This window comes from Mesorhizobium sp. (assembly GCF_005063415.1).
Classification (GTDB): Bacteria; Pseudomonadota; Alphaproteobacteria; order Rhizobiales; family Rhizobiaceae; genus Mesorhizobium.
On record NZ_SUEG01000012.1, the window covers coordinates 1 to 46,369 of the forward strand.

The 46,369-nt window shown below is 60.4% G+C and carries 41 protein-coding genes, 5 pseudogenes and 1 riboswitch; of the genes and pseudogenes, 24 read left to right on the forward strand and 22 right to left on the reverse strand.

What is annotated here, in order from left to right; translation table 11 throughout:
• Positions 1–985: 985 nt before the first annotated feature.
• The 4 genes from E5W70_RS05645 to E5W70_RS05660 form a co-directional block, all read right to left on the reverse strand.
• Positions 986–1,510, reverse strand: a complete 525-nt coding sequence (locus E5W70_RS05645) for a helix-turn-helix transcriptional regulator (RefSeq protein WP_292655046.1) — start codon at positions 1,508–1,510, stop codon at positions 986–988.
• Between the two features lie 204 nt (positions 1,511–1,714).
• Positions 1,715–1,894: a hypothetical protein gene (locus E5W70_RS05650; protein WP_292655048.1), complete on the reverse strand. Its 180-nt coding sequence runs from the start codon at positions 1,892–1,894 to the stop codon at positions 1,715–1,717.
• 1,229 nt (positions 1,895–3,123) lie between these two features.
• On the reverse strand, positions 3,124–3,897 hold the full coding sequence (locus E5W70_RS05655; protein WP_292655050.1) for a DUF4145 domain-containing protein: 774 nt from the start codon (positions 3,895–3,897) through the stop codon (positions 3,124–3,126).
• A gap of 620 nt (positions 3,898–4,517) precedes the next feature.
• The gene (locus E5W70_RS05660) at positions 4,518–4,817 is read right to left on the reverse strand and encodes a hypothetical protein (RefSeq protein ID WP_292655053.1); all 300 of its coding nucleotides are present in this window, start codon (positions 4,815–4,817) and stop codon (positions 4,518–4,520) included.
• A 231-nt stretch (positions 4,818–5,048) separates the two neighbouring features.
• On the opposite strand from E5W70_RS05660, the gene E5W70_RS05665 reads away from it, so the two are divergent.
• The 11 genes from E5W70_RS05665 to E5W70_RS05715 all read left to right on the forward strand — a co-directional run bounded on the left by E5W70_RS05665 (position 5,049) and on the right by E5W70_RS05715 (position 17,795).
• Positions 5,049–6,191 carry a helix-turn-helix domain-containing protein gene (locus E5W70_RS05665; protein WP_292655055.1) on the forward strand — a complete coding sequence of 381 codons (1,143 nt, stop codon included), beginning with the start codon at positions 5,049–5,051 and terminating at the stop codon, positions 6,189–6,191.
• Positions 6,192–6,611: 420 nt separating this feature from the next.
• Complete coding sequence (locus E5W70_RS05670) at positions 6,612–8,261, forward strand: bifunctional diguanylate cyclase/phosphodiesterase (protein WP_292655057.1); 1,650 nt, start codon at positions 6,612–6,614, stop codon at positions 8,259–8,261.
• Between the two features lie 153 nt (positions 8,262–8,414).
• Positions 8,415–8,957 (forward strand): ubiquinone biosynthesis methyltransferase UbiE, encoded by a 543-nt coding sequence (locus tag E5W70_RS05675; RefSeq protein WP_292655060.1) that lies wholly within the window; start codon positions 8,415–8,417, stop codon positions 8,955–8,957.
• Positions 8,954–10,132, forward strand: a complete 1,179-nt coding sequence (locus E5W70_RS05680; protein WP_292655062.1) for a class I SAM-dependent methyltransferase — start codon at positions 8,954–8,956, stop codon at positions 10,130–10,132. The genes E5W70_RS05675 and E5W70_RS05680 overlap by 4 nt, the downstream gene beginning before the upstream one ends.
• On the forward strand, positions 10,129–12,495 hold the full coding sequence (locus tag E5W70_RS05685; RefSeq protein WP_292655064.1) for a SpoIIE family protein phosphatase: 2,367 nt from the start codon (positions 10,129–10,131) through the stop codon (positions 12,493–12,495). The genes E5W70_RS05680 and E5W70_RS05685 overlap by 4 nt, the downstream gene beginning before the upstream one ends.
• A gap of 2 nt (positions 12,496–12,497) precedes the next feature.
• Positions 12,498–13,058: an ATP-binding protein gene (locus E5W70_RS05690; RefSeq protein WP_292655066.1), complete on the forward strand. Its 561-nt coding sequence runs from the start codon at positions 12,498–12,500 to the stop codon at positions 13,056–13,058.
• An 18-nt stretch (positions 13,059–13,076) separates the two neighbouring features.
• Entirely contained in the window at positions 13,077–13,415 is a 339-nt protein-coding gene (locus E5W70_RS05695) for a hypothetical protein (protein ID WP_292655068.1), read from the forward strand.
• Positions 13,416–13,588: 173 nt separating this feature from the next.
• Positions 13,589–14,251 (forward strand): DNA ligase, encoded by a 663-nt coding sequence (locus E5W70_RS05700; RefSeq protein WP_292655070.1) that lies wholly within the window; start codon positions 13,589–13,591, stop codon positions 14,249–14,251.
• A 53-nt stretch (positions 14,252–14,304) separates the two neighbouring features.
• Positions 14,305–14,436 carry a hypothetical protein gene (locus E5W70_RS05705; protein ID WP_292655073.1) on the forward strand — a complete coding sequence of 44 codons (132 nt, stop codon included), beginning with the start codon at positions 14,305–14,307 and terminating at the stop codon, positions 14,434–14,436.
• A 576-nt stretch (positions 14,437–15,012) separates the two neighbouring features.
• Positions 15,013–15,777, forward strand: coding sequence for a response regulator (locus E5W70_RS05710; protein WP_292655074.1), 765 nt, complete (start codon positions 15,013–15,015; stop codon positions 15,775–15,777).
• Complete coding sequence (locus tag E5W70_RS05715) at positions 15,774–17,795, forward strand: PAS domain S-box protein (protein WP_292655077.1); 2,022 nt, start codon at positions 15,774–15,776, stop codon at positions 17,793–17,795. Before E5W70_RS05710 ends, E5W70_RS05715 begins: the two co-directional genes overlap by 4 nt.
• 327 nt (positions 17,796–18,122) lie before the next feature.
• Here the strand turns inward: E5W70_RS05715 and panC are convergent, their stop codons facing one another.
• Together panC and panB are read right to left on the reverse strand one after the other, a co-directional pair.
• The gene (panC, locus tag E5W70_RS05720) at positions 18,123–19,010 is read right to left on the reverse strand and encodes a pantoate--beta-alanine ligase (protein WP_292655079.1); all 888 of its coding nucleotides are present in this window, start codon (positions 19,008–19,010) and stop codon (positions 18,123–18,125) included.
• On the reverse strand, positions 19,007–19,843 hold the full coding sequence (gene panB / locus E5W70_RS05725) for a 3-methyl-2-oxobutanoate hydroxymethyltransferase (protein ID WP_292655082.1): 837 nt from the start codon (positions 19,841–19,843) through the stop codon (positions 19,007–19,009). Before panB ends, panC begins: the two co-directional genes overlap by 4 nt.
• A gap of 371 nt (positions 19,844–20,214) precedes the next feature.
• Here panB and E5W70_RS05730 point away from each other — a divergent pair, with 371 nt between their 5' ends.
• The 7 genes from E5W70_RS05730 to E5W70_RS05760 all read left to right on the forward strand — a co-directional run bounded on the left by E5W70_RS05730 (position 20,215) and on the right by E5W70_RS05760 (position 27,293).
• On the forward strand, positions 20,215–21,759 hold the full coding sequence (locus E5W70_RS05730; protein WP_292655085.1) for a Fic family protein: 1,545 nt from the start codon (positions 20,215–20,217) through the stop codon (positions 21,757–21,759).
• Positions 21,760–21,944: 185 nt separating this feature from the next.
• Positions 21,945–22,061, forward strand: a riboswitch (TPP riboswitch).
• Between the two features lie 103 nt (positions 22,062–22,164).
• A complete protein-coding gene (thiC, locus tag E5W70_RS05735; protein WP_292655089.1) occupies positions 22,165–24,000 on the forward strand; it encodes a phosphomethylpyrimidine synthase ThiC in 1,836 nt (611 codons plus the stop codon).
• Positions 23,997–24,998 (forward strand): glycine oxidase ThiO, encoded by a 1,002-nt coding sequence (thiO, locus tag E5W70_RS05740; protein ID WP_292655091.1) that lies wholly within the window; start codon positions 23,997–23,999, stop codon positions 24,996–24,998. Before thiC ends, thiO begins: the two co-directional genes overlap by 4 nt.
• On the forward strand, positions 24,967–25,164 hold the full coding sequence (gene thiS, locus E5W70_RS05745) for a sulfur carrier protein ThiS (protein ID WP_292655094.1): 198 nt from the start codon (positions 24,967–24,969) through the stop codon (positions 25,162–25,164). The genes thiO and thiS overlap by 32 nt, the downstream gene beginning before the upstream one ends.
• Position 25,165: 1 nt before the next feature.
• Positions 25,166–25,939, forward strand: coding sequence for a thiazole synthase (locus tag E5W70_RS05750; protein ID WP_292655097.1), 774 nt, complete (start codon positions 25,166–25,168; stop codon positions 25,937–25,939).
• Positions 25,936–26,541 carry a thiamine phosphate synthase gene (locus E5W70_RS05755; protein WP_292655100.1) on the forward strand — a complete coding sequence of 202 codons (606 nt, stop codon included), beginning with the start codon at positions 25,936–25,938 and terminating at the stop codon, positions 26,539–26,541. Before E5W70_RS05750 ends, E5W70_RS05755 begins: the two co-directional genes overlap by 4 nt.
• Positions 26,532–27,293, forward strand: a complete 762-nt coding sequence (locus tag E5W70_RS05760; RefSeq protein ID WP_292655105.1) for a hydroxymethylpyrimidine/phosphomethylpyrimidine kinase — start codon at positions 26,532–26,534, stop codon at positions 27,291–27,293. Before E5W70_RS05755 ends, E5W70_RS05760 begins: the two co-directional genes overlap by 10 nt.
• A gap of 990 nt (positions 27,294–28,283) precedes the next feature.
• Here E5W70_RS05760 and E5W70_RS05765 read toward each other — a convergent pair.
• Positions 28,284–28,793: a hypothetical protein gene (locus E5W70_RS05765; protein WP_292655108.1), complete on the reverse strand. Its 510-nt coding sequence runs from the start codon at positions 28,791–28,793 to the stop codon at positions 28,284–28,286.
• Between the two features lie 613 nt (positions 28,794–29,406).
• On the opposite strand from E5W70_RS05765, the gene E5W70_RS05770 reads away from it, so the two are divergent.
• From E5W70_RS05770 to E5W70_RS05780, 3 genes and pseudogenes are all read left to right on the forward strand, one after another.
• Entirely contained in the window at positions 29,407–30,048 is a 642-nt protein-coding gene (locus E5W70_RS05770; protein WP_292655110.1) for a peroxiredoxin-like family protein, read from the forward strand.
• Between the two features lie 105 nt (positions 30,049–30,153).
• A pseudogene (locus tag E5W70_RS33070) lies at positions 30,154–30,448 on the forward strand (ABC transporter permease subunit); the annotation flags it as partial.
• A gap of 128 nt (positions 30,449–30,576) precedes the next feature.
• Entirely contained in the window at positions 30,577–32,316 is a 1,740-nt protein-coding gene (locus tag E5W70_RS05780; protein ID WP_292655115.1) for a VirD2 family relaxase/mobilization nuclease, read from the forward strand.
• Positions 32,317–32,421: 105 nt separating this feature from the next.
• Here E5W70_RS05780 and E5W70_RS05785 read toward each other — a convergent pair whose 3' ends face one another.
• The 7 genes from E5W70_RS05785 to E5W70_RS05815 form a co-directional block, all read right to left on the reverse strand.
• The gene (locus E5W70_RS05785; protein ID WP_292655118.1) at positions 32,422–33,471 is read right to left on the reverse strand and encodes an L-idonate 5-dehydrogenase; all 1,050 of its coding nucleotides are present in this window, start codon (positions 33,469–33,471) and stop codon (positions 32,422–32,424) included.
• Positions 33,468–34,874 carry a TRAP transporter large permease gene (locus E5W70_RS05790; RefSeq protein WP_292655121.1) on the reverse strand — a complete coding sequence of 469 codons (1,407 nt, stop codon included), beginning with the start codon at positions 34,872–34,874 and terminating at the stop codon, positions 33,468–33,470. The genes E5W70_RS05785 and E5W70_RS05790 overlap by 4 nt, the downstream gene beginning before the upstream one ends.
• Positions 34,875–34,877: 3 nt before the next feature.
• Complete coding sequence (locus E5W70_RS05795) at positions 34,878–35,450, reverse strand: TRAP transporter small permease (protein WP_292655124.1); 573 nt, start codon at positions 35,448–35,450, stop codon at positions 34,878–34,880.
• Between the two features lie 144 nt (positions 35,451–35,594).
• Positions 35,595–36,515 carry a sialic acid TRAP transporter substrate-binding protein SiaP gene (locus tag E5W70_RS05800; RefSeq protein WP_292655197.1) on the reverse strand — a complete coding sequence of 307 codons (921 nt, stop codon included), beginning with the start codon at positions 36,513–36,515 and terminating at the stop codon, positions 35,595–35,597.
• Positions 36,516–36,620: 105 nt separating this feature from the next.
• Complete coding sequence (locus tag E5W70_RS05805; protein WP_292655127.1) at positions 36,621–37,340, reverse strand: FadR/GntR family transcriptional regulator; 720 nt, start codon at positions 37,338–37,340, stop codon at positions 36,621–36,623.
• A 147-nt stretch (positions 37,341–37,487) separates the two neighbouring features.
• Positions 37,488–38,393, reverse strand: coding sequence for a DMT family transporter (locus E5W70_RS05810; RefSeq protein ID WP_292655130.1), 906 nt, complete (start codon positions 38,391–38,393; stop codon positions 37,488–37,490).
• A 113-nt stretch (positions 38,394–38,506) separates the two neighbouring features.
• Positions 38,507–38,713 carry a hypothetical protein gene (locus E5W70_RS05815; RefSeq protein WP_292655133.1) on the reverse strand — a complete coding sequence of 69 codons (207 nt, stop codon included), beginning with the start codon at positions 38,711–38,713 and terminating at the stop codon, positions 38,507–38,509.
• On the opposite strand from E5W70_RS05815, the gene E5W70_RS05820 reads away from it, so the two are divergent.
• On the forward strand, positions 38,712–39,104 hold the full coding sequence (locus tag E5W70_RS05820; RefSeq protein ID WP_292655136.1) for a GFA family protein: 393 nt from the start codon (positions 38,712–38,714) through the stop codon (positions 39,102–39,104). The genes E5W70_RS05815 and E5W70_RS05820 overlap by 2 nt on opposite strands.
• Before the next feature lie 26 nt (positions 39,105–39,130).
• Here E5W70_RS05820 and E5W70_RS05825 read toward each other — a convergent pair.
• The 4 genes and pseudogenes from E5W70_RS05825 to E5W70_RS05840 form a co-directional block, all read right to left on the reverse strand.
• Positions 39,131–39,491, reverse strand: a pseudogene (locus E5W70_RS05825) (tetratricopeptide repeat protein); the annotation flags it as partial.
• Between the two features lie 331 nt (positions 39,492–39,822).
• Positions 39,823–40,554: a GntR family transcriptional regulator gene (locus E5W70_RS05830; RefSeq protein WP_292655138.1), complete on the reverse strand. Its 732-nt coding sequence runs from the start codon at positions 40,552–40,554 to the stop codon at positions 39,823–39,825.
• Positions 40,551–40,673, reverse strand: a pseudogene (locus E5W70_RS05835) (ectoine/hydroxyectoine ABC transporter ATP-binding protein EhuA); the annotation flags it as partial. The gene E5W70_RS05830 and the pseudogene E5W70_RS05835, both read right to left, overlap by 4 nt.
• Positions 40,673–40,984, reverse strand: a pseudogene (locus tag E5W70_RS05840) (LLM class flavin-dependent oxidoreductase); the annotation flags it as partial. The pseudogenes E5W70_RS05840 and E5W70_RS05835, both read right to left, overlap by 1 nt.
• A gap of 228 nt (positions 40,985–41,212) precedes the next feature.
• Between E5W70_RS05840 and E5W70_RS05845 the strand changes: the two are divergent.
• Together E5W70_RS05845 and E5W70_RS05850 are read left to right on the forward strand one after the other, a co-directional pair.
• The gene (locus tag E5W70_RS05845; RefSeq protein ID WP_292655141.1) at positions 41,213–41,869 is read left to right on the forward strand and encodes a GntR family transcriptional regulator; all 657 of its coding nucleotides are present in this window, start codon (positions 41,213–41,215) and stop codon (positions 41,867–41,869) included.
• 18 nt (positions 41,870–41,887) lie between these two features.
• Positions 41,888–43,003: a Gfo/Idh/MocA family oxidoreductase gene (locus tag E5W70_RS05850; RefSeq protein ID WP_292655144.1), complete on the forward strand. Its 1,116-nt coding sequence runs from the start codon at positions 41,888–41,890 to the stop codon at positions 43,001–43,003.
• A 28-nt stretch (positions 43,004–43,031) separates the two neighbouring features.
• On the opposite strand, the gene ugpC is transcribed toward E5W70_RS05850, so the two are convergent.
• The 4 genes and pseudogenes from ugpC to E5W70_RS05870 form a co-directional block, all read right to left on the reverse strand.
• Positions 43,032–44,090: a sn-glycerol-3-phosphate ABC transporter ATP-binding protein UgpC gene (gene ugpC / locus E5W70_RS05855; RefSeq protein ID WP_292655147.1), complete on the reverse strand. Its 1,059-nt coding sequence runs from the start codon at positions 44,088–44,090 to the stop codon at positions 43,032–43,034.
• 39 nt (positions 44,091–44,129) lie between these two features.
• Positions 44,130–44,951 carry a carbohydrate ABC transporter permease gene (locus E5W70_RS05860; protein ID WP_023674179.1) on the reverse strand — a complete coding sequence of 274 codons (822 nt, stop codon included), beginning with the start codon at positions 44,949–44,951 and terminating at the stop codon, positions 44,130–44,132.
• Positions 44,952–45,890 (reverse strand): sugar ABC transporter permease, encoded by a 939-nt coding sequence (locus E5W70_RS05865; protein WP_292655154.1) that lies wholly within the window; start codon positions 45,888–45,890, stop codon positions 44,952–44,954.
• Positions 45,890–46,369, reverse strand: a pseudogene (locus E5W70_RS05870) (extracellular solute-binding protein); the annotation flags it as partial. The gene E5W70_RS05865 and the pseudogene E5W70_RS05870, both read right to left, overlap by 1 nt.

The window sequence follows — 46,369 nt, forward strand, 5'->3', positions numbered from 1 at the left end:
ACCTGCATGCTACATAAACCGAACCAGCTAGGGGCCGGACTTGTTCCTCGGGAATGTTCGGTAGAAATTTGTGAGCGGGGGATGAGTGGCTCGCGTGCCCCCCGGCGCGCTATGCGGTTCAGTTCGAATTCCGTCCTGGCACGTGCGGCGGGAAAACCGGGGCGGCTTCTACGTCCGTCACCTATCCATCGCGAACGGCTCATGCTCGGGAAGGTGATGATGCAGCACTTCGACAAGGTTTCGCTTGTCGAATGTCTGCCCGCACATTGGACAGAACTCCAAATGCCCCGGTTCGTCGTTGTCCGGCGACCCGTGGATTTTGCCTTTCATAGTTGGCGGATTGTGCTTATCCCGTCTCACGTCGTCACCCATCATAACCTGTTGGGATAGCCCGACGGCATTTGGGGGACGATTGGCCGCTGGGCCTACCTACCGGCTGAGAGCGTTCGCCCCAGCTGGGCCGGATTATACGCCCGTTCATGCATCATTGCTAATTTAATAAAATGATCATGGTACGTTCCCCTAGGCGCCAGTGCGATCGGGCCTAGACTCGATTCCGTGCGTAAACCAGTGAGTGCAAGGGCCGCCTCGAGTTCATTCCGCCGATGCAGCCCAAGCTGGTTTCAAAGCGAGGGCGAACAGCCGGTGCCGAGCAAAGCCGTCGAACAAGCGATCTGTGACCGACCCACTTGAACCGGCCGAAGCCGCACCCGGCGCTTGAATAATTCAACCGCTGCAAAACTCAAGTCTGATCAAGCCGAAAAATCTGTAGACTAAAAACCCGCTCGTTACAGAACTTGCAACTTCGGGCCAAAGTGGTGCCCCGAACGGGAGTTAGGCTGTACCCTATCTCCCCGCCGTCCGGGGAGCCAACTGGCATTCGGGGTTTGCGGAACTTGTCGCTTGTTAGGGGACACCGCGAACCCCATGAAGTCAAAAGCGTTTCGGGATTGGCTGTTTGCTGAGATGCATCCAAACGACGCCCTTATGGCAAGACTGAAATGCGCCCAAGAAGAGCCACCAGTTCCGCCTGACGTTTCGTTTCGGTCTTGGCGAACAGCGAGGCAAGCTGGGAGCGGATCGTGGTGCGGCTGAGGCGCCAACTGCGGGCAATTTCCAAAGGCGCATCGCCCTGAGCCAAACGCAACGCGAGGTGCGTTTCCGCGCTCGTCAAGCCAAACATCTTTTGCAGTGTCTGAGGATTTGGCCCCGACCTGTTCTCGCGGTCCAGCAACGCCACAATGCTCGTTCCGTCAGGAGCGATAAACCCGTTCTCGTCCAATATTACCGGCCTGTCGCCGCTGCTGCGGATCACTACCCACGATAGTGAGCCCGGCAGGAAATGGGCCGGAACATTCGCGATCAGCCGCCTCAAGGCCAGCGAAAGCCCGCTGGCCGTATCGGCCACTTCGCCCTGGCGCTCCAGCGTGGTTTGAGCGGCGGCGTTCCATTCGACCACTTTCCTCTCGCGGTTCAGCACGAGATAGCCACAGCCGATGCGATCAAGCATGCCGGTTATGGATTCTAGGCTGCGTGCTCTTGGCTCCCCGACCCCTGCGCTCAGTCGATCTGATTGACGATCTGGATAGGCATAAGAGGGCCCCTTTGTATGCGCCTCACGGTCATACTTGGTCCTCATCACAATGTATCGGTTGCCAGCTGCAGCTTCAGTGTGTCTATCGATCAGAGTCATTTTCTACCCCTGCCCAAAGTTTCACCAGCCCGAAGCAAATGGATTCCTCAACCACGCTTCCACAATACGCGGTTCTATACGAACCAAATTGAAGATTGTCGTTAGCTTCGCATCCAGAAACTTATCTCGGAATGCATTTCTTAAGATTTTCTTCATGCCGCCAAGCTGCCGATAGTATTCCTGCTCACCTGTTTCCGACACCACACAGCCCTCCCACGAAAGGGCAAGATTATCAGAACTTCGTACAGCTCTTTTATCTCAAAACTGACCATAAATATGGGAGATCCCCATGACCACCACCGCCACCACGCCCCGCTCAACGAGCGTTACGAGCACCACCGAGTCAGCCAAGCCGTATCGCGGACGGCGGATGTCAATTTCCCGAAAAGCTCAACCTCAGGGGGGCAGCACAGTAAGCAATCTGCCTACGGTCTGCAGGACTAGCATCAACAGAAAAACCCAAAGAACGACCCAAGAACCCCCGCCACCATAACGGTGCGACGCTTGCCTCGCATGCTTCCTCCCTAGAAAGCGCTTCTCCCTCAGGGACTAGACATCGCTGCTAGCTAGAAAGCCAGCTAATTGTCGTGGGGGTGTTGCTTGCTCGACCACCAGATCAGGTAGATTGATCCCATCCTAAGCACCGGGACGCGCCTGTCGCGCTCGCGGGTACCAACTCGCGATAGGTTTTCACCTTCAGAGGCGCGACAACGCAAAGTTCACCGGCCCGGCCAAGCGCCGACTATTTGACAAGCGCGCAAATGGCATATGCTGTCAGCGTCCAAGCTGTTGGGGGCGTAGTGGCTACATGCGCTTGTGCTACCCACCCCGGAGCTGGGGAAGTAACCGGCAAGCTCCTAGAAATTAGAGCATTTGAATTTGACGCGCTGGCACCGCCACCTATCACGACTTTTGGCTTGGGACACCAAGCCTGTGCGGATTTGTCTGGGCTTGTATCACTCGCACTTGCATAATGGGTGATTTCCCAACCGCTGACGCCGTCCTTCCCCGCTGGACCCTCAGCCCCCATTGCACCTTTAGGTCCCTGCTTGCCGGGCAGACCTTGTGGACCGACAGGCCCTTGGGGCCCTGGGGGCCCCGCCGTTGCGCAACCTGCAAGCAAGGCGACACATGCTAGAGTGGTAATAATTCTCATGACCACCTCCCCGGTTTCCCGGTGAGTTTGACGACAAAAACATTCGCCAAATCGAGCGAATGTATCACCACGCGATTGTCGCGGATAGGAACGCGATCGGCGGCTAACGGAACGTCGTATATGCGCCGTGACGACGGGCAGCCAGCAATCGTGGCGTAGAGTGTTGACGCACCTTCCTTGCGGCCTCTTTCAAGGTTATCGGGTCATCGTCCAGTATGTCTTCTCGGTTTCGCCTCATGTGAAACCCTTGCACAATTCCCAGGCGCTCGCCCGGTCATTTTTGCCCGCCCCCGGGCGCCGACAACGCTGCGTCCTTCTTCTTTTTCAAGCGCTGAGGCACTTTAGATCGGACCTCCGCTACGCCGTCAGCAGACTTCTTCCGCAATTGAGGCGTAACAAATTTGTCGGTGATGAAGTGTTCCAAGCTGCCAATGAGAGGATCGAGATCCTTGAACGAAGGGCTCCAGCCACGATGGGCGGAAGCATTGCCGGCATTTATCAGCACCTCGAAATCGTCGCGTTGTAACGGGGTAATCAGGCCCGAGTCCTCCATAGTTTTGATCTTGGCTTCAAATGCCTGCTCTGGATCGACGCCAAGAACTTCCGATGCCACATCGAAGGCAGAGCGGATCCCGATTGCTGCGAAGATATTCAGATCGTGGTCAAGAGCTTCATAAATCTGAAACAGGCAAGCTTCTAGATCGGCTGATTTGTCATGCTCAATGTAGCTATTCAGCCTGTCTAACCAGGCAGGCCGGTCGCGCTTAAATTTAGCCGGCCAGCTCTTAACTAGAATGTCGTGCTCATACTCGACGTTTCCAGCGCTGTCATATCCAACAGGATAGTGCGACTCGGAATCGGTGAACTCCGACTGGGCAAAGACATGATCACAGCCGCAGCAGACGAGCAGATACCAATCCTTCCACCAATCGTAGTTCCCTTCGCTGCCAGTTACGCGGTGGTGACCTTTGATTTCACAATTCCGCTCGCCTTTGCACGATGCGCAGAACGCTTTCTGCCTTGAACCGATTCTGTTCTGCTCGCTCACGCAGCTGCCCTTGTAATTCACGCTATTTAGATAGACCTTGTCGCAGGAAATGAGTGAGAGCGCGAGCCAGAACAACCGAGGAACGAGTTGCTACGCTTTTTGCAACGCAACGCTACGGTATCGAACGGGACGAGGCGTCACGAACAGCGCAAGCAAGCTTCGAAACCGTTGAGGGATAAGGCTTTGCGGGTACGCGGCGGGATGGCTAGGGATGGCTGGTAGCGAATTTCAAGTCCGGTGCCTTGGCAACAGCGCGTCGCGACTGAACGGATTCATGCGACGCGCCTTCCCGCAGCCTTTTGCCGACGAGACTTGACCGCCTCAAGCAGTTCGCGCTCGCTGGTGTGAGCATTTCGAAAAATGGCCACAACCATTACTGTCAAGATTTCGGCGGCCGGGTCCAAAGGGTCGAGATGCTCATCCGCGCAGACCTGATCGAACACGCGTTCGCAAATAGCCAGGTCATGAGGGCTGAGGCAGGTGCGATTGAAATGCCGACGCAACATCTGTTCGAACCTTTTCAGGGCCCGCTACCGTGCTTGCGGCGGGCTTTTGCTGATGAACCGCTGAAGCGATGGCTGTCTAAATGACAATGTCATCGGCAGTGCATAGGAATCAATTTACTTGGTTCCTGATTGCTCCGTTATTAATCCTAGCATAATCGCACACTCACGGGCTTTATATTGTCCGGTAATCATAAGTCTATAGTAATCCTGCCGCTTGTTTTCCGGGACGTGAAATCCGCGCCGAAATTCGGCTGCCTCTTTCGGAGTTCGAGTGCAACCGAGTTTGCTGGCGGTGACTTTCAAACTCGCCAGTGAGCATCCGACCTTTGCCGCAATGTTTTTCAACGGCTCGTTGTTACCGTATCCATCCAGAATTATCCTGCGACGAGCTTCGCTGTTGAGCCTAGTGGCCATTTTGGTGGTCTCCTCAACTGATATTCCACGATGCCCGATTCTATACGCACCAGGTTGAAGAGTGTCGTTGGCGTCGCATCCAGAAACTTATCTCGCAATGCATTTCTTGCCGTAATCCAGCGTGATCGCCGTTTCAGTCGACTCGAGTTCACCAGTCTTGCCAGATGCCCGAAGTACACCACATGATTGAGACGGGCATGGGCATACCCGATTCGGATATGGCACCACGCGATGGACACTAAGAGGCAAGACGAGGTCCGTGCGGGGCAGCCGCGGGACCGTGATCGGCGTCGTTGGCCACGCGAAGATCAACCCCACAATGAGGACGCTCCATCGCCCGCGCCGGCGTTCGAACCTCTGCCCTTTTCGACGCTGGAACTGGCGCCAGAGGATCAGTTCGCCGCTTGGCAAGCGCATATGGCGCCGCTTGTCGAGGTCAGGTTGCCGGATGACAAATCGTTGAACGATGGCTTTCCCGCCGACCACACGGCTTGGAATCTCGGTGGCATGCTGATGATTCAACAGCGCGCGCCGGCACATAGCTTCATGCGTTCCGCCGCGAAGCTCCGATCCAGTTCGATCGATCACTGGTATATCGTCTTGCCTCGTACCGGCCGGTCGTGGACGGAGATCGATCGCCGCGTTGCGGAAAACCAGCCGGGCAAGTTGGAGATCAGATCACTTGGCTATCCGTTTCGCGGGAGGGTAACGGACTCGGAAAGTCTCGTTCTCTATCTGCCGCGTGATTTGTTCTCTGATGCGGCGTCAACCCTCGATGCAAACAACAATTCAATTCTGTCCGGTAACTTTGCCAACCTCTTGGTCGACTACGTCAACAGCATCGAAGCAAGGCTGCGCAGTCTCACCGCTGACGATCTACCCCGCATTGTACACGTAACACGCAGCATGATCATTGCCTGCCTCGGGCCTCCGGCCGAACAGGCTGCGGCCGCCGAACAATTGAGAAGTGTCGCCCTAATGGAGCGAGCGCGTCGATACGTCCAAAACAATTTGGATGCAGCTCATCTCACACCGGATTCAATGTGCCGGGCGCTCGGCGTATCGCGCTCTCGTCTCTATCAGGTGTTCGAACCGAGCGGTGGCGTTCTCCATTACATACAAAGTCGCCGCCTTATGGCAGCCCATGTTGCTCTTAGCGATCCAGCGGACAGGCGGCGCATTGTTGAAATTGCTGAGGCCTTTGGGTTTAGTTCAGCGGCTAATTTCAGCCGAGCATTCAGCAAGGAATTCGGTTACAGCCCCCGCGAAGGCCGCAGTACTGTGGTATTGCCGCGCCCCGCCCACTCTGTTTCGCATGCCGGAGACAAGGAGGCCTCTTCCTTTGAAGGTTGGCTCAAGGCGCTCGGAAACTGATTACAGGATCGCGAAGCTGATTGGGCTGACTCAGAAGAGGGGTTCCCCGGGCCGCGAAGGTCCACGCCGCCTCATGGACCACAATATCTTCGTGTCGCGCCTACTGCGCATCAATCACACAGCTGATTCTGGCCAATTCACGGTTTGTTAACGAACTGTGACGGTTCATCGTTATCGATAATTTGCCGCCAATCACGGCGGAGAATACATGGAACTAGGCTGCGGGCGGCTCTTATTAAGACTGCGATTTGAAAGTTTGCCAAGCTTGACAGTTATGCTATTTTTAGACTGGGGGGCGCGAGTCTGCACCGCCTATGGAGGTGGTTCTTGCCCTCAGAGGCTTCAGGCGTCGGCACGGAGAGTGAGGGGCCTTCCTCGAGCGATGCTCCAAGTGTCGGCGAAGGGGTTCTCGCAGACCTTTTGGCGAACACGACCGAACTTTTGTCGTTCTATGACCGTGACTTTCGCCTGACGCACTACGCGGCCAGGCTCAAAGCATTGTACGGAGGCGCGGTAGCGCCGGGCGCCGCCGTCTGGGAGATCTACCCGAGCTTTCTCGATACGAGCTATCGCGACGAATTTCTTCGTGTGTTCCAGGGTGGCTCTCCGGCCAGCATCGACTTGCCGCGATCATCGGGCGGAGCGCACCGGTCCGTTTTTGTGTTCACCACGGCAAATGGTGCGGGAATCATCGAATTAAGGGAGGACGGCGGGCGGAGCGCAGCGGAGGAACAAGAGCATGTAGTTCTACTCCATCAGGCGACGCACGACGTGCTGACCGGACTGCAGAATCGGCGGCGATTCGGCGAGCGGCTGCAGCAGGCAATGGCGGCCCTCGGCGGATCAAAGCCGAAAGCCGCCCTTCTGCAAATTGACCTCGACGATTTCAAGGCGGTCAACGACACGCTCGGCCATGGAGCAGGCGACACTCTTCTTCAACTCGCGGCGGGTCGTATCCGCGACGCGCTGCAAGACGGCGAATCCGCTTACCGGTATGCCGGCGATGAGTTCGCTGTCATCCAATTGGGAAAGGAGCAGCCAGCAGAGGCTGAACGCCTCGCCGGATCTCTAGTCGACGCGTTCAAGGACCCGTTCGTCATCAACGGCATTCCCGTGTTCGTCGGCTCGAGTATCGGAATTGCTTTCGGGCCGGAGCACGGGACAGATGGCGAACAGTTGATGAAAGCCGCTGACATTGCTCTTTACGCGGCCAAGACTGATGGACGCGGCTGCGCTCGAACATTCAACCGTTCGATGCTGCTCTTGCTCGAGCAACGCGAGAATCTCAGGCGCAGCCTTCGAACCGCGCTGGAGCGCGGCGAGCTTTATCTGGAGTATCAGCCGCTCATTCGGCCTCCCTCGTCAGTGACGGGTTTCGAAGCGCTGCTGCGGTGGCGGCACCCCGAGGTCGGAATCATTCCACCCAACGTGTTCATACCGATCGCCGAAGCCGACGGTCTGATGGACGAGATTGGACGATGGGTGCTCGAGGAAGCCTGTCGCCAGGCGTTGACGTGGCCTTCCTCGCTGACAGTCGCAGTGAACTTGTCGCCGGCTCAGTTCCTCAGCGGTTCGCTGACGGACACCGTCGCTCAGGTCGTCGACGCAGTTGGGATTGAAGCCGACAGACTTGAACTTGAGATAACCGAGAGGGTTCTACTTGAGAAGACGATCGACAATATAGACACATTGAATACGCTGAATGTCTTGGGAATACGAATATCGCTAGACGATTTTGGAACATACTATTCTTCGTTGGGCTACCTTAAAAATTTTCCCTTCGATACGTTGAAGATAGATCAGTACTTTATTGCGGACTTGGAGACCGATCTCAAAAGCCAAACGATCGTGCGATCGATCATGAATCTGGCGCACGGCCTCGGGATAAATGTCACTGCCGAGGGGGTCGAGACCCCGGCACAGGCACGGTGGCTGATCAAGGAGAATTGCGATTGCCTGCAAGGCAACTTCCTGGGAAAGCCGCTTGGAGCCGAGGCGATCAGCGGTTTCATCAGGCGGTCCCCGCTGAGGGTGGTACGCGCGATGGAGGAATCAAAACAAGCGCTCTAGCGCCTTGCGCCCTTCGTTAACGGTGAGGCGGAGATTTGTAGAACGATCGAGGCAGATACCGCGCAATTCTTCGAGTCGGTGCGAGACTGACTCATTACGGGCGCGGGAAATTTTTCATCGCGGAGGCCATCACCCCGCGAGAGCTCAATACTGATGGAACAAGTGAGGATGCCGATGGGACCTGTTCATCATGACCTGGCTGGTGAGCCGATTTTTGAGCCGATGATCCAGATCGACATGGAAATCAAAGCTTTTGTCTCCGCTTGGAAGCATTGCGATTATGTCTCGACATACGTGGCCCGGATGATCAGTCAGAACAGGTCAGACTCGGTCCACCATTCAAATCTCTTTTCCTCTGCCTTCAACGAATTGCTGGAAGTCGCCTTTCGTACTCGCCATGCCGACGGCGAACTGGCATGCAGGGTGTCTCGCCATGGCGCGACAGATAGGATCGAGTTAACATTTCCTTGCGTGCCAGAGGAGCGCCAATTCTACGAAGAAGCCGTGTCGCAGTTCGCAGGAATGGAGGCCAGAGAGCGGTATCTCAATTCGGTGTCTGGGGATCTCGCGCCGAGCCGCGAGGTCGTACTCCTGGAATTGGCTGTTGACTACAACGCGACACTCTGGATCGACGACGCCGACGGCGATGCAATCAAGCTTGTCGTGGACCTTCCGCTTGAGGGCTTGCAACATTGAGCCCTTACGACCTTCTCCCGCGCTTCAAGGCGCAATACGACGCCAATAACCAGGAGTTCTCCATTTCGGGAGTGGTCCGGCCTCAGGCGATCGATGAGCTTGGGCCGAGCATAGCATTGCTCCGCGATGCGATCGGCCATGTGCGCGGCGTTCTCTATGTCAATGTCAGGCGCCTGACGCAGATGAACAACGCTGCGTTTCACAGCTTTTCGAGGATCATCATCGACGCTTGTCGCGCTCGACCCGATCTCAAATTCGTGGTCATCACGTCAAGCGTCGTCGGATGGACCTCGCGAAAATTCGGTCGCCTGAGCGCAATCGAACCGAACATCACGGTCGAGGAGTATGACACCGAATTCTATCCGGGGCAGGGTTTCCTTGAGGAAGGCGGGTTCGTACCCATCCTGCGCACTCAGACAAAGTTGACGTGGCGCCACGAGCGCGCAATCTTGCCGCGACACGGCATGAGGTCCGGGATCGTCATGGCTGACATCTGTTGCGGGATCGGTGATTTCGCCGTGCTCGCGCAGAAGGAGTTCCAGCCGTCGCGGATCGTCGCCCTCGACCACTCCATATCAAGCCTGAACTATGCTCGACGAGTGATGCGGGAGTTCGACATCCGGGGCATCGAATATACCTATGGCGATGCGTCGGAGATGCTGCTCGACGAAGCGCAGTTCGACTTGGTCACCTGCCGACATTCCCTTCAAATCTTCAATCGACCTGAACTCATTCTCAAGGAGCTCTACCGCATCTGCAAGCCGGGCGGTCGGGTCTATATCACCAACGAGAAGAATTCGCATTGCCTCGGCGAGCCGCGCGCCGAAAGCATTCGTTGGACCTACAACGAGGTGGCGAAGCTGTTCGGGCATTTCGAGATGGACGTCGAGCTTGGACCCAAGAGCCGGCGATACCTGATCGAAGCCGGATTTGAAGACATCCGTGTGGAGACTTTCATGGTCACTAACCTGGACGGGGATCCGCAGGACTTCGCCGATGTCATTGCGGCCTGGGCGGACGTCTATGCGGGCGAGATGGCGACCAGACGCGGCGATGGACCGGAGTTCGTCGCACGGTTCCGGCAGGGCTTCGAGGATCACATTTTCGCTGCGCTCCACCCCAAGGGTTATACGGGTTGGCCGATCTGGGTCGCATCGGGGCGACGGCCGCAATGAAAGCCGACGATGAGCCTACACCGCGATTCGGCCTGCGCTCCTTTCGAGCGAAATTCGTATTGGTCGTTGGCGGCGCCGTGCTGTTCGATCTCCTTTTGAGCGGTGGCCTGGCGCTTTGGAATGTTCAAAAACTGTCGCGCGACGCCACATCCGAAGTCGGTGAGGGCCTGACGACCGCAAACCAAGAATACATTCGTTCCTATGCCGAATCGACAGCGTTAAGCGTCGACCTGCTGCTCGATCGAGTCCATGGGGACGTCAAGGCGCTGGCGGGCGTGCTGCAGGCCCAGATCGACGATCCAAGCAGGCAACAACAGGTCGGGGCCACGCTTTCGAAGGAGGTGCCCGGCTCCGTGAGGGTCGTCTACGACGCACAGGGCGATTGGGCACAGAACCTGCCGGGAGCGCCTTCCGTGGTCAGCGTCTGGGGCTACCTGCTGGGCGCTGACCACAGTCCAATGCCAAGCGTTCAGCGGGAAATAGAAGACAGCACCGTGTTGGACCTCGTTGCGCCGACGCTCATGTCCAGCGGGTCGTCCAAACTGCAAATGTACTATATTGGTCCAAAGGAACGGCCGATCTTCAGGACCGTACCGTATACGGACCAGGCACAGACCTTCGACCGGCTCTATCCAGGCCACAACAAGGCGGAGTTCTGGGAGTTTTTCTTTCCGGGAATCTATGGGTCATGGCAGCAATGGGCCAAGGATCCAGCCTCGCGTCCGGTCCCTGACGATATCACCCAGACAGCGCCTTACACCGATGCGATCACGGGAAAGCTAATCGTCAGCTTTTTCCACCCGCTGTGGACGCGCGATCGCACCGGTATCGCTGGTACGGCGGGAGCAGACATCACTCTCGATCAACTCGCGGAAGTCGTCGAACGTGTGAAGATCGCTGAGACCGGGTTCGGCTTTCTCACAATGTCGACTGGCAACGTGGTGGCGATCAATCCGGCAGGCCAGGCAATCATCGGCCTGACTTCATCGAGCGATGCGGGCACCCAGGGCGTCACCGGCCTGGAGAGGTCCCTGCGCGGAAGTACGCAGCCGGCTATCGCGTCGCTGCCTCTCGACCAGAACAATGACGGTGTCATTCAGCATGTCATGCTCGGCGACAAGGGCGAACGCGTACCCTACATTGTTGTCCTCAAAAGATTGAAGCCGACCAATCTGTGGAGTTCGGGACCGATCAAGTCCGAAATGATGTCGGTCGGGATCGTCGTTCCCGAACGAGAGATCTATGCATCCCTGTTCGCCGCGCAGAAGAGTATTTCCCGCGCAACCAACCGTATCCTGCTCTTTCAGATCGCCGCGATCGTCGTTTCGCTTCTGATTGTTTTTGCCGCCGTGCTCGGAATTTCGAAGCGGATCACCGCGGGCCTCAGGGCGCTTGCCAGCGCCGCCCAGCGGCTCCAGTCCAAAGACTATTCAGTCCGCGTGAGCATCCCAACGCGCGACGAAGTTGGAGCGGCAGGGGTCGCTTTCAATCGCATGGCTGAGCAGATCAGCTTTCACACGGAAAACCTCGAGCAACTCGTCGACGAACGAACCAGGGAACTTGGGGACGCAAATCAGGAGATTTCCGCACTCAACGAAAAGCTGCAGGACGAGAACGTTCGCCTTGGTGCCGAACTCGCGGTCGCCAGACAGATCCAGATGATGGTCCTGCCGAAACAATTCGAACTAGAAGCGATTCCGGGGCTGGAGATCGCAGCCTACATGCGGCCGGCCGACGAGGTCGGCGGCGACTATTACGACGTCCTGCAGAACGGGCCCCGGGTCAAGATCGGCATCGGCGACGTGACCGGTCATGGTCTCGAGAGCGGCGTGCTGATGCTGATGGTCCAATCCGTTGCACGTGCGCTGCAGGAGACCAACGAGGGGGATCCGCACCAGTTTCTCGATCGATTGAACAGGGCAATCTACAAGAACATCGAGCGGACGAACTCCGGCAAGCATCTCTCGTTGGCCTTTCTTGACTTCGAGGATGAGCGGGTAACGCTATCCGGCCAGCATGAGGACGTTCTCGTCTTGCGTGCGGATGGGGAAGTTGAACGTATCGATACAATTGATCTTGGTCTGCCGGTTGGCTTGGAGAATGACATCTCGAAGTTCATTGCCACGCGTGACATCCTGTTCGGGAGCGGCGACGTGATCGTGCTGCACACAGACGGTGTGACCGAGGCCGAAGCCCAAGACAGAGAATTGTTCGGGTTCGAGCGCCTCTGCCAGAGCGCACAAAAACGTCACGGCGGCAGCGCCGAGGACATCAAAACCGGGATCATCGACGATCTGATGGCCCATATAGGGGTCCAGAAGATCCACGACGACATCACCCTCGTGATCATAAGGCACAAATAGCCATGACAACGCTGTTCGGTACTCCTGACATTGCAATCGGGATGAAGGAGAGCGCCAGTCGCGTGCGGTTGTACGACGGACCTCTCGACTTGAGTTGGCGTCATTGTGCTACGACCGCGGACTTCATCGCCGATCTTTTCGCGTTGCGCTTCCGGTCGTCCCGCAATGACTACATAGAAGTGCGGCACAGTATCGGATATCTGGTCAACGAACTCATCGAAAATGCCGTCAAGTTTCGCGCACCAGGTGAGATCTTGATCGAGGCGTCGATGGATTCGGAGTGCTTCAAGCTCAAAGTGTCGAATGACGTCGATGGTGAAGATGCCTCTAAGTTCCAAAGTCTCCTGGCGGATCTCACTGTTGGCGACCCCATGGACCTGCTGATACAGCGAATTGAAGAGAATGCCGCCAACCCCGACATGGCAGGCTCCGGACTTGGATTGCTGACGTTGATGAGCGACTACGGCGCACGCCTGGCTTGGATATTCAGCGCCGCCGACGAAAGCGATCGGCTTTGCGTGGAGACATATGCCTCTATTCCGATCTCGCAAATTCACAACTAGAAGAAACGAAGCCAGGCTATGGAAATCAAGACAGACGACTACCGTGTGTGGACTGAAGGAAGCGAAATTTTCTTCGACGGTGCAATGCGGCTTGCCAGTTCCGAGGCCGGTGCGCCTATCACGGCGTTGGCGACCAGTGTTCTTGCCTGTAATCCCGCTTCCATTACGCTCAATCTGAAGGACCTTCACTTTCTAAACTCTTCCGGCATCAACCTGCTGGCGAAATTTACCATCGAGGTGCGCAAGCATCCCGATGTTCGACTCGTCGTGCGTGGAACGCCCGACATACCCTGGCAATCGAAATCATTGCCGAATCTGAAGAAGCTGCATCCCGCTGTGGTGCTTTTGATGGACTGACGAAGGTCGTGCGAAATTAGCCAAAGGCGGCGTGCAAGAGCGCTGCAAGAGCGAGATATGTACGCCCGGATAAGTATTCGGATGCGAAGCTAACGACAATTCGGCCACGTGCGCAGATGCTCGCAATGGCTTGGCGGGGGCTGGCACAGGCGGCAGGCGTCCGGGTTGGGGGGATGTCGGGCCGCCTGTGCCGATTAGCCGTCGCTGCGCAGTCAAAGGTGGCGTCATTGAGTAAGCGTGCCAAGGTCAACGGTGGCCGGCTGGAGTTCATTCCGCCACAGATCCCGACTTGGGTCGAGCAGCCGCCCGAAGATGGGGGATGGGTTCACGAGATCAATCTTGACGGCTACCGAACGCAGCTCATCATCGACAAAGACGGCGTGCGTCTTTACAACAAGAACGGCCGTGACTGGACCACGAAATACTGGCCCATCGCGCTGGCTGTCGAGCTGCCATGCCGGGCTGCCATTATCGACGGCGAGGTCATTGTGCCAGGCGACCAGGGCGCTCCCGATTACCCCGCGCTGGAAGCCACGATCTGGAACGAACCCAGCCGGCTGGTGTTCGTCGCGTTCGACATCCTCCATCTCGACGGTCGCAATCTAGCCTCCTTGCCCCTGCTGCAGCGCAAGCAGGCGCTGTGGCAACTGGTTGAGCACGGCCTCGGCAAGATCCAGTACAGCGAGCATTTCGAGGACAGTGCGCTAGCGATCTTCCGCGCGATCGAGAAGATGGGGCTCGAGAGCATCATCTCGAGGCACGCCGACAGCCGCTACAGGAGTGGACCGTCGAACACATGGCTGAAGGCCAAATATTTCGAAGAAGCCGATTTCTGAGCGTCGACGACCGCCTCTGGCGCAACCGCAAGCTGAGCACCCAAGCGTTGTAGATGCTCATCGATGCTCGCTTCCACATTCACGAGGACACGGGTGAGCGCTACCTCCCGACGCCGCTCGCCGAGGCGATCGGGCAGGAGATGGATAGCGACGAGCTGGCGATCTCAGACTCGACGCCGCTTTGACGCTTCGGCGCCGCCCCGCCTGGGCGTCAACTTCGGACACCGAACCCTCGTCGGAGCACGCCCGTACACTCGTTGCGCAGATGATCTCAGACCCTGAGCAGCCGGCGGACCAGTAGCCGATGATCGAAAACGGCAACGTCCATCTGCCGAAGGAGGCCCACTGGAAAGATGACTTCCTGCTCGAAATCTTGGCGTTGCCGCACGGCGAGCACGACGACACAGATCGATCCCATTACGCAGGCACTGATCTGGATGAAGGACGACGTAGAGCCACGCTATGCCGCGATCTGTCATGTGCAGATTTGCTAATTGAAAGAGTGGATCAGATCGAGCGAGGTGACGGTGACAGCCAGACGAGCTTGCACGCTGAGAGCCTGGGAGCGTTCGTTCCCATAAGTGTGGCGTCATTGGTTCGGCCACTGGCGAGGACAGCGGGAACTTGCTACTCTCCACCTCATGATCGCTGCGTCTGCTTTGCGGTAGGAGGTCGTGAACGAGTGGAATGCATGGGCGGGCGCAGCCGGTCAGGTTTGAAGCGCCCAACGCGTATGGGCAGAGCGAGGTACGGCCGCTCCCATGACGACGCTTTACCCGCCGCGACTGATCGTCGTTGATGATGAGGAGGGCGTGCGAGAAACGCTCGCCGAGTATCTCGGCCAGCAGGGCTTTGACGTAAGGACCGCGGAGGGTGGTCGGGCACTCGACGCTCATCTGGCAGCCGCCCCTGCGGATCTCATCATGCTTGACGTCAACATGCCTGGCGAAGATGGCTTTGCCATCGCGCGCCGCTTGCGCGGGACCAGCTCGGTGCCGATCATAATGGTCACGGCTGCCGGTCACGTGATTGACCGCGTCGTCGGGCTTGAGATCGGCGCTGATGACTACATTACGAAGCCGTTCGACCTGCGGGAACTGCACTCGCGGCTTAGGGCGGTTTTGCGGCGGCTCAAGACAGGCAACGCGGGTGACTTGCCCAATGCGGGACCAGTTGCCGGGGCCAATCGGATGGCGTCGCAGAAAGAAAGGCTGATTCCGTTCGGAAGGGTGATGCTCGATCTTTCCGGGCATTGCCTGGTGGCTTCCGATGGCCAGAGGCAGCGCCTGACGTCAATGGAAACAGACCTCTTGAGAGTATTCGTGGAAAACCCGCATCGCGTACTCAGCCGCGAACACCTTTTCGAGTGCGCTTACGTCCGCGCAACCGAACCTTTCAACCGAAGCATCGATATCCGCATCACGCGGTTGCGTCGCAAAATCGAGATCGACCCGGCCAAGCCCGAAGTCATTCGGACCATCCGCGGTGTAGGTTACCTATTTGCCCCACCCCAGACGCCCGAATGATGGATGAACCCCTGGACCTGGTTGAACAGGTGGTCACAGGCGCTGGAGCGGGCCAAACGAGCAATTTCGACGCGCCAGATATTCGCGTTCTGCGCGCCCTCCTCGACGCGATGCCGGCCTGGGCCGTATTCGTCGATCGCAATAACACCTATCGATATGCAAACGGCAAATTTCTCGAGTTCGTGAAGCTACCGATGGATCGGATCATCGGGCAGCACATGGCCGATGTGCTCGGACAGCCGGTGTATGAGTCCTACTCGGGAATCGCGGCGAAGGTCTATTCTGGAGACAGAGTTCGCTGGGAAGATTGGGCGCACTATGGCGAGCTGGGCAGGCGCTATATTCAAGAGAACTTCGTTCCCTTCATGTCCGCCAGCGGACAAATCCAGGGCGTCATAGCAATCGGTCTCGACCTCACAGAACACAAGCTACGCGAGCGCGAGCTCGCCGAGCGGCTCGAAGCGCAGACCGCAGTGGAAACCATGTCCTCCGCGATCATCGCATCCGCGCTCGACTGCGTTATCGTTATCGACGAAGACGGCCGCGTCGTCGAATTCAATCCCGCCGCCGAGACGGCCTTCGGCTATAGCCGCGAAGCGGTTGTCGGCAAGCCGATCGCTGAATTGATCGTTCCTGAGCACCTGCGTGCTCGACACCATGCCGGCATGGAACGTTACATGGTCACCGGTGAAGCGGCGGTCCTAGGCCGCCGGTTTGAGATCGAAGCAATGCGTTCCGACGGTTCCTTGCTTCCGGTAGAACTAGCGATAACGGACGTGCGGCTCCCAGACCGCAGGTTGTTCACGGCTCATATTCGTAACTTGACCGAGGTCCGCCGTGCCCAGGAGGAGATCGAGCGACAGCGCGACGCGCTGCATCAGAGCGAGAAGCTTGCGGCTCTAGGCTCGCTGCTCGCCGGTGTCGCGCATGAGCTCAACAACCCGCTTTCAATTGTCACCGGTCAGGCGCTCATGCTGCGTGAAGCTGCCAACTCTTCGCCGCTGCGCGATGCCGACCTCCACAAGATCGCCGAGCGCGGTGCAAAAATCGAAGCCGCGGCGGAGCGCTGTGCCCGAATAGTGCGCACTTTTCTCGCCATGGCCCGTCAGCGCGCTGGCGAGCGGCGTGAGGTTGACCTTTCCACTTTGGTTGATGGGGCGATAGACCTTCTTTCCTATGGCCTCAAAACGGGTGGCATCGAACTTGGCAAAGACGTCCAGCCCGGCCTGCCGCGCGTCTGGGCCGATGGCGACCAGATCCATCAGGTTCTGGTTAATCTCGTCCTCAACGCCCAACAGGCGCTCGAGGAAATCTCTGGCCCGCGCCGGATCACCGTGGCCGTTCGGTACGATCCTGCCAGATCCACAGTCGCCCTGACCGTCAGCGACAACGGCCCGGGCGTTCCGGAGCAGATCCGCAATCGCATTTTCGATCCGTTCTTCACCACGAAGCCGCAAGGTGTTGGTACGGGTATCGGCTTGGCCGTTTCCCGGGGTCTGATCGAGGCCCAAGGGGGAAGCCTGGTTCTGCAGGCATCACAATTGGGCCGGGGCGCCTCTTTCCTCGTCGAGATCCCGGTCGGTGCAGCCGCGATGTGGGCAATCGAAAGAATTCCTGAACCGATCGACAAGACGACGCCCGAACCCAATGTCCGGCGGGCTCTTGTCGTTGACGACGAAGACGAAATCGCAGGCATTCTTGCTGAACTCCTCGACCGGGAGGGTTTCACCTGCGACTTATCACCGAGTGGCGAGGACGCGAAAGAGCTTGTGCGCACCAATGACTATGACGTCATCCTTTGCGACATCCGAATGGCCGATGGTGATGGGCCGTCATTTTTTTACTGGCTTCAGGAGGCGAAGCCTCATCTTGCACGCCGTATTGGCTTTGTCACCGGCGATACACTTGGCCCGGCCGCCGGCCGGTTCCTCGAGCGGACCGGGTGCCCGGTTATCGAGAAGCCGTTCCGCCCGGAGGACGTGTCCCGCCTGGTCCGGCTTCTTGCAGATGACACGTAACTCCGCCCTGAATTGCGTCGATGCGAAATCCTATGCGAACCCGCCCACTGCTCGATCGTAAAAATGGTCGAGAGCGCAACGCCTGGCGGCAAGCCGGGCGGCTTCAAGCAATTCCTCGCGACCAAGGCGCCGTCGCTGTAGGCGTGAGATGACCACGCGCGCAATCATTTCGGCGTCGCCCCTTGGCTCCGCTGCTGTGTTAGCTTTGTTTGGCACATGCCGTATTCGCCCTAAGAGAACGCTCCGCTATCCTGAGTGTCCGACAAGCAGGCTGACATGGAGATGAGCCGCGCAAAATCGCGTTCGCGGCAGGAGCTGGATTTCACCCTAGCGGGGTATCCGCAGCGACTCATTTGGGAGTTGGCAAGCCGGCAGTGTTCTGATGTTGTCAATGAGCCGTGTTTGACCGAGCCAGGCGGCTGCGAGCAGGCGGACCGGCTGATCGATGCTTGCTATCGGTTGCAGATCTGCCTCGCCACGGAGTTCCAGGTACTCGACCTGGCGATAGCCTGCGGACAGGATCGCTGCGCGCGCTTCGGCAAGCGTTGGCAGGACCGGAGAGCCGTTCGAGAGCCCCTCCGCCGTATCGCGCAGGACCGATGCGAGCCTTGGGGCAACGGCGCGCTCTGCCGGCGAGAGCCGGAGATTGCGCGATGACAAGGCGAGACCATCGGCTTCCCGGACTGTCGGACAGGGGACGATGGTGATCGGAATGTCCAGGTCCCGGACCATGCGCCTGATAAGTAGAAGCTGCTGGAAGTCCTTCTCTCCGAAAAAAGCAAAATCAGCGCCGGTCTGCAGAAAGAGCTTGGCAACGACGGTCGCCACCCCATCGAAATGGCCAGGCCGGAACGCACCGCACAGGCCTTCGCTGACGCCGGACACGGACACGGTCGTGGTGAAGCCGTCAGGATACATCTCAGTCGCGTTCGGAACATAGAGCAGGTGTGCGCCCAACGGAGTGAGTTTTGCAGCGTCTTCGTTTTCGGTGCGGGGATAGGCGGCAAGATCCGCGGCATTGTTGAACTGCTTGGGATTGACGAACAGCGTCACGATCACACGATCGGCCTTTTGAAGCGCACAACGCACGAGACTCAAATGCCCTTCATGCAAGGCTCCCATGGTGGGCACCACGGCGATACTGGCACCAGAACGGCGCCATCCCGCCACAACGGCACGAAGTTCGACAATGGTGCGGACAATCGGCACGCTCATGGGACATCTCCGGCCTTCGGCGCATCGGCGAAGAGATGTTCGGCCGCTGGGAAGCGCCCTTCCCGCACATCAGCCGCGTAGGCCGCAATGGCAGCTTCGGCCGCTGAGCCCAGTTCAGCATAGCGCTTCACAAATTTCGGCCGAAAACCGGTGAACATGCCCAAGATGTCGTCGATCACAAGGATCTGCCCATCGCAGGCGTCCGAGGCACCGACGCCGATCGTGGGAATTGTGGCTCTCTCGGTTATTCTCCGTGCGAGCGGCTCCGTGACCTTTTCCAGCACTATGCTGAACGCGCCGGCCTCGGCAACAGCAATGGCGTCGCGAAAAATCCTGTCGCCATCTCCGCCCCTGCCCTGGACTTTATAGCCCCCGAACACATTGACCGATTGCGGCGTCAGCCCGACGTGGGCCATGATGGGAATCCCGCGAGCAGTGAGAAAGCGGATCGTCTCAGCCACGCTCTCGCCGCCCTCCAGCTTGACGGCGGCGCATCCGGTTTCCGCCATGAGCCGCGCGCCGTTGCGAAAGGCCTGTTCGGGGCCTTCTTCATAGGAGCCGAACGGCATGTCAACGACCATCAACGCGCGCTCAAGACCGCGTCGCACGGCCTTGCCATGCATGATCATCATGTCGAGCGTGACGCCGAGGGTCGAGGGCAGACCGTGAAGCACCATGCCGACACTGTCGCCGACCAGCACGACGTCGCAATATCTGTCGACGAGCTGCGCAACGGGTGTGGTGTAGGCGGTCAAGCAGACGACCGGATCCTTGCCCTTGCTGGCCGCGATGTCCGGCGGCGTCAACGCCTTCGTTTCTACCGCCACACTCATCGGCACATTTCCCATGCGTCAGGTTTAAGCGGTCAACGGTTTTGCATAGTTTTGTGCAGTTGCGAAGGCCAAAATCAAACCGCATCGGAAAAGTTGGTGCGTTGCGAAGCGCTTCAAACCAAGGGCTGAAGGCTGCCATTTTCTGCTGCTTCGGCCGAGTTTCGCAGTACCCTTGTTGTGATTGTTTTGAGCAATCAGCGTGGTGGCGGTCTCAGGGGTGTGCTTCGGCCGAGCCATGCAGGCGCATCAACGCCGCATTTAGAATCGGTTTTCGGAAAATTCGTCTTGCAGCATCAATTTTCATGAAATAGGATCGTTTTTCATTAGTGTTTGGCTGGAGCACTAAAATACGATGAAAGGATCCGCTTTTCATGTCTGTGGCGGAACAGCACCAATTTTCAGGTCCTGTTATCGTTTTTCAGGAAATCCGCCTTCCGGAGATGGTGACCCCGGCCGGATACAGCGCGCTGATCGGAGCCTACGGGCTCGCCGTGCCCTTGCCCCGGACGCTGTCGGCCACTGGCGAGCATCATCGCATTACGGACCGGGATGGTTGGCGGATCATGACGCCCCGCCATGCCCCACATCCAACACTCGAAGGCCACCTGACCTTCGCGCTCAAGTACGAGGGGCTCGACCTTGCCGTCCTCAAGCGGCTCTTCCAGGTGACCGGTCCCGCGCCGATCGAGGCGCTCGTCCGTGAAAGCCCCACAGGCAGTTATGCCCGCCGCATCTGGTTTCTATATGAATGGCTGACGGGCACGCGTCTCGATCTGCCGGACGCGGAGGCCGGACGATACGTTCCGGTTGTCGATCCCGAGCTGCAGTGGCCCGGATCCGAGAAGACCGCTTCGCGCTACCGCCTAAGGGACAATCTCCCCGGCACGCCTGAGTTCTGCCCGCTGGTGTTCCGAACCAAGACTCTCGAAAAATTCATCGGCCTTGAACTACCGCGGCGCGCGGAGGCAATCATAGCGAACGTGCCGCGCGACCTTCTTGCTCGGACCGCCGCCTTTCTTTTGCTCAAAGACTCGCGATCAAGCTATGCGATCGAGGGCGAGCGCCCGCCGCAAGATCGCATCCAGCGCTGGGGCCGCGCCATCGGCGAAGCCGGCCGCTGGCCGGTCGATCGCGATGAGCTGCTGCGTCTGCAAAGAATTGTACTTGGCGACGCCCGTTTCGTAAGACTTGGCTTCCGAAAAGAAGGAGGCTTTGTCGGTGAGCATGACCGAGACAACGGCACGCCCCTGCCCGATCACATCAGCGCTCGCCCCGAGGACCTGCCGAGGCTAATCGATGGAATGGCGGCCTTCGATCAGGGCCCCGCGCAAAACCTTGATGCAGTCATAGCCGCCGCAATCCTCGCCTTCGGCTTTGTCTACATCCACCCGTTCGAGGACGGAAACGGCCGCATTCACCGGTACCTAATCCACCACGTCCTTGCCATGCGCGGCTTCAATCCGCGGGGAGTGGTCTTTCCCGTCTCGGCCGCGATTCTGGACCAAATCAACGAGTACAGGGGCGTGCTCGAGAGCTATTCGCAGCGCCTTCTGCCGTTTGTGGAATGGGAACCGACGCCGCAATTCAACGTCCGGGTGCTGAATGACACCGGTGATTTCTACCGGTTCTTCGATGCAACCCCGCACGCCGAATTCCTCTATGCCTGCGTTCAGCGGACGATCGAACGGGACCTTCCCGAGGAAACCGCTTTTCTGCACCGCTACGCCCAATTTCGGCAGCAGGTGGACGCCTTTATCGACATGCCCGAGCGGTTGACCGATTTGCTCTTCCGTTTCCTTCACCAGAATGGTGGCCATCTGTCAAACCGCGCACGCGAAGAGGAATTCGCCGCGCTGACCAATGACGAGGCAGGGCGAATCGAGGCGGTCTACGCACAAACCTTTGGTGCCGAGTGAAGGCGTAATCATCATAAGAATCGATCTTTAGTCCAATGGTTTGCGACCCTTATCCCGGTCTTCGTCTCAACGCTTGATTTGTCGCCGACACATGCACGAGTTTTTTCCGCACGGTCTGACCGGCCGCCGATCACCGCCTCGGCCCGAATGCGCTTGACAAATCGGAGCCAACCCGTCCAACCTGACGCATTCACCAGGGGAGTCCCGGCAAGGGGCTGAGATACTGCTGGCTTTCGCGGCGCAGTGACCCGTTGAACCTGATCCAGTTCACACTGGCGTAGGGACGGTGCAAGCGCTTTGCGGGAGTTTACGCCCGAGGTCCTGTTTCAGCAGGTCAACAGAAGCGTCTTTTCATCCTTCCGGCACAGAACTGGGTCTCCAATGCATGAGCAAAGGAGCCTCAAGATGAATGCCCTCACCCCGGCCGTCTCGACGGGACCACTGCCCGCCTCGCGAAAAATCCACAGGCCCGGTTTCATCCACCCGCAGATCAGGGTGCCGATGCGCGAAATCTCCGTCCATCCGACGGCCGGCGAGCCGGCCGTCACCGTCTATGATCCGTCCGGCCCCTACACCGACCCGGCTGTCGAAACCAGCATCGAAAAAGGCCTTGCCCGGCTACGCCACGAATGGATTGCAGCGCGCGGCGATGTCGAGGCCTATGACGGCCGCCACGTCCGGCCGGAGGACAACGGATTCGCGACGGGCGAGCGCCTGACGCCGGAATTTCCCATTCGCAACCAACCGCTCAGGGCCAAACAGGGCAAGGCGGTGACCCAGCTTGCCTATGCGCGTGCCGGCATCATCACGCCTGAAATGGAGTTCGTCGCCATCCGCGAGAACCTCGGCCGCGAGATCCTGCGTGGCAAACTTGAGCGCGACGGCGAGGCCTTCGGCGCCGCGATCCCCGACTTCGTCACACCGGAATTCGTGCGCGAGGAAGTGGCGCGCGGACGGGCGATCGTTCCCGCCAACATCAATCATCCCGAGAGCGAGCCGATGATCATCGGTCGCAATTTCCTCGTCAAGATCAATGCCAATATCGGCAACTCGGCGGTCACCTCCTCCATGGCCGAAGAGGTCGAAAAAATGGTGTGGGCGATCCGCTGGGGCGCCGACACGGTGATGGACCTGTCGACTGGCCGCAACATCCACAACATCCGCGAATGGATCGTGCGCAATGCGCCGGTGCCGATCGGCACAGTGCCGCTCTACCAGGCGCTGGAGAAGGTGGGCGGCATCGCCGAGGATCTGAGCTGGGAGGTCTATCGAGACACGCTGATCGAGCAGGCCGAACAAGGCGTGGACTACTTCACCATCCATGCCGGTGTGCGGCTGCATTACATCCCGCTGACCGTCGACCGGGTCACGGGCATTGTCTCGCGCGGCGGCTCAATCATGGCCAAATGGTGCCTGCACCATCACCGGGAAAGCTTCCTCTACGAGCATTTCGCCGATATCTGCGACATCTGCCGCGCCTATGATGTGTCCTTTTCGCTCGGCGACGGGCTTCGTCCGGGCTCCATCGCCGATGCCAACGACGCAGCGCAGTTCGCCGAACTGGAAACGCTTGGCGAGCTGACCAAGATCGCCTGGGCAAAGGATTGCCAAGTAATGATCGAGGGGCCCGGCCATGTGCCGATGCACAAGATCAAGCAGAACATGGACAAGCAGCTCGCCGTCTGCGCCGAGGCGCCATTCTATACACTTGGGCCGCTGACCACCGACATCGCGCCGGGCTACGACCACATCACCTCAGGCATCGGGGCGGCGATGATCGGCTGGTTCGGCACCGCCATGCTCTGCTACGTCACGCCCAAGGAGCATCTCGGCCTTCCCGATCGCAACGACGTCAAGACCGGCGTAATCACCTACAAGATCGCCGCCCATGCCGCCGACCTGGCGAAGGGTCATCCGGCTGCAAAGGTCAGGGATGATGCCCTTTCCCGGGCGCGTTTCGAGTTCCGCTGGGAGGACCAGTTCAACCTGTCGCTCGATCCTGGAACGGCGCGCTCCTTCCACGACCAGACATTGCCCAAGGAGGCGCACAAGGTGGCGCATTTCTGCTCGATGTGCGGGCCGAAATTCTGCTCCATGCGCATTTCCCACGACATTCGCGCCGAGGCACAGAAGGAAGGCATGGCGGCGATGGCGGCGAAATATCGCGAAGGCGGCGATCTCTATGTGCCGGCGGACGAGACCGGCGCACCGCTCATGCTTGAGGCGCATGAACCATCATGAGGGTGCTGGTCAAAGGGGCCGGCGTCGCCGGCCTCACCGCCGCCTTCGAGCTCGCCACACGCGGCGCGGCGGTGACCGTTGCCGAGACAAGACACAGCCTTGGCGGCAATGCGTCGTGGTTCGCCGGCGGCATGCTGGCGCCATGGTGCGAGCGTGAAAGCGCCGAGCAGCCCGTGCTGGATCTCGGATGCAACGCCGCGGACTGGTGGGAGGCGGCAACGCCCGGCCAGGTGACACGGGCGGGAACGCTGGTCGTGGCCGCGCCGCGCGATGCGGGCGAGCTCGACCGGTTTGCCAGCCGCACGTCGGGTCACCGGCACGTCGATGAAGATGAAATCTCGCAGTTGGAAGCTGACCTCGCCGGCCGCTTCCGCCGCGGACTGCTCTTCCCCGATGGGGCCCATCTCGACCCGCGCCAGGCGATGGCGGCACTTCATAATAGGCTGGCGGCGATGGGCGTCGAGTTCCACTTCGGCGCCGACGCTTCGGCTGTTTCCGGTTTCGATCGCCAGATCGAATGCACGGGAATGGCGGCGGGCGATGACCGACTGCGCGGCGTTCGCGGCGAGATGCTGATCCTGAATACGCCTGATGTCTCGCTGTCGCGCCCGGTCAGGCTCCTTCATCCGCGCTTTCCGCTTTATGCGGTGCCACGCACCGGCCACCGTTTCATGATCGGCGCGACGATGATTGAAAGCCAGTCCGTCGGACCGGTCACGGCGCGATCGATGATGGAGCTGCTGGGTGCCGCCTATGCCCTCCATCCGGCCTTTCGCGAGGCCGAGATCGTTGAAACCGGTGTCGGCGTCCGTCCAGCCTTTCCCGACAACCTGCCGCGCGTAGAAACGAACGGCGAGATCATAGCGATCAACGGGCTCTATCGTCACGGCTTTCTCCTCGCCCCCGCCATGGCGCGCCAGGCTGCCGACCTGGTTTTCAGTCAAGACAGAACCAAGGAGCTTGCCCATGAAACTAATGGTCAACGGCGAAGCGCATGAGGTTGCCGCCACCACGCTGGCGGAGCTGCTTGCCGCGCTCGACTATGAGGGCGATTGGCTGGCGACGGCCGTCAACAGCGACCTCGTGCAAAAAGCCAACCGGGCGGAGTTCCAGTTGAGCGACGGCGACCGGATCGAAATCCTCTCGCCCATGCAGGGAGGCTAGCATGTTCGATCTTCTCGGGACGACGCTTCCCTCCCGCCTGCTTCTCGGCACGGCTCAGTATCCTTCGCCGGCCATCCTTGCCGATGCGGTCAAGGCGTCAGGCACGTCGGTGGTGACCGTCTCCTTGCGACGTGAGATGGCAGGCCGCAGGGGAGGCGAAAAATTCTGGTCGCTGATCCGCGCGCTCGACACGAGAATCCTTCCCAACACCGCAGGCTGCCACTCCGTCAAGGAAGCGGTCACCACCGCGAAAATGGCGCGCGAGGTGTTCGGGACGAGCTGGATCAAGCTCGAAGTGATCGGCAACCACGACACTCTGCAGCCTGACGTCTTCGGCCTGGTCGAAGCCGCCCGCATCTTGTGCGAGGACGGCTTTTCGGTATTCCCCTATACCACCGACGACCTTGTCGTCGCAGAGCGGCTACTGGAGGCCGGCTGCAAGGTCCTGATGCCGTGGTGCGCCCCGATCGGTTCCGCCCTCGGGCCGGTCAACATCATGGCCCTGCGCTCGCTACGCGGACATTTCCCCGACATTCCCATGATCGTGGATGCCGGGCTCGGACGGCCGTCGCACGCGGCGACCGTCATGGAACTCGGCTTTGACGCCGTGCTCCTGAACACGGCGGTCGCCAAGGCGGCCGATCCGGTCGGCATGGCGCGTGCTTTCGGCAAGGCGGTCGAGGCCGGTCGTGAGGCCTTCTGCTCGGGAATGCTCGAACCGCGCGACGTCGCCGTGCCGTCGACGCCGGCGATCGGCAGGGCAGTTTTTTCATGAAGCTCGATCCCTTCTACCTGCTCGTCGACAGTGCTGCCTGGATCGAACGGCTGGTGCCGCTTGGCGTCAGGCTGGTGCAACTGCGCATCAAGACCATAGATGAGGCCAGGTTGTGCACCGAAATCGGGAAGGCGAAGGCCCTGTGCGCCGAGCACCAGTGCCAGCTCATCGTCAACGATCATTGGCGCCTGGCAATCGAGGAGGGCTGCGACTTCGTGCATCTCGGCCAGGAAGATCTGCAAACCGCCGACCTCTCAAGGATACGGTCGGCCGGTGTCAGGCTCGGGTTGAGCACGCATGATCATGCCGAGCTGGCAACGGCCATTTTTGCCGATCCCGACTATGTTGCGCTGGGTCCGATCTATCCCACCATCTTGAAGAAAATGAAGTGGGCACCGCAAGGGCTAGAGCGGATCAGCGAGTGGAAGCGGCTCGTGGCGCCAATCCCATTGGTCGCTATCGGCGGCCTCAACCCTGGCCGTCTCGACGGCGTCTTTGAAGCCGGCGGCGACAGCGCCGCAGTGGTCACCGACATCACTTTGAGCTCCGATCCCGAAGCGCGCACCAGGGAATGGATCGAAAAGACGGACCGATGGCGATGAGACGAGAAGCGCATGTGCTTGTCGTTGGCGGATCGGATTCCAGCGGGGGTGCTGGAATAGCACGCGATATCGAAACGATCGCATCCATTGGCGTGCGCACCTGTCTGGCCGTCACAGCGCTGACGGTGCAAACGCACGACGCTGTGATGGAAATCCTTCATTCGCCGCCAAGCCTAGTGGCCGATCAGATGCGCGCCGCGCTGCAGGCCAACGAAGTGGCGGCAATCAAGATCGGCATGCTCGGAACAGCCGAGATCATCGCTGCGGTTGCCGCCGTACTGCGCGAAAATCGACAGGTGCCGGCAGTACTCGATCCAGTGCTGGCCTCCACCTCAGGCCGGGCTCTCCTGGAAGCAGGCGCTATCGCCGTCATGAAGCGCGATCTGATGCCGCTTTGCTGCCTGGTCACGCCCAACCTTCCTGAACTGGCGCTCCTTATTGGCTCCGAACTGGCAGTGGATGAGAACGGTGCGCTCCAACAAGGACAAAGACTGCTGGCCGCCGGCCCTCAGGCAGTGCTGATCAAGGGTGGGCATGCCTCGGGACCCCAATCGACCGATATTCTGCTACGCTCCGATCATCAACCCATCCATGTCGATCTACCGCGCCTTGCCACATCGATGCGCGGAACAGGTTGCATGCTGGCCAGCGCGATTGCGGCGCATCTGGCGAAGGCGAAGCCGCTCGAAGATAGCGTGCGCGAAGGCAAGCGGCTTGTCTTCGCCACGTTTCAGAAGAATGGAGCAGAATGAACCCGGCTTGTGCGGTACAAGCAGCTTTTGCCGCTAGTACGCCGGATCCTGAGCGTTTGCTCGCTGTCGCAAACTCTTCGACGAAAATCGCAACAGCACGGCGGTTCGAACCCGAACTCGTGGCAGCAATTCGCCAGCGGTCGCGGCAAAAGGCGTTGAACAACAAGGCTTGAGCTTAGGCACCAATCGGTTGGCCGAATCTCTTCCCTCCCCTAAAACAGGCGCGTTGCGCCGCTGCCTTGGCGGTCGCTGTCGGGATTGCGACGGGTGTTCGCATAGGGGCCAGGAATTCGCGACCGATCTGCTCTCCGCGGAAATATGGCGCGAGAAGATTGCGACCACAGCCATTTGAGCCATTGCTGTTGTTCAGCCCGTTCCCCAACCACTGCACAGTTTCGGGCGAAATGCACAAAAGCCAGCCGGTGACCGGAGGCGGTCATCGAAGCAGCCAATGCCCTGGGCCCGAGCTCAATGGGGAGGCGCGTAGCACCACGTTTCAAGGTCGATGAGCCTAGGAGGGCGGTGATCCCAGCGACTTTGTGAGAAACACACCGAGATTCGATGGTCGAGGACCTTCAGCGGCTTTCAATCAGGTAGATTGCGATGATCCCGTCTTGCGAAGCTCGCGGGCGCCTACCGAAGCCAATTCTCAATGGTAGCCGCTCCGCGACGGCACGACTGTCGTTTCTTCACTGTCTGCCAGGACGAGTGAGCGTCGGATGCCGCAGCCTTCTGACTGCCCCCGCGACGCGATCGCCGCCACGACTAAACCGACGACAAGCGAAATGGCCAGGGCGACACTTACCGACAGATGATGCATACCGGCGTTCCTACCGAGCGCACCTACAACCGTCGACCAACGTTTTGAATCCAGCCCGCGACGGTCTCAGACATACCTAACGAAGGCTTAATTTCAGTCGGGACGAAACTGAGTAGACGGCAATATTGGAATAGTCGCCTGGCCCACTGCATAGCCCTTCGGATGCGTCTTCATCGTAGCTTGAGGAACGCGCCCGTGTAGGTCTGGCCGGCAAGCGTAACGGTTCCGGCCAGTGCTCCGTCCGGCCGCATGACAAAACTGACGTCGGCGCCATTCGGCAGGCGCTCAAGCTTCAACGTCCTCCCTACAATTCTTCCAGCGCCGGCGGCCTCTCCCGGATAGTTGTCGCCCAGATTTCCCCACGCATAGGTGACCGTCACCTTCCCATTGGAAGAAACCGTTTGAACAGCAAGTTTGGCGTCATACATCCCCTCCAATCGGCCGGCCCATAGACCGGAAAAATCGGCGTACTTTGTTGGAACGCCCTTGCCAGGCGGAGTGACCGCCACGGATTGATGCATGATTGCTGAGCCGGAAGGAACCCCGGCAGCAGCCAAGGGCGGTTGGAGAGGAATTCCCGATTCTAACGCGGGTTCGAGAGTGACGGGTTGCGGCGTTTCGGGCGCCGATTGGCACGCGGCTAAGACAAGCGCTGCGAAGCCAAGCATTGCGTTGTACATTTGGTGGGCCATCTTCTGGTGCCCCGGCCATCTTTGAATCTAGCGCAGACCGAACTTATCACGCGTTTTCACAACATGTGTCTAGGCGTCCATCATTTACAAAGCCGCCGGCAGAGGGTGCACTCACTTCGGCGGAAGGGCCAAAGGGTCCGCCGGCGAGGCGAAGTGCTTCCGCGCGGTCCCGATCGCGTTTTTCGCATATTGTATGCTCGCGGCGGATCCTGGCGCAGTGCTATGGAGAATTCGTAATTCGCCGCTTCATCGATCCCGGGGAGCCATCGCCTTTTCTACGCCAAGTCGCGATTTTGACGCCGGCGTGCGATTTTTCCCTACGCTTCGATCTCGTGTCAGAGCATCGAGGACAGATGAAATCAAGCGCAGAATAGCGGCCTCGCCCGCCCCGCCTATTCTTCGCAAGCCGCGATCGCCGGACTGACGACGCAGATGCTTTCGTGTTATGATGGGCTTGCAACGCGCGTAATCTCGACCTCGGCAATATGGCAGAGGTCGAAAGCTATTGCCTTGGCACAGGAAGCTTTCGCCCCAGCACTTGATCGCCTCCGAAACGTGGGTGTGCTGCTTTCCCTGACTGACCCGGGCGAGGAGGTTGTCCATGTCCACGAGTAGTGTTGACCGCCCGCTGCAGCCGGGCGACCGGGCACCGAATGTTGTGCTCAATGCGATCTCACGCGAAGGCAAGATCGCGCTCGATGATTTTCGAGGCCGTAGCCCGTTGTTGATCGGTTTGTTCCGAGGCCTGCACTGTCCGTTCTGCCGGCGCCATGTCGCGGCGATGGCGCAACTCAAGCCGGCCCTGCGTGAGAAAGGCGTCGAATGCCTGGCTGTGGTCAATACGCCGGTCGAGCGGGCGCGGCTGTATTTCCGTTACCACCCGGCACCCGATCTTCTCGCCGCATCCGACCCGGAGCGGGCCTCGCACCGTGCTTTCGGCTTGCGCGAGGTCGGGATGGACACGGTCATGGCGATACCGTTCCATCTCCCGGGCGAGTTGCCCGAGCCTATGGACGTCATGGCAATGAATGAATTTCTTAACAAGAAGGAAGGATATGAGATTACCGGAGCCGATCAGCAGGCGATGGCTTCCAGCCAGGCGCAGCTTGTCGGTCAGTTCCTAATCGACCGGGCGGGCATCGTACGCTGGAACTTCACTGAAGTTCTGGAGGATGGCCTCAACACCTTCAGAGCGCTGAATCCCGAGGAATTGATGTCGGCAGCTTCCCAAGTTGCACATTAAGAGGCTGCGGAAATGGGCTGCTGAAAACTCGCTCGACGGCCACCGTCCTGTGGTGATTCTTTGGATTTAACAATCGTCGAAATGCTCAGCGCGGGAGGCTAAGGTCTGCCCGTGGGCTTCGTAGCGATTTGGTCGTCGGCTTTTGCTTGGCTCTTGTCGCGACAACACTCCGGGTTCGGAGGATACCGGTGATCAGTCATCTGACTGACCTCTCGTGTCCTATGCCCGGAGTGTTCCCGTCGTCCTGCAGTTGTTCGTCGCGTTCTACGGGCTGCCCTTGTTGGTGATCCTGTTCGGCGCCGAGGATTTTATTTCTGCAACGATCGCTGCGGTGGTGGGGCTGAGCCTCTATCATGGAGGGTATCTGTCGGAAGTCATGCGACCTGCATACTTGGCCGTCGGTCGGTCGGCCGATTGTTTTTCCTGTGAATTTCAGCTCAATTCGCGATGTGCTGGCACAAACGGCGATGTGCGCTATTCCCATTTTTCGGTCTTTCCAACGGAAACTGCACCTCGTGGCCGCCTAGCATGAAACACGACGACAGCTTTCGCGTCAGACCTGGTCGCATCCGCTCCCGCGCCGGCCAGCGGGCGCGACCATTCATCTTCCAGGCGCTTGCGGCCACACAGCGCGCTGGCGGTCATTTTACAAGCAAGGGCCGGATCACCTCCCCACGAGCTTCAACGTTTGGCCGCGGCAGGTCGGCGGCCATCCGCGCCAGTCACCTCATCTCCGAGCGCTCACGAGGCGCCGTCGTCAAGACCCGTGTGGTGCGGCAGTTCAGAGGGTCTCCACCACTCGCCACCTATATCAAGTACCTTCGCCGCGAAGGTGTTACACGTGATGGCGAGAAGGCGAGGATGTTCGGTCCGGATACCGAAGAGGCAGATGATGATGCCTTCTCCGACCGCTGCAAGGACGATCGGCATCACTTCCGTCTCATCGTTTCGCCGGACGACGCAATGGAGCTCGGTGACCTCAAGAACTTCGCTCGTGACCTGCTGGTCGAAATGGAGCGCGATCTCGGCACGAGGCTCGACTGGATTGCCGTCGACCACTGGAACACCGAACATCCGCACGTTCACATCCTCGTTCGTGGCGTTGCCGACAATGGCGAGAATCTTGTCATCTCTCGCGACTATATCCGCCAAGGCATGCGCGATCGGGCGAGCGACATTCTCTCCCAGACGCTGGGGCTCCGCACCGACCTCGACGTCCGCCAGGCCATCGAGCGGCAGGTCGACACTGAGCGCTGGACGCAGCTCGATCGCCAGCTTGTTCGCGATATCAACCGTCATGGCGTCATTGAAGTGGCACCACATCCAGATGGCCAGCCCGACGAATTCCTGGGGCTCAAGGTCGGCCGGCTCCGGCAACTGGAACGCCTGGGCCTCGCTTATGAGATCCATCGGGGCCAATGGATGATGGCCGAAGAAGCCGAGCCGACTTTGCGCGCCCTCGGCGAACGCGGCGACATCATCAAGCGCATGCACCGCAGCCTCACCGCGCGGGGGCTAGAAAGAGGGACAACCGACTATGTGCTTGCGGCCGAAAAGATTGATGCACCGGTGATCGGCCGACTGCTCGAACGCGGTCTCGACGAACTGCGCGGTTCGACCTACGCCATCGTCGACGGCATCGACGGTCGCCCGCACCACATTCGCTTCTTTGACCCCGGCGCGGCCGGGGACTCGGACCCAGGCTCGGTCGTGGAGTTGTGCCGCGATGCGGGTGCAAATGGCTCTGGCAGGGTCAGTCTCGCCGTCCGCTCTGACCTTTCGATCGAACAGCAGGTCCATGCTTCCGGCGCGACTTGGCTTGATCAGCAACTTGTTGCGCACAAGCCAGCCGAACTCCGCGACGGCGGCTTTGGCGAAGAGGTAAGACAGGCACTGGAAGATCGGGTAGACGAGCTTGTCAGGCGCGATCTGGCCCGGCGCGAGGGACAGCGCGTTGTTCTAGCGCGCAATCTAATCGATACGCTACACGATCATGAGGTGGAATCGCTCGGTGCCCGCCTCGCCGCCGAGACCGGCCTGTCATTCAGAAACGCTGCCAACGGCGATCATGTGGCTGGGATTTACCGGCAGCGTTTCTCGCTGGCTTCCGGCCGGTTCGCGATGATCGACAATGGTCTGGACTTCAGGCTCGTGCCCTGGTCGCCATCGCTCGAGAAGCGCTTTGGCAATCAGGTTTCCGGAGTCGTGTGTCCGGATACAAGGGGCGTGGATTGGACCTTGGGAAAGAAGCGCGGCATCGGGTTGTGAGACGACACGCGCGGATTCTGTCTGACCCTAGTCTCGGAAAGCCAGCACCGGGCGTCTCACATTCACTGTCATGGCCCCTGTCAAAACAGGCCTGCAAACCCTCAATCAGTCTGCGGTCAGCACGACCTTGACGCTTTGTGAACGGTCGGCGGCAAGACGGAACGCATCGGGGGCGGAGGAAAGCGGGCGCTCGGCAGTCACCAGCTTCAGGACATCGACCTCCCGCGACACAATGAGGTCGACTGCGCGACCGAACTCCGTGCCGAAGCGGAAGGTGCCTTTGAGGTCGATCTCCTTGGCCATCACCGCATTGGCCGGCAGTGGGATCTGGCCACCGGGAAGGTTGCCGACCTGAACCACCGTGCCGCCGCGCCGGACGCTGGCGATTGCTGCGGCAAGGCCGGCTGCGCTGCCCGAAATCTCGAACGCCACGTCAAGCGAACCGCCGTCCGAGAGCGCCTGGAGCTCGGCGTCGCCGCCGGAAATGTCGACCGTCCTGTCGGCGCCCAACCTGCGGGCGAAGGCGAGCGGCGCGGCGGCGATATCGACGACGGTCAGTTCAGCGCAGCCGGCAAGCTTGGCCGCGAGCATGGTCAAGAGACCGATGGGGCCGGCACCGAACAGGACGATGTTGCGGCCCCTGATGTCGCCGGCCCGCGCGACGGCGTGCAGGCTGACCGCCAGGGGTTCGGCAAGTGCCGCCGCCTGGTAGGCCACGTCAGATGGAACCTTGAAGCATTGCGCGGGCGTGGCGTCGAACAGACTCGCGAAGCCGCCCTGCATATGCGGTGTCTTCGATGCCGAGCCCATGAAATAGATGTTTTCGCAGAGATTGGCGCGCCCCTCCAGGCATCGCGCGCAATGCCCGCACCAGCGCGACGGATTGACCGCGACATGGTCGCTGACGCCAAGGCCGGGCGCGGCGCCGTTGATCTCGACGATTTCGCCTGAGATTTCGTGGCCGAGGACAAGCGGCGAGGTCACCACGAAGTCGCCGGTACGGGCATGGCGGAAATAATGCAGGTCGGAGCCGCAGATGCCCCCTGCCCCGAAGCGCACCCGCACCATGGCTGGTGCCAGCGGTTCGAGCGGACGCTCCACGACGCGCAGGTCCTGCGGGCCGAACAGCGTCGCGGCAATCACCTGGCCACTCACCGGATCAAGCCCATCTCGGTCGGCAGCCAAAGCGTGATGGCGGGTATGAAGGTGATCAGAAGCAGCGCCACGATAAGCGGCACCAGCCACGGCAGGATCGCCATGGTGGTGCGCTCGACCGAAAGCTTGGCGACACGTGACAGCACGAACAGCACCATGCCGAGCGGCGGGTGCAAAAGCCCGATCATCAGGTTGAGCGTCATGATCAGCCCGAAATGCACCGGGTTGATGCCGTAGACGGCGGCAACCGGCAGCAGGATCGGCACCAGAATCGTGATCGCGGCGATCGTATCGAGGAAGCAGCCGACCACCAGCATCAGGATGTTGACCAGGATCAGGAAGACCCACTTGTTTTCGGTGAGCGCGAAAATGAAGTGCGAAAACAGCTGTGCAGCCTGGCTGACGGTGAGCAGCCAGGCGAAGATCGATGCGGCGGTAACGATGAACAGCACCGACGCGGTCGTTTCGATCGTGTCGAAGCTGGCCTTGGCAAGCAAACGCAGCGTCATCGTGCGGTAGCGCACCAGCCCGAGGAAAAGCGACCAGATCACAGCCGCCATCGCCGCCTCGGTCGGCGTGAACCAGCCCATCGTCATGCCGCCGATCAGGATGACCGGCGTCATCAGCGCCATGACCGCGGAGAAGTCGAAATACCAGTCCGCCGCGATCAGCACCAGCAGCGCGATGCCGACCGCGATGTTGATCGACAGGCCAAGTTGCACAAGCACGTAACAGCCGATCGGAAAGGCAGCCACCACCAGCACCTCGCCCGCCGCTTCGGCGAGCCGCCGAAGCTCGAAAGGTGTGTCGGAACCCCAGCCGCGACTGTAGGCAAAGATGGCAACCGTAATCATCATCAGCACGGTCATGACCACGCCGGGCAGGATGCCGGCCATGAACAGCGCGCCGATCGAGACATTGGCCATCATGCCGTAGATGACGAAGGGCAGCGAGGGTGGAAAGATCGGCCCGAGCGTGGCGGAAGCGGCGGTGACGCCGACCGCGGCGTCGATAGGATAGCCGTGGTCCTTCATCGCCTTGATTTCGATCGTGCCGATGCCAGCGGCGTCGGCGAGTGCAGTGCCCGACATGCCGGAAAAGATCACCGATCCGATGATGTTGACCTGCGCCAGGCCGCCCTTCATCCAGCCGACCAGGGCGAGGGCGAAGGAATAGATGCGCCCGGTGACGCCGGCAATGTTCATGAGGTTGCCGGCCAGGATGAAGAAGGGAACGGCGAGCAGCGGAAAGCTCTCGACCCCGGCGATCATGCGCTGGGCCGCGATGATATCGGGCGCGACGCCGTAGATGACGAGGTAAAGGATCGAGGCGGCCGCCATCGAAACAGCGACCGGCACGCCGATGAGCATCAGGACAAGAAAGCCCCCTACCAGAAGCAGCATCGCTTAGACCCCCGCCGTCTCGAACGCACCGGGACGCTCGAGCACCGAATAGCCGCGCCGGTAATTGCCGATAAAGACCTGGATCGAGCGCAGAAGCATCAGCACGAAGCCGGCCAGAACGGCGTAGAAGAACCAGCGCCGCGGCAGATTGACGGTGACCATGCGCTCATGCGCCACGATCATGACGTAGCGCCACATCAGCCATGTTCCGTAGGCGAAGAATGCGATGCGGACAATATCGACGGCGAGCGCCAGCCAGCGGCCGACACGCTCCGGCAGATAGTGGTAAAGCACGTCGACATGGATATGGCGCGACAGGCGCACGCACATGGCGGCACCGAGAAAGACAACGACGACGAGCGCGTTGATGGCGATCTCCTCGGTCCAGGCAAAGCTGTTGTTCAGCGCATAACGGGTGAAGAACTGCAGGAAGACACACACGACCATGCCCCAGAACACGGCAAGCGTGACCCAGTCCTCGATGCCGTGGTCCGACAGATCGACGTGGACCGGCACCTCCTCGAAGGCGTGGGCTATCTCTTCGACGGTGATCTCGGTGTGGTGTTCCTCGGCCATTGGCGCGGGCTCCCGAAGCTGGTGGATCGTCAAGGATTGGAAAAGGCCGTCCGGCGCAATTTGAAGCCGGACGGATGGGCAGGTTAAAGCGGCGAATCCGATCGCTGCCCTATCCTCTTGATTGAGCACCCGGTTTCCGATGCCCTACTTGATGGCGCGGATCGCTTCCCAATCGGCCTTGTTGTAGCCGAACTCCTCGAAGGTGACCTTCTCCAGCACATTCTTCTCGAAATCGGCACGGTCGACATCGGTTACGGTGATGCCGCGGTCCTTGAATACCTGCACCAGTTCCTTTTCGCGGGCGACGATCTTTGCCGTAGCGCGGGCGGCAGCCTCCTGCATCACCTCGGTAAAGATCTTCTTGTCCTCGTCGGACAGCGAGGCCCAGCGCGACGCCGATATGATGGTGTTGAGATGATCGACGATATGGCCAGTGAGCACGATATTCTTCTGCACCTCGTAGAATTTCTTCGCCTCGATGGTGGTCAGCGGGTTCTCCTGGGCCTCGACCGTCCCGTTCTGCAGAGCCAAATAGACCTCGGCGAAGGCAATCGGCGCCGTGTTGGCGCCGCAGGCACGCGGCATGGCCAGATAGGCCGGCACATCGGGAACGCGCATCTTCAGGCCCTGCATGTCGGAGCACTTGGCGATCGGCCGGTTCGAGGTGGTCTGCCGCGTCCCGTAATACGTGGTGGCGGCGATATGATTGCCGGTCTTGTCCTCATAGCCCTTGGTCAGGGCCTTGTAGACGTCGCTCTTTGTGTATTTCAGCAGATGGTCGGCATCGCGGAAAGTGTATGGGAAATAGGTGACGCCGATCGGTGGATATTCGCGCGCCGCGAAGCTCGATCCGGAAATGATGATGTCGACGGTGCCGAGCATCAGGCCCTGGTTGATGTCTGCTTCCTTGCCAAGCTGCGAGGCCGGATAGACGTCGATGGCGTAGCGGCCCTGGGTGCGCTTCTTGATCTCGTCGGCCGCCCACACGGACTCGGTGTGGAAGGGCTCCGTCGTCTCGTAGACATGTGCCCATTTCAGGACCGTTTCCGCCGAGGCCGACGCCATGGGTATGGCAATTGCGGCGATCGCACCGAGCAGAACTGCGTATTTTCTCAGCATCTAATTCCTCCCTGGTTGAATTTGACGGCCGGATCTCCCCCCGGCCAACTGCTATTCCGCAACCTCCTTGGCTGCGGCTCTCTCATCGAAATTGCGTGAGAATCTGATTTGCGACTGGCGCAGATGTTGCTGCATGGCGGCCTTGGCCCGCTCGGGGTCGCGCGCGGCAATTGCATCGCGCACGGCACGATGTTCCTTTGCCGCGACCTGCCAGGAATCGCTGGTCTCGAAATAGATCGACAGGCGTTCGAAGTACGGGTTCATGCGCTGGTCGAAAAGCTCGCCGATGAAGCGCACCAGCACCGCGTTCTCGAGAATGCCGGCGACCGCGGTATGGAATTCCCGGTCGAGCGCAATGGTCATCTTGTTGGGGTGACGCATGGTCTCCATCCGGCGCAGCACGTCGTCGAGCCGTTCGATATCTGCGGGCCGGACGTGGAGAGCCGCTTCGGCGGCGATCGCGCCTTCGACGAATTCGCGCGCGCGCAACAGCTCGAACGGGCCTTCCTCCATTTCGGGTTCGGAGGCGGCGGCGCTCGGCGGATCGGTGACGTAGATACCCGAGCCGACGCGAATGCGTATGCGGCCTTCGACCTCCAGCGCTATTAGCGCTTCACGGACCGTCGGGCGGGAAATTCCGAGCTGGTCGGCCAGATCCCGCTCGGTCGGCAGACGGTCGCCGACGGAAAACTCGCCGGCATCGATCAACTGCCTGAGCTGATCGGCGACCTGTCGGTAAAGCCGGCGTGGTTCAACGGCCTGGATCGGCATGCGCGTTTAGTTCCCTCCCGGGCCACCCTTGGTACATTGGTCTGACCCATTGACCGCAGCTTAGACAGAGGACGCAGAGAGTCAAGCTCGATAGAACCGCGGCCCGCGCGACCGGAACGCGGCGGCATTGCGCAAGCATTCCATATGTCAGCGCCGTCCCCCGCGAATGACCAGGACGTTTCCGGCGGCGACGAGGACGAGCCCGACGATCGCGTAAGCGGTCCAGGCATAGCCTTCCAGCGCCGTGGAGATCAAAAGCGCAAAGACGGGAAATATGACGGTCGCATAGCCGGCGCGGGCGCCGCCAATGCGTCCGAGCAGCGTCAGGTAGGCGGCGAAAGCCATGACCGTCGATATGACGGCGAGGAAAACCAGCGAGCCGATATAAGAGGCGGTCCTCGCGAACGCGAACGGCTCACCGAGCAGGAAGGCCAGAAGCGCCGACCACAGAGTGCCATAGAGCATGCCCCAGGCGCTCGTTGAAACGAGCGGCAGGGCGCGGCGCTGGTTTGCGACGGAGACGAGATTACCGGCGCAGAAGCTCAGCGTGCCGCAGAGGCACAGCAGAAGGCCCACCAACGTGCCGCCGGAAAGCCCGTTCGCGGCGATTTCGGGAAAGAACATCAGCGCTATTCCGGCGAAGCCGATGATGCCGCCGGCGAGAATGCGCGGCGCCGGGCGCTCGCCGATGACCAAGGCACCGAGCAGCATGTTGATGACCGAGGCGAGCGAGAAGACGACCGAGAGCAAGCCGCTGACGAGATAGCCGGCGCCATAATAGAAAAACAGGAAGTTCGACGAGAAGATGAGGATGCCGAGCACAGCAAAGCGCAAATGATCGGTGATCGGAAAGCGGAGCCGCCGACCGGAAAAACCCGCCCAGGCAAACATCAGCAGCGTAGCGATGGCGAAGCGCCAGACCAGATTGACCTCGTTCGATACGCCGCTGCCGACCTGAAGTTCGATCGCGAACCACGATGCGCTCCAGGCAATGACCGTCAGCGCGTAAAGCCCGTAGTCGACGGGTTCGAAGGGGCGGTCGCGCGTCGTCATGCGCATTTCCGCGTTAGCCGGTTCCGCGGCGCCGTTTGGTTCTCTTGTTACTGACATGCTGGCAATGGTCCGTTTTTGCGTGGTCCTCATGTAAGTGAGGCAGGCCCGAGCGGTCACCAGGAAAATTGCGTTGGGGTACGCCGCTGGCGCTCCGATGTTGCAGGAGTTTGATATTGATAGGCTCCCTTCGCCGCGAAGCGATGATCACTATCGCCAGCCACGAAAGAACGACGCATCCCCGCCCGCGGCGCGGCGATTGCAACAACAGTGCCGGTCGTTGTAACCATTCCGGCCGCTTGATTTTGGAGGAGACGCAGCATGGACCGATTCACCGGCGGTTGCCTGTGCGGCAACGTCCGAATTGTCGCGTCGGGGCGCCCATACCGGGTCGGCCTTTGTCACTGTCTCGACTGCCGCAAGCATCATGGCGCCCTTTTTCACGCTTCCGCGATTTTTCCTGAGGATGCGGTGACGATCGACGGCGAAACACGCGACTACGCCGGGCGGTTTTTCTGTCCCCGCTGCGGCTCCTCCATTTTCGGACGCACCGCAGACGAAATCGAAGTAAACCTGGGGTCCCTGGATGCGCCTGACCAGCTGATGCCAACCTACGAAAGCTGGATCATCCGACGCGAGTCATGGTTGCCACCGTTTCCGCTGACGAGACGATACGAGCGCGATCGTGACGCTACGGGTCGCTGTGAAGAGTAAGGTCGCACGAACGGTGCGCCGGCGCGTCAGTCCGGAAGGCCGGCCTTGCGGAAGCCGTCAACGAAATGCTCAAGCGTCGCAGCATCGCGGAATGGCTCCGTTGTCGCCCAGTGGCGGATTGTGAAATGCGGGTTGCTGACGAGGAACAGTTCGACCTCTGCGCGTGCCTCATCGAGCCGGCCGAGTTGGGCAAGGCTTGCCGCCAGGAAACGGCGTGAGGTTGTACGATAAGTCTCGTCCCTGGGCAGCGTCTCGACAGCAGCTTCGTATTCGCGGGCCGCGTATTGCCTGCCCGAGCGTCAGATAATACCAACTTGCCGGAAACGGGTTCAGCCGGAAGGCCTTGCGAATGTGCTCAAGGCCCTCCTCGACCTGCCCCACCAAGACCGTTCGCGCTTGATCCGGGCGCGGGAACGCTCCTCCGGAACGGTGTCCCCGTTGCCGTTGGCTTCCGCGGGCAAGCCTGCCCGGGACGCGTTCTTTGGCGGATATGCCGGATATTTCCGCGACCCGAACGGGCACCTGTGGGAGGTCGTCTGGAACCCCGCCAACATACCGAGTGAGGATCCTCTTTAAGGGCGGCGCGGGCCTGCAGTCTCGAACCACGTCAGTCATCGTCGGTGCTGGCAAATTCTGTCGGCATCGGGCGGGCGGCCATGCTTTCCCTGGCAACGAGGCCAGTTCGACGGCAGGTCACCGGCATAATCTTAAGCGCTGACTATGTTGCTCTATCCAGATTCGCCTCGCCTGCATGACGCATCATACGGCGAAAGCTCATTGAGATATGCGCCCGCCTTATGTGCCCTATGGACTCCCAGTCGCCGATCTCGGCGGCGGCAAGGACCTCTTCCATTTCGCGGCGGAACGCGGTGAACTCCTCGACAAGGCCCAATTGCGGCATCATCTTCAGGACGACGCGCGCGACTTGAAAATACAGGCGCTCGCTGATCTCGCGCAGCGGCTGGTTGCCGGTCATCGCCGTAAGCTCGTAGAAAAAATCCATGTTGAGGCGCAGGAAAGCGCGCTGGTCGGGATTGAGTATGTCGGCATCGCAGCGCGCGATGAGCGCCCGTATCCGGTCGAGGTCGTCCGCCGTGCGCGGGATCGGCGAAAGCTTGCCGACGAGGAGCGCCAGCTCCAGGCGCAAATGATAGACCTGCTGCAATTCCTCGATGTCGACGTCGGTGACGATCGTGCCGACGCCGTGGACGGATTGGACCAGACCCTCGGATTCGAGACGCGCCAGGACACGCCGGACCGGCGTGCGGCTGATCTCGAATTCCTGGGCAAGTTCTTCCTCGGACAGATGGCTTCCCGGCGCATAGTCGAGCAGGCAGATGCGGTCGCGCAATATCCGGTAAATGCGCTCGAACCGCTCCCGTGCCGAGAGCGGGCGCGGCGGCGCGGCGGTCACCGTCGTGGGCAGCCTGGCATCTGTCGCGATCGTCATCCAGCCTCCAGGACAGCGTGCAGGAATTGCCGTGTCCGCTCGTTCTTGGGGGCGCCAAACAGTTGGCTTGGCGGTCCCTGCTCGCAGATCTTGCCTTGATAGAAGAAGCAAACGCGGTCGTGCGCGCGAGCATGATCGGCTGCATCTCGCCGCAGCGCACAGCGGCGAGCAGATTGATCTTCGAGGTGATCGGCGCACAGCCGGCGACGAAGCTCAGCGTGTCCTGTCCGACCTGATAGGACGACGGACACAAGATGTTGCGGAAACCGAGTTCCTCGGACGTCTTCACGATCTCGGAGCAATGCGCCCAGCTCGAGCGCAGCGCGCCGTGCAGAACGCCGAGATATCGATAGTCGTCCGAGCAGAGGGCGGCGAACCACGAGACTTCGGCAGCATCGAGATCCGGCGAAGTGATTGGGACGATGCTCATTGCCACTCTTCAGAAAAGACGTCCGGGCCACTCTTGAATGACGTCCGGAGCTGCGAATAGGGCTTGCGTAGCATTCGTTTTGGTGTAGATCAATACTGTATCAATTTTGGAGCCAAACCCGAAACCGGAATGCGAATGGAACACCGGATGCATTTGACAAGGGCGGACTCCGGCCACCGATCCAGCCAGATGCGCGGGCCCTTGCCTGTGCACTTGCAGACCAGCGAAATGCTGATCCGCGAAATCGCGGCCGGGCGGCTGGCCGACGGGGCGCGGCTGCCGCCCGAGCGCGAGATGGCCGCGAGCCTCGGGATTGCCGTCGGCACACTCAGGCGGGCGCTGGCAGATTTGACCGAAAAGGGCCTTCTCGACCGCATCCAGGGCTCGGGTAACTATGTGCGGGCGCGCGGCTACTTGCTCGGGATCTATGCCTTCTTTCGCCTGGAGCGCATCGGCGGTGGCGGCCTGCCGAGCGCCGACGTGCTATCAGTCGAGCGGCTGCCCAAGCCCGCCGACCTGCCGCAATTCGGCAGCGCCGGCGAAGCCCACCGCATACGCCGGCTGCGACGGCTCGACGGCGAATCGGCCGCGGTCGAGGAGATCTGGCTCGACGCCAGCCGCGCCGAGCGGCTCAAGCGCGAGGATTTGTCGGAATCCCTCTATCTCCACTACCGGCTCGCGCTCGGCTTTTCGATCGTTCGCGCCGAAGACCATGTCGCCGTCGCGCCCGCGCCGGACTGGGCCCCGCTCGAGTTCAGGCCACCGCCGGGGACGGTTGTGGGTTTCATTGAACGTATCGCCTGGGCTGGCGACGGCGCCAGCGCGGAATATTCCCGCAGCTGGTTCGATCCGGGCGCGGCGCGGTACGTCACGCGTTTCAGATAGGCCGGAGGAAGTCGCAGCGTGACCAGATCATCGATCGGCTACGGCATCATCGGCTGCGGCATGATGGGCCGCGAGCACATCCGCAACATCGCCCTGTTGCCCGACGCGCATGTGGCTGCGATCTTCGAGCCGGACCCCGGCATGTTGGCGGCGTCGCTGGCGACGGCGTCGGGCGCGCGGTCGGTGGCATCGATCGCCGAACTGCTGGCCATGGACGAGGTGGACTGCGTCTTGATTGCCAGCCCCAACCACCATCACCTTGGCCAGATGGAGGAGATCGCCGCACTTCGATCGCTGCCGGTGCTGGTGGAAAAGCCGCTCTTCACCGAGGCCGCCGACGAGGGGCGGATCGCGGCGCTGAAAGCTCGGCTTCCGCTCGTCTGGGTGGCCATGGAATATCGCTATATGCCCCCCGTCGCTGCCTTTGTCGAGCAGGCCCGCCACGCCACCGGCGGCATCCGCATGCTGACGGTCCGCGAGCACCGCTTCCCCTTTCTGGCCAAGGTCGGCGACTGGAACCGCTTCAACCGCAACACCGGCGGCACATTCGTCGAGAAGTGCTGCCACTTCTTCGACCTGATGCGGCTGATCCTCGGATCCGACCCCGTCCGCGTTATGGCAAGCGGTGGACAGGCCGTAAACCATCTCGACGAACGCTATGGCGGTGAGAGGCCGGATATCTTTGACCATGGCTATGTGCTGGTTGACTTCGCGAGCGGTGCGCGCGCCATGCTGGAACTGTGCATGTTTGCCGAGGGCAGCCGCTACCAGGAGGAACTCTGCGCTGTCGGCGGCGACGGAAAGATCGAATGTCTGGTGCCCGGACCAGGCCGTTTCTGGCCGACCCACCTTGGCCCTTCGCCAGTGCCCCAGTTGATCGTCAGCCCGCGCAATCCGCCTGGACCACGCCTGCTGGAGATTCCCGTCGACCCCCGGCTGCTCGAGGCAGGCGACCATAACGGTTCGACCTATTTCGAGCACGCCCGCTTCACCGCTGCGGTGCGCGGACAGAGCAAGGTGGAAGTGACCATGCAAGACGGCTGGTGGGCCGTCGTCATGGGTCTCGCCGCCCAGAGATCGGCCCGCGAAGGCCGCGCCATCGAACTCGCCGGTGAATTCGTGTTGCCGACCTAGGCCGACCACGCATTACCGGACCACCGAGTCAGATGCGCCGACCGGTTGCTGCGTCGAACAGATGCGCACATGCGCGGTCGATTTCGATCCGCACTCCTTCGCCTTGCTTGAGCGCAAGCCTTTCTCGGAAGAGGCAGGAAATTTCTTCCCCGGAGCAGTCGACCCTGGCGAAGATTTCCGAGCCGGTCGCCTCGAGAAGCGTGATCGTGCCCGGCACGCCCTGCCCGGTTGCCCGGATATGTTCCGGTCGAATGCCGTAGACGAGTTCGCGTCCCGCGACATCCGCCGGCTGGGCGCCTTCCGGCAACGGCAGGACCAACCCGCCGGCGCTGCGAAACACGCCCTCCTCGATGCGGCCGGCAATGAAGTTCATGGCGGGCGAGCCGATAAACCCGGCAACGAAGAGATTGGCCGGATGGTCGTAGAGGTCCAGCGGCGCGCCGATCTGCTCTACCAGGCCGTCATGCAGCACGACGATCTTGTCGGCCATCGTCATGGCCTCGATCTGGTCGTGCGTGACATAGATCGTCGTGGTACCCAGCCGCTGGTGCAGGGCCTTGATCTCGCCGCGCATCTGGACGCGCAACTTGGCATCGAGGTTGGAGAGCGGCTCGTCGAACAGGAAGACCTGCGGGTCGCGTACGATCGCGCGGCCCATGGCGACGCGCTGGCGCTGGCCGCCCGAAAGCTGGCGCGGATAGCGGTCAAGCAGCTTTTCCAGGCCGAGGATGCCAGCTGCCTTCCTGACCCGGCCAGCGGTATCGGCCGGATCGGCTTTCTTGATCTTGAGGGCAAAGCCCATATTGTCGGCAACAGTCATATGCGGGTAGAGCGCATAGTTCTGGAACACCATGGCGATGTTCCGGTCCCGTGCCCGCAAATTGTTGACCATACGCTCGCCGATGGCGATCTTCCCGCCGGAGATCGTTTCAAGTCCCGCAATCATGCGCAGCAGCGTCGATTTTCCGCATCCCGACGGGCCGACCAGGATGACGAATTCGCCATCGGCGATATCGACGCTGACATCGTGAATGATCTTGGTGGCCCCGAAGGCCTTCTGCACGTTGTTGATCGTTACCGATGCCATTGGATCTTCCCTGGAAAAGAGTGATGTCCGGGCGCGCCGTCAGCCGCCCTTGACGGCGCCGGCGGTCAGCCCCGCGACGATCTGCCTTTGCGCGAACATGGTCAGGATCAGCACCGGCAACGTCACCACCAGCGCCGCCGCGGCGAGCGGCCCCCAGCTGACCTGTTCGTAGGACAGCATGTTGTAGACGGCGACCGGCAGGGTGCGCGTCTCACGGCTGGCGAGCACCACGCCGAAGACGAAATTGTTCCACGAGAAGATCACGGACAGGATGAAGGCGACGACGATGCCCGGCTTGGCGATGGGCAGGGCAACCAGCCGGAAAACCTGCCAGGAGCTGGCGCCGTCGATGTTGGCCGCCTCCTCCAGTTCCATCGGCGTGGTCTCGAAATAGCCGATCATCACCCAGACCACGATCGGCACCGTCACCACCAGGTGGATGATGATCTGCGGCCAGAGCGTGCCGAGGATCCCGATCCATTGGAACAGCAGAAACAGCGGGATGAGATAGGATAGCCCAGGCGTCATGCGGGCGATCATGATGACGACCGCCGACCGTTCAGCCTTCAGGCGTGCGATGCCATAGCCGGCCGGTACGCCGATCAGCAGCGCCAGCAAGGTCGCCGTGCCGGTCACCAGAACCGAGTTCCAGAGATAGAGCAGGAAATTGTTCTCCTCGAACACCTTTACATAGTTCGACCAGGCGAAACGTTCCGGGATCAGGATCGGCGGATAGGCACCGTTGTCGATCTCGAATTTCAGCGACAGCGAGATCATCCAGAGGAAGAACAGGATCGCCGGCGAGACGAAAACCAGGGCAGCGAAAAACAGACCGATCTGGTTGAGTAGCCGTGAACTCATCTATTTGCCCTCCGTATCGATCCACTGCGAGCGTTGGCGCAGCATCAACAGCACGAAGGACAGGGCCACGATGACAATGAAGAACACCACGGCCATGGCCGAGCCGTAACCGATATCGTAGTAGGAGAAGGCGGTGTTGTAGAGATAGATGTTGATGGTCTCCGACGCCGTCCCCGGCCCGCCCTGGGTCATCGCGTAGATGATGTCGAAACTCTTCAACGCATCGATGGTGCGGATGATGACCGCGATCATCAGGAACGGCGCGATCATCGGCAGAGTGAGATAGCGGAATTGCTGCCAGGCATTGGCGCCATCGATCTCGGCGCTTTCGAAGGGCTCGCGCGGCACCGAGGCCAGTCCGCCCAGCACGATCAGCATGACCAGCGGCGTCCACTGCCAGGTCTCGACCGCAACCAGCGACGGGATGACCGTGTTGGCATTGAAGATCCATTCCTGAGCCGGGATGCCGACCAGCGACAGCAGGTAGTTGAGCACGCCGAGCTGAGGATGGAACATCATGGTCCAGACCAGTGCCACGGCAACGGGCGTTGCCATCATCGGCATGACGAAGACGCCGCGCAGCAAGCCGCGCAGCGGAAACCTGGCGTCGAAGATCAGGGCGGCCAGAGTGCCCAGCAGCATCGGCGCTGCAACCGAGAGGAAGGTGTAGGTCAATGTATGAACAAGGGATTCCCAGAACCGTGGGTCGCTGGCCAGGCGGAGATAGTTTTCCATCCCGGCAAAGCTCCGCGACTGGCCGAGCGTCCAGCGATTGACGCTCATCCACAGGGTGAAAGCCCAGGGGAAGACGATGACGGCGCCGACGACGACGAGTGCCGGGACAACGAAGGGCCAGTAGTTGGGAGCCAGCCGGATCGTCTGGCTCCCGTCGATAACCGGCATCGTCACCCCGGCCTGTTCTGGGGTGGTGGCCGACATCAGCCCTGCTCGCTCCTGTCGAGAACCGGCTGGAACTGTTCGGTGGCCTTCTTCAGCTCCGCGGCGGGATCGGCGCCGGCAATCATGTTGGTCAACGCCACCCCATAAATGTCGCGGAATTCCGTGACGGGGATGATAACCGGCAGCGCCAGCCGGCTGATATTGCCCGAGCCGACCACGGCATCGAGCCAGCTTGCCGGCATGGTGACGCCTTCGCGCACCTTGGGATCCTCCAGCACGGATTTGCGGAACGGAACACCGGCGCCGGCCTGCAACAGCCGCGCGCCCATGGCTGGTGATACCGCCCACTGGCAGAACAGATAGGCGGCCTCCTTCTTCTCGCTGGCGGCGGCAACGCCAATCCCGTCGCCGAAGGTACCCGAGGCATGCGCCTTGGGACCCTTGGGCATCACGCCATAACCGACCTTGCCGACCACCCTCGATTTTTCCGGATTTTCCATCGGCGGGGCAAAACCCAC

Excerpts from the sequence above, each read along its gene's own strand:
- E5W70_RS05660 (WP_292655053.1), bottom strand. The coding sequence starts at position 4,817 with ATGGCCACTAGGCTCAACAGCGAAGCTCGTCGCAGGATAATTCTGGAT.
- thiC (WP_292655089.1), top strand. The coding sequence starts at position 22,165 with ATGAATGCCCTCACCCCGGCCGTCTCGACGGGACCACTGCCCGCCTCG.
- panC (WP_292655079.1), bottom strand. The coding sequence starts at position 19,010 with ATGAGCGTGCCGATTGTCCGCACCATTGTCGAACTTCGTGCCGTTGTG.
- E5W70_RS05770 (WP_292655110.1), top strand. The coding sequence starts at position 29,407 with ATGTCCACGAGTAGTGTTGACCGCCCGCTGCAGCCGGGCGACCGGGCA.
- E5W70_RS05730 (WP_292655085.1), top strand. The coding sequence starts at position 20,215 with ATGTCTGTGGCGGAACAGCACCAATTTTCAGGTCCTGTTATCGTTTTT.
- E5W70_RS05715 (WP_292655077.1), top strand. The coding sequence starts at position 15,774 with ATGATGGATGAACCCCTGGACCTGGTTGAACAGGTGGTCACAGGCGCT.
- E5W70_RS05690 (WP_292655066.1), top strand. The coding sequence starts at position 12,498 with ATGACAACGCTGTTCGGTACTCCTGACATTGCAATCGGGATGAAGGAG.
- E5W70_RS05830 (WP_292655138.1), bottom strand. The coding sequence starts at position 40,554 with ATGACGATCGCGACAGATGCCAGGCTGCCCACGACGGTGACCGCCGCG.
- E5W70_RS05865 (WP_292655154.1), bottom strand. The coding sequence starts at position 45,890 with ATGTCGGCCACCACCCCAGAACAGGCCGGGGTGACGATGCCGGTTATC.
- E5W70_RS05765 (WP_292655108.1), bottom strand. The coding sequence starts at position 28,793 with ATGTACAACGCAATGCTTGGCTTCGCAGCGCTTGTCTTAGCCGCGTGC.
- E5W70_RS05675 (WP_292655060.1), top strand. The coding sequence starts at position 8,415 with ATGGAACAAGTGAGGATGCCGATGGGACCTGTTCATCATGACCTGGCT.
- E5W70_RS05710 (WP_292655074.1), top strand. The coding sequence starts at position 15,013 with ATGACGACGCTTTACCCGCCGCGACTGATCGTCGTTGATGATGAGGAG.
- E5W70_RS05695 (WP_292655068.1), top strand. The coding sequence starts at position 13,077 with ATGGAAATCAAGACAGACGACTACCGTGTGTGGACTGAAGGAAGCGAA.
- E5W70_RS05665 (WP_292655055.1), top strand. The coding sequence starts at position 5,049 with ATGGACACTAAGAGGCAAGACGAGGTCCGTGCGGGGCAGCCGCGGGAC.
- E5W70_RS05645 (WP_292655046.1), bottom strand. The coding sequence starts at position 1,510 with ATGCTTGATCGCATCGGCTGTGGCTATCTCGTGCTGAACCGCGAGAGG.
- E5W70_RS05805 (WP_292655127.1), bottom strand. The coding sequence starts at position 37,340 with ATGCCGATCCAGGCCGTTGAACCACGCCGGCTTTACCGACAGGTCGCC.
- E5W70_RS05780 (WP_292655115.1), top strand. The coding sequence starts at position 30,577 with ATGAAACACGACGACAGCTTTCGCGTCAGACCTGGTCGCATCCGCTCC.
- E5W70_RS05795 (WP_292655124.1), bottom strand. The coding sequence starts at position 35,450 with ATGGCCGAGGAACACCACACCGAGATCACCGTCGAAGAGATAGCCCAC.
- E5W70_RS05700 (WP_292655070.1), top strand. The coding sequence starts at position 13,589 with ATGTCGGGCCGCCTGTGCCGATTAGCCGTCGCTGCGCAGTCAAAGGTG.
- E5W70_RS05820 (WP_292655136.1), top strand. The coding sequence starts at position 38,712 with ATGGACCGATTCACCGGCGGTTGCCTGTGCGGCAACGTCCGAATTGTC.
- thiO (WP_292655091.1), top strand. The coding sequence starts at position 23,997 with ATGAGGGTGCTGGTCAAAGGGGCCGGCGTCGCCGGCCTCACCGCCGCC.
- E5W70_RS05815 (WP_292655133.1), bottom strand. The coding sequence starts at position 38,713 with ATGCTGCGTCTCCTCCAAAATCAAGCGGCCGGAATGGTTACAACGACC.
- E5W70_RS05860 (WP_023674179.1), bottom strand. The coding sequence starts at position 44,951 with ATGAGTTCACGGCTACTCAACCAGATCGGTCTGTTTTTCGCTGCCCTG.
- E5W70_RS05790 (WP_292655121.1), bottom strand. The coding sequence starts at position 34,874 with ATGCTGCTTCTGGTAGGGGGCTTTCTTGTCCTGATGCTCATCGGCGTG.
- E5W70_RS05755 (WP_292655100.1), top strand. The coding sequence starts at position 25,936 with ATGAAGCTCGATCCCTTCTACCTGCTCGTCGACAGTGCTGCCTGGATC.
- ugpC (WP_292655147.1), bottom strand. The coding sequence starts at position 44,090 with ATGGCATCGGTAACGATCAACAACGTGCAGAAGGCCTTCGGGGCCACC.
- E5W70_RS05810 (WP_292655130.1), bottom strand. The coding sequence starts at position 38,393 with ATGACGACGCGCGACCGCCCCTTCGAACCCGTCGACTACGGGCTTTAC.
- E5W70_RS05760 (WP_292655105.1), top strand. The coding sequence starts at position 26,532 with ATGGCGATGAGACGAGAAGCGCATGTGCTTGTCGTTGGCGGATCGGAT.
- E5W70_RS05685 (WP_292655064.1), top strand. The coding sequence starts at position 10,129 with ATGAAAGCCGACGATGAGCCTACACCGCGATTCGGCCTGCGCTCCTTT.
- panB (WP_292655082.1), bottom strand. The coding sequence starts at position 19,843 with ATGAGTGTGGCGGTAGAAACGAAGGCGTTGACGCCGCCGGACATCGCG.
- E5W70_RS05750 (WP_292655097.1), top strand. The coding sequence starts at position 25,166 with ATGTTCGATCTTCTCGGGACGACGCTTCCCTCCCGCCTGCTTCTCGGC.
- E5W70_RS05705 (WP_292655073.1), top strand. The coding sequence starts at position 14,305 with ATGCTCATCGATGCTCGCTTCCACATTCACGAGGACACGGGTGAGCGC.
- E5W70_RS05845 (WP_292655141.1), top strand. The coding sequence starts at position 41,213 with ATGCTGATCCGCGAAATCGCGGCCGGGCGGCTGGCCGACGGGGCGCGG.
- thiS (WP_292655094.1), top strand. The coding sequence starts at position 24,967 with ATGAAACTAATGGTCAACGGCGAAGCGCATGAGGTTGCCGCCACCACG.
- E5W70_RS05800 (WP_292655197.1), bottom strand. The coding sequence starts at position 36,515 with ATGGCGTCGGCCTCGGCGGAAACGGTCCTGAAATGGGCACATGTCTAC.